Raw genomic sequence first — 57,671 nt, 5'->3', positions numbered from 1 at the left:
TGTTTTTCGTCCTCAAGGTCGGATTCATCCGTTAAATGGTGTAATTGACCGAGCGCTGGATATATTTGTGGGCATGGGTTATACGGTAGCTGCGGGTCCGGAGATGGAAAGCGATTATTATAATTTTGAAGCCCTAAATACTCCCCCAGATCATCCAGCCCGCGATATGCAGGATACTTTTTATCTTCCTGATGGAAATATGTTACGGACTCATACTTCCTCGGTGCAAATTCGCTTCATGGAAGAAAGTGAACCACCGATTCGGATTGTTGCACCGGGACGAGTTTATCGAAGAGATAATGTAGACGCAACTCACGCGGCTGTTTTTCATCAAATTGAACTTTTAGCAGTTGACGAAGGTTTAACTTTTACCGACCTTAAAGGTACTGTTAAGGAGTTTTTAGAAGCGATGTTCGGTGAGGTAGAAGATATTCGCTTCCGTGCTAGTTACTTCCCATTCACCGAACCTTCAGCAGAAGTTGATTTACGCTGGAACGGACGCTGGTTAGAAGTAATGGGTTGCGGAATGGTAGACCCCAATGTGTTGAAAGCTGTAGGTTATGACCCAGAAGTATACACCGGATTCGCCGCTGGTTTTGGTGTGGAGCGTTTTGCAATGGTACTACATCAACTCGATGATATTCGCCGCGTTTATACTAGCGATTTGCGGTTTTTACGGCAATTTTAAATTGGTAATTGGTAATTGGTAATTGGTAATTGGTAATTGGTAATTGGTAATTGGTAATTGGTAATTGGTAATTGGTAATTGGGAATTGGTAATTGGTAATTGGTAATTGGTAATTGGGGAGGTAGGAAGAAAATTAAATTCACGTTATTGTCGGCAGGGAGCGAGACGCTCCCACTACATTTCTCACTCTTACCCATTACTCATTACCCATCCCCCATTACCAATTACCCATTCCCTATTTTTTACAATTATCACAATGTCCGCAACGTAGATTTTCTGCTTCTTTCTCAAATCCAAAAGCGGTTAATAAAAATTGCCAACGACATTTTTTTGTGGTTAGATACTGCTGTATTTGATTGCCTGCTTGTAATTGCTGATGTTTTTCAGTTTTTGAGTTGTTTTTAATAATATAGTGAAATGGGTCAGTCCAGTTTAATTGACCCATGCTATGGAGTAAGGAAAGCGCGATCGCAGCATCGGGAAATTTTCGCACTACTGCATCCACTTCTCCAATCGGTGGTAATTTTTTAATTAATTGTTTGGCTGTAAGCCTTTGTTCACGCAGCTTGTCTTCAAAAAATCTCTGTCTTTGCTTGTCTTCTGGATTCAAGAATCCGGTAGGTTCGCTAATTAATGTTAGCGCTTCTGCTGGTTTTCCATCTCTTCCAGCACGCCCAATTTCCTGTACGTATTCCGATAGTAATAATGGAGCCTGAAAGTGAATCACCCATCGAACATCGGGTTTATTAATTCCCATACCGAAAGCTGAGGTACAAACTACAAACGGAATTTTTCCACTCAACCACTTAGCTTCAACTTCTCGTCTTTCTTCTGCACCCAATCCAGCATGATAACTAGTAGTGCTATAACCAAGTTGTGTCAACCATTGGGCTAAATCTTCGCTATCTCGTCGTGTGCGAACGTAAACTAATCCAGTTGTTTGTTGATTTTTTTGAATAAATTTTAATAATTGTTGCGTTCTTCCTTGGGGAGTCCAAATAATCCGGACGTTTGGGTTAAGATTATCTCTATAAGGATTCAACCTAAATACAGTAGGTTGGTGTAACTGCAAAGTTTCTGAAATTACAGTTTGGGCTAAAGGGTCAGCGGTGGCGGTAAAAGCGGCTAGCGCTATTTTTGTTCCTCTTCTTTTTGACTTGAGTAGCGCTGGTCTTACTGCCCCTAATCTTCGATAAGCTGGTCTAAAGGTATCGCCCCACTGTACTAAACAATGGGCTTCATCTAATATTAAGCCGTTAATTTCAAGTTCTGGGTGAGATAATTTTTCCCAAACCGGGGGACTGAGTAATGTTTCTGGAGACAGGTAAAGCAATCTCAGTTGTTGTCTTTCTAAAGCTTGTAGAGTTTGACGACGTTGGGAAGGAGATAATTGACTGTGTAATAGTGCTGCGGAAAGTTTGCGTTCTTTCAATTCTTGTACTTGGTTTTCCATCAGTGCTACTAAGGGAGAAACCACCAAAGTTAAACCTGTTTGCAACAATGCGGGAAGCTGGAAGCAAATTGATTTACCTCCGCCTGTGGGCATGATAATTATAGTATCTTTTTTTGCGAGTAGACTTTGGACAATCTCGCCTTGGGGTGGACGGAAATCTTCATAACCCCAAATTTGTTGGAATGTAGCGCGAACCTGCTGCCAAGAAGGGATTTGGGGTTGATTCATAATAAGTAGATAGATACACCCTTTTCCTTGCACACTTTTTATGCCGAGTTTTGAATATAACTTTTATTATGAACATGGCGCTTCAGTATTTTTACTATGATATATTGAAGTTTTTGTCGGATGAAGAGTGGTTTAATGGTTGTAGAAATAGTTTTTTAAAAATATTAGCAAATTATAATAAATATAGTTTTTTAAACGCAAAGGTACGCGAAGGCTAGCGCAAAGTGACGCTGAGAAGGAAGGGAGTAAATATATATGTTTGGTATTGCCGAAAACAAGTATGTTAGCGGAGCGTGACCGCAAGGTCATATCAAATTTTATCGATAACCTAAACTTGTGTAGAGACGTTACACTGTAACGTCTCAAAATCTAAATTCATACCCGGATTCTGCAATGCCGATATTTTTTATTTAAAAATTTGATTGAATATAATAGAGGAAATAAAAGAGTAAATAATCATAAAAGTTTAACAAGTAAGCGAAATGACAAATGAAGAACTTCAACAGCTAGTTGAGAGTAATGCTAGAACTGCTCAAGCTATGTTAGATGCAATGACTGAAGCTAGATTTGAGCGTCAAGAATTGCGCTCCGGTATGGTACAGCTTCAAAGTGCAGTAGAACGGTTAGCAAATATACAAGAAGGTGTCACTAACTTATTAGTTTCTTTAGATAATCACCGTCCTACTATTCTGAGAAAACTGAATACGATAGAGAATAAGCTTGATAGGTTACTAGAGCAAGAGCAAGAATAAAGTGTATACTTAGTTTCTTTAAACTTAATCTAGTTATGATAGGCTTTTCGGATGAATATTAAATTACACTATAAAGCCCAGAGTTATAACTCTAGGCTAATAGTGAAAATCTGTTAAATTTTGTTAGGATATCAAGTTTTTTATTATTAGTTGGTTCTTTCGATATATCGAGAGTGTACCCATTCGTTTCCGTTGGAAATTCTATACCAACCGTTGTTACTTTCAGCGAAGATGAAAATTCCTTCTCCAGAAGATAATCTCCGTTTAACGCTGTAACCAGTACCAGGCCCGGAACGTACATTCAGAAAATTACTAACTCTCACAATTGCTTTGGTACCTGCTGGAGAGGAGTCTATGGAACCACCTGTACCAGCTAATCCCATTGCTCTGAGGGTTTGAGATCCAACTACACCGTCTGCTCTTAAACCGCGAGCGCGTTGAAAATTCATTACAGCTCTTTGTGTAATTGAACCGTAGTATCCCGTAGAGTTGACGCTGCTGGACATGAAACCTTGTGATTTAAGGGTATTTTGGATAATTCTGACGTTGTAACCAGTGGAACCTCTTTTCATTACAAGTGCTTGAGCAGAACTTGCTACACCTACAATCGAGCAAACTATAGCAGCAGACAAAATCCAGCGAGAAGATTTCAAAGCAAAACGATTCATTATTCAAGTCTCCCTTCTAAAAACAATTTCATAAAAGCTGTATTACTCAATCAATTAAGACTTGGGTAACAGCGCTATATTCAATTAATAATCGACAAAAGATACAATCGACTTCAGTGTTGATACGGCTTATATAATCTCGTAATAACTGCCTAGAATACACCTTAGATACAAGCCTAATTTATATAATAGTAACTATTATTGCGTATTTTATCTCAGTAAGCAGAATTTAAACGCATTCTGAGGTTAGATTCTTATAAACAAATACACTGATAAATTATGTAATTCTCCCTGTGACGATTAGTGTATTAATATCATGTGCGGATGATTAGTTGTTATTCCCTATTCCCTTTATAGTATTTAACCGGACATGATATAAAGGATTAATCTGAAACGAGATATTTATTATGGAGCAAAACGAGCAAGGAAAACGTCAAAGTGCTGCAAAAGAGTTCCAAGAAACTTTAGAGCATTTGCAACATTTGTTAGAAGAAAATCAAACAGAAGAACAGATTGCACCGGAATTAGCAGTCGATCCCATTCTTGAAGAACAAACTGTTGAGGATTCACCAATATTTGATTTAGCTGATTGGGAAGATGCGGTAGCTGATATTGAACAATATTTTCAAAGTAAAGATAAAGATAAATAAACTTGAATTCAAAATGTATAATTTTTTTGACGCTGTGCTTCGTATAAAATTAAGGCGGCTGTAATCGCTACATTTAAGGATTCTACCCCTGGTTGAAGCGGAATTTTCACGTTTAAATCTGCCATTTCTGCTAACTCAGTCGATAGCCCAGCACCTTCATTACCCAATAAAATTAAACTTGGTTTTTGCCAATCTACCTGCCAATAAGTTAAATTTGCAGTTGGTAAAGTTGCAATTACTTGTATACCAGCGAGTTTAGCTGTGATTACTGTTGCGCTCAAATCCTCAGTTACCTGCATCGGCAATCGAAACCATTGTCCAGCGCTAGCACGCAATACCTTGGGATTATCTAAATCTACACTATTCTGACTTAACCACAAACCCGATGCTCCAGCAGCAGCAGCGGTACGAATGATAGTTCCTAGATTACCGGGATCTTGTACAGCTTCCAGCGCTATTTGCAAGCCGCTAAAGGGTATTTCCCTAATCTGATATCCCCGTTTGGCTGTTGCTACCACACCATCCGGTTGTACGGTGGTAGCTAATGTTTTGATTACATCCTCGCTAACAACAACAGCGCGATCGCACTTGTCCACAATTTGCTGCCAAAGTTGTTCATGGGTTGCTTGCCACTGCAAAGTGCAGCAGACAATATCCAAGGGATAATCAAGGGTGCAAGCTTCTTGCAATAAATGCGTCCCTTCTAACAAAAATAACTGCTGCTTATGCCTTTCTTTGGTAGAGTGGAGCTTGCGAATTTGTTTTACCAGAGGATTTTGTAAACTACTCAGCACATTCAATTTTGGATTTTAGATTTTAGATTTTAGATTATAAATATTTTCCCCTGCTCCCTACTCCCTTTTCCCTGCTCCCTACTCCCTTTTCCCTCTTGCCTTATTTTCCCCTGCTCCCTCTTCCCTCTTGCCTGCTCCCTACTCCCTTTTCCCTCTTGCCTTTCTAAAATGCGGAACCCGGGACTTGAACCCGGAAGCCTTGTGAGGCACTAGAACCTGAATCTAGCGCGTCTACCAATTCCGCCAGTCCCGCAAAGAAAGTTGACAGTTTTTCATTTTTACTTAATTATTTAGTTTTGTCAAGTTAATAATTCTGGGAAGAAAATATTGGGAAAAAGAAAATAGCTCGATTGCTCTGGAGATAACCGCATCGTCGGTAGTCCCCGATTCCTGAGTATATGTATCACCGATATGTAGACAAATGGAATCTTTACTGTAGAATCAAAACCAACTTGCTTTCTTTATAAAATTCATTAACTTCTTCTGTATGGAGGATAGGATTATTAATACTTCTAACGGTTTCCCAAAGACAAATTCATCTCCTTTAGCAGACTCCTCAGTCTTGAAAGTGTTGGGTGGACGGAATTTAGAAGGTCATGTAACGATTAGCGGAGCTAAAAATTCTGCTTTAGTGCTGATGGCTGGGGCTTTGCTATGTTCGGGAGATTGTCGCATCCGTAACGTTCCTTTATTAGCAGACGTATCGCGGATGGGTGAAGTTTTGTCGGCTTTGGGTATGCGTCTGCAACGTCATGGCAATATTATAGACATAAACGCCAGTGAAATTACTACCTCCAAAGCTCCTTACGAGTTAGTTACTCAGTTGAGAGCAAGTTTCTTTGCGATCGGTCCGCTTTTAGCAAGGTTGGGAGAAGCGCAAATGCCTTTACCCGGCGGTTGTGCTATTGGAGCAAGACCTGTAGACCTTCACGTCCGGGGTTTGCAAGCAATGGGAGCCGAAGTTCAAATCGAACATGGTATTTGTAATGCTCGCGTTAGCGATGGCAGTCGCAGACTTAAAGGTGCCAAAATTTACTTAGACCTTCCCAGCGTTGGAGCGACCGAAACATTAATGATGGCTGCGACTTTAGCAGACGGTGAAACGATTATTGAAAACGCCGCACGAGAACCAGAAGTGGAGGATTTGGCAAACTTTTGTATCTCGATGGGTGCCAAAATTGAAGGAGCCGGAACCAGTAAAATTGTGATTCAAGGGGTTACTCAATTACATTCTACCGATTACAACGTAATTCCCGACCGTATCGAAGCTGGTACATTTTTAATTGCAGCAGCAATCACTCGTTCGGAATTAATTTTATCACCTGTAATGCCAGAGCATTTAATGCCGATAATTGCCAAATTGCAGGAAATTGGAGTACCTATAATTGAAGAAGCACGAGATTGTTTACGTATTAAACCGGCGGAAATTTTAAAGGCAACAGACATTGATACTATGCCTCATCCAGGTTTTCCCACGGATATGCAAGCGCAGTTTATGTCCTTGCTAGCCATTGCCAACGGCGATAGTATCATTAATGAAACCGTATTTGAAAACCGTTTGCGTCATGCTTCCGAATTAAATCGCTTGGGAGCAGATATTCGTGTCAAAGGTAATTCTGCCTTTGTGAGAGGAGTATCGGAACTGTCTGGCGCACCTGTGGAAGGTACTGACTTACGAGCCGCTGCTGCTATGGTGGTAGCTGGTTTGGCCGCAAGCGGTGAAACTACAATTAAGGGATTGAATTACCTTGACCGTGGTTACGATAGACTCGATTTAAAATTGCAGAAAATAGGCGCAAAAATCGAGCGTATAGAAAAGGTTGAAGCAGATGTAGAAAATTCCATTCAAGATACTAATGGAGCTGCTTCTATTTCTGGATAATTGCTTGTTCATCGGGATGAAGCAATTGTAGGTTGGGTTGAACGGAGTGAAACCCAACATCCGCGTTGGGCTGCGCTTCGCTTAGCCCAACCTACGAAGAGGTTTCTTAACCCTGGTTAGTTACTCAATCTTGTAATTGGGATAACTAGTAACGAACAAGTAGGGACGGTGGCTCGTCTACCTTACTAGTCGTTATACTATTTGTCAGGGACTTGTTGTATGACTAGCCCCAAAACATAGTTTCGTTTTAGTAGAGCTTGCAACTTCCCATGTCCTCATTCGCAAAATCCCAATTAATCGGTCTGAAAGCAGACTATTTTCGTCATCCTCTGGATAAAGAAGCTACCGAAGCGCTTAAGCAGATTCCTGGTATTGATATGATGGTACGGAATTTTTTAGGTCCGGTGGCAGAACAAGTTTTTTATGTAGAAAATATTGCTTCTAGCGTTTTGGTCAGTGATAAACAACTACCCGATCTACACAAACTTTTGTTAGAAGCCTGTAAAATACTTGATATTGAACCTCCCCAACTCTACATTAAGCAACATCCGGCTCCCAATGCTTATACTTTTGCGATGCGCGGTAAGCAACCTTTTGTGGTGCTGCACACTTCCTTAATTGATATGCTCACACCCCAAGAAACTCAAGCAGTAATTGCTCATGAGTTAGGACATCTTAAGTGTGACCATAGTGTTTATCTCACACCAGTCAATATATTGATTTTGGCTGCAACAACCGTACCTACCGTTGGTGCAGTTTTGGCACAAGCCATTCAAGCCCAACTTTTGGAATGGGTTCGTTGTGCAGAATTTACTTGCGATCGCGCTGCATTGTTAGCAACTCAAGATCCCAAAGTCGTCATGTCGGTGTTGATGAAATTAGCCGGTGGTTCTCCCACCATTGCACCACAACTCAATCTTGATGCTTTTATCGAGCAAGCCCGCGCTTACGACGATATCAGTAAGAACGAACTCGGAGAAATGGTCAAAGTTGCCAGAACCGCACAACTCACCCATCCCGTACCAGTACTGCGTGCTAGAGAAATTGATCGGTGGGCAAGCAGTAAAGATTATGAAAAGTTGTTGCATTCAGCAAAAATAGGGTATAATGATGAAGTTGCACCCAAGGGCTGGTGGCGAAATTGGTAGACGCAGCAGACTCAAAATCTGCCACCGAAAGGTGTGAGAGTTCGAGTCTCTCCCGGCCCATTGCAATTATTTGATAGTTTAAAATAGAGCATTATATTGTAGTTAAAGCTTTTCTAGTATCAATAGAAAAGCTTTTTTGGTATTTGAGTGTATTAAGGTTAATTCATACAGCATATTTCATCTTTATGAGGCAGATTCGGACGGGCAGGGATACCCATCCCACAACAGCCTGTATCTTGCGCCAAAATTAATGTGGCGGAGTACTAACCATAAGCTTTATATTCAAATCGGATTGCGATGCCGAAGGGCAAGGCTAAGCCGCACAGTAAGGTGAACGCCTATGGCAGTTTGCTCGACTGCATTTGATTATTTTAAAAGTTATACATTGATTTCCGGAAAATATTCAAGAGACGATGTATTCATCTTAGTACTACCTTTGTGGTTTATTACTAGGAGTGAGAATGGGAAATTTTGAATGTTTATTCTATTTATACTTAAAATAATCTGAGTACTGACATTTAAACCAATAATTTATTCGGTTAACAACAATACTAAATGAATTGGTAATTTTTAGATTATCTTTTTGATCTGTCTGAGGATTTTTAGTCTGATTATCATAGTCAAAGTCCATAATATATATTAAAGATATAATCATAAACCGGGAGCATTATTAAGCAGTAATAATACGTAGGATTAATGACAATTTTTTACTACTAAAATTTCTAATTATGGTTATTGCTAAAATTTTGTAAATTATCACCAAAATAGGTATTAAATAAAATTTTTTTGTCATTTCAAATTTATATAATGATTTAAAATTGTTAAATCATTAGTAAATCTAATCAGAAGAATTAGCTGAGATTAATATCTTTAAGTTATGTTATAATTTAGAAAATAAACACAAAAATTTAGTATAGATAGAGCAAAAAAAAGGAAATTAAATCATGCGACTCAAAAGATGGGAGTCTCCCCGCAAACAAGGGAGAAATGATAAGGGTAAAGGTGGTGCTGCGAGAAAGCGACAACTCAAAAAACAGCAGCAAATGCTACGAAAAAGGCTAAAAGAAAAGAGTAAAGAAGAGAATAAACAAGAGAATACCAAGAATAATAGACAGGGGGAAGAAAAATCAATCTTCCCCCATTTTTTTGCAGATTTTTATGCGATTAACAATAAATAGGATAGGTCTGATACAAGTATTTAAAAACTAAGTAGTTTAGTTACTTGAGCAATATATTTTCATAAATACTTAAAATATTTGTAATATTTTTTATCAGTATTTATTTTACAAGTAATAATCTTCTTTTACAGGCTTTTCTCGATTTATCATGGTTTTTATGAAATTTTTGACTAGTATTTATAAGTAGAATTTGTAGTAATTGTAATGCTACTATAAACTTAACTTCTGATTTTTGTAAAGTTAATATAAAGTTTACTCAAAACAACTGAAAGTGCTGTTTTTTACTAGTAAACTAATATACTGTAAGGTAAGATAATTAAGTAACTACCAGGGAAGCTAAAATTAACGCTAAAAGCCACTGCATCCACCTGTGTCAAGTAACGACCATTCCCTGAGTTTTAAGCAAGTAAAAAAAGGCTAAAACAAAACTTTTTATAGAGCGGTGGTTTGGTCGAATACTCTTAGCTATTAAAGTTGTTACACAAGGAGTGACCTATGGTGAAGGCATCTGTTCTGCCGACTCGGGAAGTGCTAGATTTTCCGATTACTGCTTTGCGTTTAGATGAGCAAATAAAAACTATTCTTGAGTGGGCAAGTGAACGTGAAAGTAAGACAGTGTGTGTAGCTAATGTACATATGCTGATGGAAGCTCACTGGAACCCGGAGTTTGCCAGAGTATTAAAAGATGCTGATATGGTAACTCCGGATGGGATGCCTTTAGTTTGGATGATGAAAAAGTTAGGAGCGACTTATCAAGATAGAGTTGCAGGGTTGGATATTTTAGCTTCTATATGCAAATCAGCACCAAAACAGAATATTAGTGTCTATTTTGTAGGTTCTCAATCGCAAATTCTTTCCGGAATGAGAAGCAAGTTAGAGAAAGAATATCCTGACTTAAAAATTGCCGAAATGGAACCGCTACCATTTCGTCCGCTTACAGAAACTGAAGACGAAGCTTTGATTAAAAAGATTAATGAGAGTGGTGCCGGGATAGTGTTTGTATCTTTAGGCTGTCCAAAACAGGAAAAGTGGATGACTGAACATAAAGATAAAATTCAAGCAGTGATGATTGGTTTGGGTGGAGCATTTCCAGTTTATGCAGGGCTTCATAAAAGGGCTCCTCGTATAATCAGAGAGTCTGGATTTGAATGGTTGTATAGATGGGTGCAAGAACCTCGTCGTCTTGGAAGTAGATATACAAAGACAATTCCACCATTTATGTGGTTGGCAATGAAGCAGTTAATCAGTAGTAATTATTCAGTTTCTAATTCTGCTAGTGACTTGGATTAAGGGATGCTTAATTGTATTGTCAAGTACTTGTTTATTGAAGCTTAATTAAGTTGAATAGCAAAGGAACTTGGCAATTTCATTTATGGTTTAGTTATGTTTAGTTTTTATTGATTGGTTATCGGATGTTTCATTTTTCTGGTAGATTTGTTGATTAAATAAATCTAAGTAAATATCCGGATAGTTAATATTTGAATAGAAAGTAATTTTAACTATTTGAAATAATTAGTTGTGAAAGAGAAAAAGAGTATTCTAAATCTATAAGTAAATTTTTGATAGTTTTGGTGCGGCCTTTATCTTATGACTTATATTTATGAAAAATGTCTCATCTAAGGTAAATAACGAACAGTATTTCAGCACCGACCATCTTAAAGCAGACCTGAAAGGTCGTTCTGTTCGCGGTGGTGCAGTTACAATGGCTGCTCAGATAACTAAATTCGTATTACAGATGGGTTCCACCGTTGTCTTAGCACGCTTGCTCGTACCAGAAGATTACGGTTTAATAGGCATGGTTACTGTTGTGATTGGATTTGCTGAACTGTTTAAAGACTTAGGTCTCTCAACAGCAACAATCCAAAAAGCTGAAATTAATCATAAGCAAGTTAGCACCTTATTTTGGATTAACTTTGCAATCAGTTGTGTTACTGGGTTGGTAGTTGCAGGATTAGCACCTGTTATCGCATGGTTTTATAAAGAGCCACGCTTAACTTGGATTACTCTTGCTTTAGCAAGTAGCTTTATTTTGGGTGGTTTAACTGTCCAGCACCAAGCCCTACTAAAAAGGCAGATGAGCTTTACTAGCCTTGCGAAGATTGAGATTACTTCAATGTTGGCTGGGGTAGTGACTGCGATGATATCTGCCTGGTATGGTTTAGGTTACTGGGCATTAGTATTCATGCAGATAGCAACTGCGATTGCCAATGCAATCGGAGTTTGGGTTGCTTGTAGTTGGAGACCTGGAGTACCACTAAGACGTTCTGGCATTCGTTCAATGTTAGCTTTCGGTGGAAACATGACTGGTTTTAACATTGTTAATTACTTCTCTCGAAACTTAGACAATATACTAATTGGTCAGTACTGGGGTCCGCAGCAGTTGGGTCTTTACGCTCAGGCTTACAAATTACTACTGCTACCAATTAATCAAATTAATGCTCCGATTTCAACTGTTGCTCTTCCAGCACTAAGTAGTTTACAGTCGGAACCTGAAAAATACCGTAGGTATTACTATAAAGCAATTTTATTAATTACCACTATTGGCATGCCAATTGTTGCGTTTATGTTTGCTTCTGCCGATAAAGTAATACTTTTAACTTTAGGAAAGCAATGGTTAGAAGCAGTTCCAATCTTTCGGTCTTTGATGCCAGCTGCTTTTATTGGTACGTTTAATGTTGCTGATGGATGGGTCTATCAGTCTCTGGGTCGAACAGACCGTCAGTTCCTATGGGGAATAGTTTCATCCATAATAAATGTAATTGTTTTTATAATTAGTATCCGTTGGGGTGCTATTGGTGTGGCGAGAGGCTATAGCTTATATCTAATTCTTCAATTTTTACCTAGATTTTTTTACTGCTACAGAGGAACACAACTACGGAATATTGATTTGATAAGCACTTTATTGAGACCAGTATTGGCTTCCTTAGGTGCGGCAGCAGTAATAATTATTATAACCAATCAGCTAATATCAATTAACACAAATTTAATAATTGGCTTGTTTATAGATTGGCTATTATATTGTTTGGCTTACTTCGGAATATGGATTGTTCTCCCTAATGGCAAAACAACCTTATTAGAAATGTTTCAATTTACCAAAGTTTTTAAAAGAAAGACGAGAGAAAATTAATTATTATTTACCAGTAAAGTTATCATGAAAATTGCCTTCTTTATCAGTAAATTTCCTAGTTTATCTGAAACCTTTATCTTAAATCAGATAACAGGTCTCATTGATCGAGGACATGAGGTTGATATTTACGCTGAACGACCAACTGATACTTCAAAAATGCACCCAGAAGTGACAATGTATCATCTTCTTGACCGCACTTACTACATTGAAAGACCTGAAAATCGTTTCTGGCGAATCTTAACTATATTCATATTCCTATTCACAAAGTTTATTACAAATCCTATAATTTTGTTGAAATCACTAAATTTTTTGAAATATGGGAGTGTAGCTTCTAACTTAACTTTGTTCTATGCAGCTGGTTATTTATTAGGCAAGGAACGAAAATACGACATCATTCATTGTCATTTTGGACCAAATGGATTAAAAGCTGCTTTTTTACGAGATATTGGTGTTATTCAAGGTAAGTTAAGTACTACATTTCATGGTTACGATATAACAATTTTTCTGAAAAAGTATGGAGACAAAGCATACGATTTTCTATTTCAATTTGATGATATTTTCTTGCCAATTAGCGAACGTTGGAAACGTCGATTAATTGAAATTGGTTGTAATTGTGAAATAATTGTACATCATATGGGAATTGACTGCAAAAAATTTACCTTTGCTTTACGGAAACCGAAGGCTAATGGTCGAGTGGAAATAGTAACAATTGCCAGATTGGTTGAAAAAAAAGGCATAGAATATGGAATTCGTGCAGTTGCCAAATTAGTAAAAGATAAACCGCATCTTAAGTACAGTATTATAGGTGACGGCCCACTCAGAGAACAGTTACAGAAATTGATTGAAGAATTCGGTATTAATGAAAATGTTAGACTGCTTGGCTGGAAACAGCAGGAAGAAATAATAGAAATTCTGACTAATGCAGATATTTTCATGGCTCCTAGTATTACTACCCCAGATGGCGATCAAGAAGGTATTCCGGTTGTGTTAATGGAAACAATGGCTATGGGCTTGCCAGTTGTCAGCACTCAGCATAGTGGAATTCCTGAATTAGTCAAAGATGGTGTTTCTGGTTTTTTAGTTCCTGAGAGAGATGTAGATGCTTTAGCTCAAAAGTTGAGTTATTTGATTGAACATCCAGAACTATGGACTGAAATCGGTAAATTAGGTCACGCATTTGTAGAAGAATATTACAACATTAATAAATTAAATGACCAATTAGTTAAAATTTATCAGAACCTACTTCATCCAGATACCGACAGCAAAACTGCTTTGACAGCATTGGTTAAAACCTGTTAGTGCAAACAAACATAACTTAGGAAACAAACAATAATGTCTGCTAATTTTGTCTCTGTAATCATACCAGTCTACAATGATTCCGAACGCCTTAAGCTTTGCTTACAAGCTTTAGAAAATCAGACTTACTCAAAAGACTTGTATGAAGTAATTGTCGTTGATAATGCTTCTACCGAAGATATCAAAAGTGTAGTCAATCAGTTCAGTCAAGCAAAGTATACTTATGAAAACAAACCTGGTTCCTATGTCGCACGTAATAAAGGAATTACGATTTCAAAAGGAGATATTATTGCTTTTACTGATGCAGACTGTATTCCGTCTTTGGATTGGATAGAAAAAGGTACAACCAAATTATTAAAAACATCAAATTGTGGACTAGTAGGAGGAAAAATAGAAGTAATATTTAAAAATCAAACTCAGCCTACTATCATAGAATTATACGATAGTATTACAGCTTTTCCACAACAATATTTTATTGAAAAAGACAAATTCGGCGCGACAGCAAATGTATTTACCTTTAAAAGTGTTATTGATTCTATTGGTGGTTTCAACAATGGGCTTAAGTCAAATGGAGATAGGGAGTGGGGTAATAGAGTTTCATTTCAGTACAAGTTAATTTATGCAGAAGACACATGTGTATGTCATCCTGCAAGATATACTTATACTCAAATGCAAAAAAAATATGCACGTTTAGTTGGCGGTCAGTATGATTTACAAAAAAAACAAAATATATATTCTTTTTCCTTATTTGCCAAATATTTGATTTGGGATTTTATGGATTCTATAGAACAGAGTTTACGAGCATTATTTGGTAAAAATATTTTTAAATCATCAGAATTACGAGCTACTGATACTTTGCAGAAGATAGAATTAACTAAGTTAATTTTATTTATTAGATATGTAATGATCACTGAAAGAATACGACTACATTTCGGAGGCGAATCTGATAGAGGTTAAATACAAAGTACTTGTTGTTGTACTAAAAGCCCTTAATAGATGATTTGTTCGAGATATAAATTATGGTGTATCCAAAACTATTTATTAAAAATAAGTAAGGCTATTAAGTATGAAGCATAAACTTTTATGTAGTATTATTATCAATAATTATAATTACGAACGCTTTTTACCAGAAGCAATTGACAGTGCTATAAATCAAACTTACCCTCACACTGAAGTTATAGTTGTTGATGACTGTTCCACCGACAATTCCCGCGATGTTATTGCCTCTTATGGGGATAAGATCATTCCTATTTACCATCAAGAAAATGGTAAACAAGCCGCAGCTTTTAACAGCGGATTTGCGATTAGTAAAGGTGACATAATCATCTTTTTAGATGCTGATGACTATCTTTATTCAAATGCAGTAGAACGTGTTGTTTCAGTTTGGAAACCAAATCTTGCTAAGGTACATTACCGTTTGGCAGTAGTAGATAGCAATAGGCAATCTTTAGGATTTTCTTATCCCCAGGGTGGGAAAAAATTATCCTGCGGTGAAGTCTGGAAAATTACACTTGAATATAGTCGTTATGTTGGTGTAGCTACTAGCGGTAATGCTATTAACCGCAAAGCGCTATCCGAAGTTTTTCCCGTTCCTGACGAGTACAAATTGACTGCTGACGATTATCTTTCAATGCTGATTCCTTTTTATGGAGAAGTTGTAGCAATTGAAGAACCGTTAGCAGCTTATCGGATTCATACGAGTAATCAATGGGCTTTAGCTACGTTAACTGGGGAGCGTTTTCACAGATTTGTGCGGCACGATGTGCAAAATTACGAACTTTTAACGCGAAAGGCAAATGAATTCGGCTATGAACTACCAAATGATTTGGAACAGCGTTCTATAGGACGTTTGTGGTCGCGGATGTCTTCTTTGCGTTTAGATCCTCAAAATCACCCCATTCCTTCAGATAAAGCTCTCTCCTTAATTTACATGGGTATCCGTTCGCTGTGGAAATATTCCGACCACAACTTGCTCAAAAAAATAATTTTCAGTCTGTGGTTTATATGGGTGGGGTTGTTACCTTTACCACTTGCAAAAATGGGAATTACTTGGTTATTTGTTCCGCATCAGCGTCCCAAATTAATCAACTTTACGAAAAAGTGTAACACAAAGTTACCAAAACAGGAGTTGGCATGACTAATCCGTTACGTATACTTTTTGTCAGTCACGCTTATGTGGTCGGAGTTAATCAAGGCAAGCTTGATGCGATCGCAAAAACTGGTCAAGCTGAAGTTGGTTTATTAGCTCCGAGCAACTGGAAAGCACTAGAGTGGAATCGCGAACTTCCATTAGAGACACCTTACGATAATATTAAATACTATAGCGCTCCCGTATCGTATCCTGGGAAAGGGGGCGCTTATATGTTTGCACCTGGAAAAATCCAAGAGGTAATCAAAGATTTTCAGCCAGATGTACTACACGTAGAATTAGAAGTTTTTTCGCTATGTGCGCTTGAGTTTGCAATTTGCAGTCGGTTAACTGGTAAACCTTTAGTTCTGTTTGGTTGGGAAAACCAGGAACGTCGTTTACCTTTACCACGTCACTGGGTTCGCAAGTACGTTTTAGATACGGCAAAGTTGATTGTTGCTGGTAATCAAGACGGTGCGAATTTGTTACCTGGGTGGGGTTATACCGGAACAATAGAAGTTATGCCTCAGTTGGGAGTAGATACCCAGTTGTTTAGTGCTGATTTGCGATCGCAACAGCAGGAAGGCGATGAATTAAAAATCGGCTTCTTGGGAAGATTGGCACATCAAAAGGGTATCGACCTAATATTTGCTGCTGCACGTCAATTACAAGAACAGGGTTTAAAGTTCCGGATTATACTTTGCGGTTCTGGTAATGATGAAGAAGCTTTGAGAAAAGAAGCGGAAAAACAACAAATTGCCCAACTTGTAACTTGGCAAGGTGCAGTTCCTCACAGTAAAGCCGCTGAAGAAATTAGTAAATTTGATGTGTTAGTTTTACCATCACGAACTACTCCAACTTGGAAAGAGCAATTTGGTCATGTATTGATTGAAGCAATGGCAATGGGTGTTCCTGTTATTGGATCGAGTTCTGGTGAAATTCCCAACGTAATTGGACGACCTGACTTAGTATTTACCGAAGAGAATGCTGGGGAACTAGCGGATATTTTAGCAAAAATGATTTGCGAACCAGAATGGCGCAAAGAAGCTGGACGCTATGGGATGGAAAGAGTTTATCAGTATTACACCCATGAAAAGATTGCCGAACGATTAATTAAATTGTGGCAAAAGTTACTTGAACCACAAGGTGGGATTTATACAATAGGAGAGGAAAAGCTTAGATAGATTAGTGCTTTTTAAATAAACCAGATGATATTTTATTTCAAGGATTAGAGATTAGTAATGCGTGTAGCAATTGTACGAATGATGCCTGAATTTAGCATGGATGTTTATACTAATGGCATCATTTCAGGACTTCGATCGGTACGCCCAAACTGGGAGATAGTGGATCTAAAACCACAACCAATTGATAGAAAAAGTAGTTCTTTATCTCTGAGAATTAAAAAATACTACGAACGTTTTTGGCGTTTTCCGCAACAAGTAGCGCAGCAAACAGCCGATATTTTTCATATTATAGATCCCAGCGAAGCACATATTACTTATTGGTTAAAGAATCAAAATAAAAATGTTATCGTCACTTGCCACGACCTGATTAATTTTTACTACAAGGATAATCTAAAAAATTCGGTAGAATTACCTTTTATCAGCCGTGCTATGTGGTTGTATGCTATCAAAGGGATGAAAAAAGCTGATAGCGTTATTGCTGTTTCTTCTATGACAGCTAAAGACACTACCAAAATATTAGATATTCAACCAGAATATATTTCTGTAATTCCTAATGCTGTTGATAATATTTTTCAAATATTCCCGAACGAAAAAATTGAATCTTTCCGAAATAAACAAGGTATTTCTTCAGAAACTTTATGTCTATTAAATGTAGGTTCCAATCATCCCCGAAAAAATATTACTAACATTTTGAAAGCAATAAATATTCTCAAGGAAAATAAATTATCTTTTCATTTTTGGAAAGTAGGTACAGATTTTACAGAGGAACAAAAAGTTTATATTCAGGCTCAAGGATTAGAAAGTTATATCAGTTATTTAGGCAAGCCAGATAAAGAAGGTTTGCGAGAAATTTATAATGCTGCCGATATATTGGTAGCGCCTTCTTTACATGAAGGATTTGGGATTACACTTTTAGAAGCAATGGCTTGCGGTATTCCAGTTATCAGTTCAAAGGTATCAGCAATGCCAGAAGTGGTAGGAGATGCGGGAATTTTGGTTGAACCCACGGACACTCAAGCAATAGCAGATGCAGTATTTCATCTTTACAATAATCCAGATTACTATCAGGAATTAGTCAAAAAAGGATTAGTAAGAGCCAAATGGTTTACTTGGGAAGAAACAGCAGAAAAAATAGCTCAAATTTATGAAAAATTAATATTCAACAAACAATTAACAGTAAATAATTCATGAAAATTAGCCGCAACAAGATAGTAGTATAAAAATTTACTTTATTAAGAGGTGCTATTGATATGAAAATTTTGATATCTGCCTACTCATGCGAACCAGGTAAGGGTTCCGAGCGGGGTGTGGGTTGGAATGTTGCTCGCGAGGTTGCCAATCATCATGAAGTCTGGGTTTTAACTCGCTTTGAAGAAAGTGGAGAAGTGATTGAAGCTGAATTAGCGCAAAATCCAGTACCTAATATGCACTTTGTATATTTTAATATACCTGTATTAAGTGACCTCTGGCGTTGGGGGTCGAGCGGTGCAATGCAAATCCATTATTATCTGTGGCAGATTCAAGCATACTTTGTTGCCCGTCGTCTACACCGGGAAATTGGCTTTGATGCTATGCATCATGTGACATTTGTGAAATATTCAAATCCTAGCTTTTTGTCGCTCCTAGATGTTCCGTTTGTTTGGGGACCTGTTGGTGGAGGGGAAACAGCACCCAAAGCTTTTTGGAAAGATTTTAGTTTACGTGCCAAAGCTTATGAAATTGCAAGGAACTTAACTCGCTCTTTAGGGGAACTTGATCCATTCGTACACCTGACTGCAAAAAAAAGTGCTGTCGTTAGTGCCACTACCGAGGATACAGCTAAACGAATTTACAAAATGGGAGTGAATGATGTGCAAATTATGCCTGCAATCGGACTAACGCACGCGGAAATAGCTCATCTTGGTAAATACGAAATGCCTGATCCTTCACCACTTAGATTTATTAGTATCGGCAGATTACTGCACTGGAAAGGCTTTCATCTAGGGATCAAAGCTTTTGCTTTGGCAAACTTACCGAGTGCCGAATACTGGATTTTAGGAAGTGGTCCGGAACGCGATCGTTTGCAAATGCTGGCTCAAGAATTAGGAATTGCTCAACAAGTAAAATTCTGGGGTGAGCTACCTCGTGATGAGACTTTAGCAAAGTTAGGGAAATGCCACGTACTGGTTCATCCGAGCTTACACGATTCTGGTGGATTGGTATGTATGGAAGCAATGGCAGCAGGTCGTCCGGTGATTTGTTTAGATTTGGGAGGACCTGCTTTACTATTAACTGAAGAAAGTGGTTTTAAGGTACGTGCAATTAATCCAGAACAAGCAGTTAATGACTTATCTCAGGCAATGGTGACTTTTGCTAATAATTCAGAATTACGACTGCGGATGGGGAAAGCCGGACAAAAGTTAACCAGAGAAGCTTTTACTTGGGAATATAGAGGTGAACGTTTGGCTCTCGTTTATAAAGATATTGCCATTCGCAAAGAGAAAAACATAGTAAATGTCTTGAAATAATAATTGCTTTTGTAAATTCTAATTTTATAGCTCATAAGCTCTTATGCATATTCTAATTGCTGCTTTACACAGACCGACCAAACCTACCGGAGTTTGTAGACACGCGGTCAATCTTGCACAATGTCTTGCAGATAACGCTCAAGTTGATAAAATAACTTTGGTAATAGGAACATGGCAAAAAGATTATTTTAAAACATCTTTTAATATCGCTTCAAAAAAAATTGAATTAGTTACCATCGATATCAAAAATAGCTCAATCTCTCGAAATGTTTGGTATATAACTGGACTACCAAAGCTTGCCAAACAACTCAAATCAAATATTGTTCATCTTTCTTTTCCTTTACCATTCATTCGCCCACTTTTTCCTTGTCCAGTTGTCGCTACAATTCATGACTTATATCCTTATGAATTTCCCCAAAACTTTGGTTATCCAAATGTTTTGTTTAATCAATTATTTTTGCAGCAATGTATTCAAAATAGTGATGGACTTTCCTGCGTTTCTCAAGAAACATTAAAATCTCTAAAAAAATATTTTTCTTATGTTGATCGGCGGAAAAAAACCAGTGTAGTTTATAACTATGTAGACTTTAGCAAACTAGAAGCTAAAGTTCCTCAAGATATAAATACTAATCTTGATTCTTCTTTCTTACTTGCTGTAGCTCAACATCGTAAAAATAAAAATCTAGATATTTTAATCCAAGCTTATTCTCTCTTGTTAAAAAATAATCAACTCAAAAATTCAACCAAACTGATTTTAGTTGGTAGTTCTGGACTTGAAACGGAAAACCTTGGTAATTTAATCCGCACACTTTCTTTAGAAGAACAGATACAGATGCTGTCATCAATAGATGACGAAGAACTCTGCTGGCTGTATGATAACTGTGAGCTTTTGGTAGTTCCTTCTTCCACTGAAGGCTTTTGTTTACCACTGGCTGAAGCACTTTATCTAGGTTGTAAAGTGGTATGTTCTGATATTCCTATATTTAGAGAAATTGGTAATTTTAACTGTACTTATTTTGATTTACAAGGTAACTCTATAGAAAATTTGGCACAAGCTATTAATGATTGCCTAACTCATAATTGTCCTCCTAATTTTGAGAATATTTGTGTGGATGTTCGTTTTTCAAAAGAAAAAGTAGCACATCAATATCTCAAATTATATTCTGTGTTATAAGTGGAAAAATCAGTAAAAAAAAGAATACTATAATATTTTACTTTTTTTACAAAAAGATAAATAATTGCTTAATTGTCAAAATGACTTTGGTCGCAAGAATATGTACTCAATATCTTCCGGAAAGCGACAGATACTTAAAGACAGAAAAACACTACATCTGACAACTGTAACATTAATATTAATTACATTTGTCACTACTTTTTTTCCTAGAATAATTGCAGCCGCTGGTGCCCCTTCAGCTATCAATTTTTTACATTTTTTGATAGCTCCATTTGCTCTTTTTGTTGCGATACGCAAGACACGCACTAAGGATAGAACACAAATTGCAATTTCATGGGAATTAATTACTGCCTGTGTGCTTCTGCTTGGAGTTATGGTAGCCAGTGCATTCTTAAATAAGGCTGGTGAGATTAATATATTTTTGAATTACATGATACTTGTCGAACCTTTCCTAGTATTATTAACAATAATTTGTATACCTCTATCGAAAGAAAATTATCAAAAAATCAGGGCTTGGCTACTAGTTTCTTGCGTAATTAATTTATTTACTGCTTTTATTCAAAAACCTTTAATAGATACTGGCATGATTCCTCGATTACCCTACACTCCTGAAGATGCAGTTCAAGGTGTTTTTTATTTATCAGGTGCAGGTAATTATGTATCTTGTTCTATTTCATTAGCCGTTGCTTTATACTATTTTTTCAATGCGAAAACAGCTCCTATATGGCAGCGAATATTTTGGATATTAGCGGCGTTTTATCAAGTGCTGATTTCTGACTCAAAGCAAATTCTTCTGACTTTTTTTGTAGCCTGGTTACTTTTATTGTTCACTAAATTTAATAATTTGAGCAAGACGCTTACATACGCCATCAGCTTTATTCTCGTTTTGGTGGTGTTTATTTGGGCGGTACAAAACTTAGATTTACCAGGTTTAGATGCTATTAAATACTGGGCGGGAAGAACTCATCTTTATGGCCCTAATGGTCAGGCTGTTAATAGTAAATTGGCAGGAATTCGCATTGTTATCTCCCATTTCCAGTCTCCTTTAAACTGGTTTTTAGGTATTGGACCAGGACATACTATTGGACGATTAGGGGGATGGGTAATGCGAGATTATCAAAGTATGCTGGTTGCTTTAGGAGCTACAATTCATCCAGCCAGCATCGAAACTTGGAATGCACTCCAAAATGATTGGCTTGTTCAGGAATCTTCTTTGTTTATTCCCATGTTTAGCTGGGCTGGTATTTGGGGAGATTTAGGATTTTTAGGTTTGGGAGTTTATTTATATCTTAGTTATATCGTATGGACTCGTATTGCTAAGGATGACTTTTCTCGATTTAATCTGATGACGCTGTTTGTCTATGGCTGGATTATCACCCAAATGGAAGAACCGGCTCAAACGATGGTGATAGCTATTATGATTGGTCTGCAATGGCACGAGCGGCGAATTGCTAAACATGAGCGTTTGCTTAGTATGCAATCAGCTTTAGACGTAGATAACTAGTTTAAATAACAACAAATATAACAAGCACATTTTATTCATTACTTTTAGCATTTTACACACATTATTTCTCTATAATTATTAATCGAGAGTACGCTCACTGAGCAATTAATTGTATACGATTATTTATATTGAAAATTTATCAGGACTTATATCCTTTACGCTTACATCGGAATGATAAAAAGTATGTGCAAAAAAACTCTGCGTTCCTCTGCGCTTAACTCCGCGTCACTTTGCGTTAAAAATATATAATTCCGATACAAACGGATTTGATATTACGCATTCGTAACGAGAAACGCACTTCGGTGATAAAACACACCTTGGGAGATGCTGCGCTAATGCTTCGCTCGCAATGACGTAAACACTTAGTCTGTGCCTAAGTCCTATTCATCTTTAAACTACTACCCCTCACCCAACTCCTTTTTCCCCTTTACCAACCAGTAAAGAAAAGATTGAATATACAAAATCTTATGGTTTAAACGTTCTCTGACCTGAATATGATAAAACGTTCTTCCCATAAATTTATCGGAAGTTCTAACTTCAGCAAAAAGCTGTTGATATACTTGAGGAACAATACCTTTTATGATAGGCTCAACCTTCTTCATTTGCTGCCAAATTTCTGGTGGTAAGTCAACTCCAAATAATTCATGAGACATGAATAGTCCCAAGAATAGCATTCGTTGACAACCCCAAAGATTAGCCTTTTGGACTACTTTTTCCCAATTTATATCTGGGTTTTTATGAATCAGTGTTGCAATGTCGCACAGCCATGATAGTCTTTCCCACATATGTCTGGAACCATGCACGCAAAGGATTGGTAGCCAACATTCTAAAGGTAGATTATTTATAGTTGTACCAGCAAGAGAAAAAGGTTCTAAATCTTCCCACAAATCTTTCGCAGCGATAGGAGTAATATACTTCGGTGCAATTCGCCAGTGAATTTCTAAAAAGACGTTTTTATCGTTATGAATAAAATCATAAGTATGTTCGGTTTTAGAGTTTAGATATTTCACTAACTCCGCGTCAGTCATTTCTATTTTGGGTAGATATCCTTGAGCTATCAGTAATTCTCTGACTGCAAAAATATCTTTTTCTTGCACGATAATATCTAAATCCCCGAAGCGTCGTAAGGCTACATTTTTGTAAATTAAACTAGCTAAAATTGGACCTTTATAAGGTAGAGCTACGATATTTTTTTCTTTTAATAACTTGAGAAGATTAACTAATTCTCCTGTTAAAAATAAGTTACGTTGGGCAACATATTGAAAATTTCTGCGCCATTGATTTAGAACTGATTCTGGTAGAGCTTGTGGACAAATATTATTGAGACGAGAATACACTAGGGATAACACCCCATGTCTATCTGCTGTTTGGGTTAAATATTGCCAATCTATATTTTGTTTAATTAAAGTTTTGATGCGTTCTGTTATGGCATTATTGATATCGGGGTTGAGGCAAGATAGAAGTAATTCTATTTCAGGACAAGTATTGATTAATTGGTTTTTGGTATCGAGTTTAGATAAAGTTTTCATAAGTGTAATAATTGGTTTTAATAATTTTTACTATTTTATTTAGAATTTAATTTTATTAATTTAAAATGGCGACTAGAAGTCGCAGCTACACAGGCAAAACCCGCCTACGCGGGTTATTTGATATAGTCCACGCAGGTGGACTTTGTTTGTGTAGTAGTGGTAATAAAGCGCCAATTTATTTAGAAATTTCTCACTTAAACTATAGTTGCAGCTAAATCAGACGCAACATGTTCCTCAACTAATTTAACTAACTCCGGCAACAATGACAGGTTGCGAGGTCGTACCAGACGATGAATAGTACACTCTTTAGCTAAAGCCGCACATTGTAAAAAGTGAGAGGCACCACCATTATGATACAACGTTGTAGGACGAGAGTGGCGTATTAGTTCGATGACTGCTTCTTGTGGTTTGAGCGGGGTAATGCTAAATTCTTCACCAAAAGCAAGGGTATAGATACGTCTAATTGGTAATGGTGTTCGATTAAAGCCTTGCTTTAAACGGTAGCCGCGCTTTTCTTCTAAACCTAAAAAATGCAGCGAATCAAAATCATAACCTAAAGAGGTACAAAGTTCTGAACCTAACTTGATTTGCGGAAAGGCAGGATATACAGTATTAGGTTTTTTAGTTGTATTGACTGCTGCTACATCGTCGGCAATAATTGAATATCCATGAGCATTAAGAGCAGCTATTGTGGAAGATTTACCTGCACCAGATGCACCTAAGAAAATTGCACAATTACCTTCTATCTCAACTGCACTTCCATGTAAAACTAACAAGCCCCTTTGATAGAGCAGGATTGCCATAACCGTTCCTACAAGGTAAAGGCGAATGATTTCTTCAGAAGCATCTGGTTGAGGAATGATAACAATTTTATTCCCATCTTCAACGAAGATGAGACCCATACCTTGTACAAAAACTGTTGCCGTTTTAAGGGTTATATTTAGATAGCCGTATTGATTAAGAATCTCTGAAGCCAGATAATTATCAAGGGAAATGCCGTGTTTTACACATACGGTAACATCGCTTGCAACTGCATCTAGCTCTGCACAAACAAATTCTGGTATACAGATTTCGGAGTGTATGGTTAAACCATAAGCATAGTAAATATTTTTACTTTGCATATCGATTATCTTATTGGTTGGATAATTTTTCTAGAGAATGGGGAGTTTAAGTCAAAAGACTAACTCCCCGTGGAATTAATAGCAAGTTACTATTAAGTAATTGAAATAGTATTTAGATTTTTATTACTCGTAAAGAAGAGAAAATCATAGAAAGCCTAAGTTAGTATTTTTATGATTTCCTCGATTTAAACGTTTAAAAAACTAAAACTAATTCAATTTCAACTACGAAACAGGAACTAATGTAATACCAGTAAATTGGTCACCAATGCTGATCACACCTGTATTATTGTTAGGCCCATCGATGTCTAATGCGGTTCCATCGTCAGAACCTGCAAATTTTACCTGTGTTAGCTCTTCTACAGAACCAAAGGTAGTTAACTGGGGTACATTCCAATTCTTAGCCATGATTGATTGTCCTCTAAGTAAATTGACAAAATGAAGTAGTTGCACTTTGAAATAAGTGCTTAAATATAAATTCAGATAACTGAACAAAAGACGCACTTTTAAATAGTGCTTAATATAAGTTCAAACAATATAAATTCAAATAATTTGTGCAAAACATAGAAGCTTTGGAGTTGTGTAGAACCCAAAAGTTCCAATTAACTCTTAATTTAACTAAGAAAATTAAGTATTGAGATTTGCTTGATTCAACCACTGAGATAGCGTTACCGCACAGAATACAGCAATGGCATCTACCTTTATTTGTGTCTGTAAAGGATGAGCCGCGTAACGATGATAAGCTGTGTGAAGTGCTGATAAATTCACGTACTTATTTAATTGATTGGCTTCTTCAAATACCCTTTCTATAGTTTTTTGCTCATACTTTAATAATTTGTCTTGAAAATTGAAGCTTAGTCTTCCTTTGCCGGTGCGCGAATGCACTTGTGGAGGTAGAATATCTCTCATTGCTTGACGTAAAATTATTCGCGTCCAACCTTGGCGAAATTTTTGGGATGAAGGTAGAGCTACGCAAAATTCAATCAGTCGTTTATCATAAAATGGATAACGAGCTTCTAGGCAATGAGAAGCAGTAACTTTATCAGCCAATTCCTGAACATATTGATGAATACCAGCATTCAACCCTGAAGAATGTATCTGTCTAGCACTAAAATTTAGAAATGGAACTTCCTTTGTTAAGGATTGGATGTTTTGTGCTAATCCGATTCGTTGAGAAAACGTATCATTAATGATTTGATTAAATGTAAAAGTAGATTTCGGATTTTGTTGTAATATTTGCCAAAGGCGTAACGCAGGTTCTTGGATAGGGGTTTGAAAACCATATTTCCATAGAAGTTGCTGCTGAGATATTCCAGACAACTCAGAAGCCGCTTTCATCTCATTACGTAAAGTTCTCCATTTACCTCCATAGATCAGTTCTGTCAGACGCGCCCATCCATGAGAAATCGTACTGTCCCCATCTATTCCATCCAAAAATACACGAACACCGTTTGATTGTGCAGATTCGTAAAGTGCTAAATGAATATACAAATTTGGAGAATAAACTGGCTCATCATCTTGCCAAAGCGGTTTTACCAGAGGATTAAGATAGTCTGCATGGATATTATGAAACTCAAAGCCTCCTAGAGATTGTACGGCATTGATAAAATAACGTTCGTCAATCCATTGCAGCGCATCAGGAGGTAAATTAGGGAAAATTGCTGAAAAAGTATGCAGCGGTTTTCTTCCCGATTCAGCTAACAGCATACGTGCCGTACAGGTAATGGAAGAGGAATCAAGTCCACCACTCAAAGTAGACCCTACAGGAAAAGCGCTACGTAGACGACAACGTACTGCTTCGGTAAAGATTTCGCGAAAAGCTTCAACATACTCCCGATGGGAATTAAGCTTAATCTCGCGCTTCGGGTCTAACTTCCAGTAACATTTAACCTCTAACCTTCTTGAGTTTACGGTTAATGAATGGGCTGCCGCTAACCGAAGTATATCTTTGTAGAAGGTATTTACCCTGTCTTCAAAAAATAGTGTCAGGTGATGAGCAACTTTGAGTTCATTCAATTGGCGCGGTACTTCTGGCAAACAAAACAGTGCTTTTATTTCAGAAGCAAGCACTAAAAATTTATCTGATTGATAGTAGTATAGAGGCTTCACACCCATATGGTCTCTAGCGCAAAATAATACCTGTTTACGCTCATCCCAAATCGCAAATGCAAAATCACCTAGTAAATGCTGGGGACAATCTTCGCCCCATTTCTCGTAAGCTGCCAATATCAGCTCGCTATCTGCAATCTTATCAGCAGGACGATTATTTATCTGTAAAGCAGCTATCAATTCCTCACGATTATCTATGCGAGCATCTGCTGTAATTACTAAATCACCCCTTTGATTAATCAAAGGCAGCTTCTCAAACAGAGACTCAGGAGTAGTCCACAACATCCGGTGTCCCAAACCGACGCATCCATCAACCCAGATATCTGCACCATCTGGTCCGCGATGCGCCAATATATCAACCATTTTTGTTAAGTTTTCGCGGTCTAAAGGACGACCGTCAAGGTAATAAATACCTACGATGCCGCTCATAATTTAATTCCTTCGAGGGATGGTAGTTGAATGTAGCGTGGTAGATCCGGTAGATAACCGATGACAACATATCCCTGATATTTAATCCAAGCGTGGGCTTCTAATTCTCCTGAGTGTCCTTTCGCAACACCTATGCACAATTCGGGAGAAAAACTACTATGATTCATCAAAATTTGTGTAGTTAAAGCCCTTGCCAAACATTTTGCTCCACCTGGCATATAGCGGGTTGTAACATTCACAGCCCAAATAATTTTACCCAGAGTGGCATTAGGGAGTGGCAATTTTTTCGTGTTCAGTTTATTTACTATTTTTAATAAAATGCGAAACTCTAGTAACCACAACCCTAACCTAATTACTCCTAGTAACAAAAATGTCACAAATAGAAAGTAAAAATCAACCTTTCTCAGATTCCAAAACTTACGCAGCAGTTTCATTTATTACTTTAATCAACCCTGCGGCTTTTAAATTATTCAGCAGTGAGAAAAGGTCATTTGTGCAAGCTTCTGCTTCAACTTCGTATTCTTCCAAAAGTACCTGTTTGACTTCTTTTACGGTTTTGGGTTGTTCGAGCAAATTCCAAATTCGCGCACCCACTTCATTCAAACCGTGGTAAATTCCGCTCTTCATATTCAAAATAACTGCCTCACCGCCAAGATCCGAAGAGATTTGGTCTTCAGCTACTACTACTAATGATGATTCTACGATTTCGTGTTGGTCGGGTTGTGGATAACTCATTTTCTTTCACTGAAAAAAGCTAATTGGTTACTGCTGTTTGCTCTGCTGTATTAAATATAATCCCTAGTATAGTGACATTACGATGTTTTATTTTACACTTCATATATTCTTTAAAATTACGTTGTCGCGTCTTTATAAAATCATTTTCATCAGCGAGGGTTCGGCTAGCCAATAGCGGGCGGGACGTTTGCGTTATGTCCTATCATACTACGAAGACCGCGCACGCTACGTGTTCACCCGGAGGGTGAGGTTAACGCACTCCCTTAACCCATCAGAATTAATGCAATCGACTACTATTAGTCCGCCACATTAATTTTGAGGAGTTAAAATACCTCTTCGTAGGTTGGGTTAAGCGTTGGCGAAGCCTGTCCGACAGGACATAGCGCAACCCAACGCGGGTGCCGAGGCTCCACTACGTTTTGCTTCGCAACGCTTGCGCGAACAGCCCAACCTACAATATTACATTGATTACCCCTCATAACTTATGTGGTGGACCACTATTAGTCCTTTTTATTAGTTTTGATTGGTTTTGTTTGTCTACTGACGTAATGTAGAGACGTTATATATAACGTCTCTACAAGATTTCTGGTAAAATCCGACTACTAGTAAGGTTATATTAATTAAGCCATCATAACTAATGACATGGACTACTATTACTCTGCCACATTAATTTTGAGGGGTGGATATTTAATCCGCCAGGGACTGTAAGTCCCTGTCTAATAGCGAAAGTCCTATAAATAGGACTGAAGTAATACTCCTCAAAATTAATGTGGTGGGTAGTATTGATCCACCACATTAATTTTAATGGGTACTTGAACGAAATTTTATGATTGATTTTTTTAGTCCTATTCATAGGACTTGTGCTATTAGACCGGGAATTTGATTCCCGGTTCGGTTTGCGAGAAAACCCATCAAAATTAATGTGGTGAAGCACTATTGGTCTATGTCATTAATTTTGGGGGGTAATAAATTCGTAATTCGTAGTGCGGTCTTGGAAGCGTGTCCGCCAGGACATACCGGAAAGCTCGCTATTGGCTAGCGAGCAAGATGACAATCCTCAGAAGTCGGGTTTTTAGCAATTTTTGTGAGTTTGTTAGAGATATTGCTCAAAAAAACCCGACTTGTTACATATACTGACTTGCTTGAATTTCAAATAAATGAGCATAAGTACCCTTTAATTCCATCAGTTCGTTGTGGGTACCACTTTCGACGATTGTTCCATTATCCATTACGTATATTCGGTCAGCCATTTTCACGGTAGATAAACGATGACTGATCAAAATCGCGGACTGATTTTTAATTAATTGACGAAACTTTTCAAATACCTCATACTCGGCTTTGGGGTCCATTGCGCTAGTGGGTTCATCCAACACAATTAGTTGAGAGTTTCGCAAAAATGCCCGCGCTAAAGCAACTTTCTGCCACTGACCGATACTAAGTTCTTCGCCTTTGTCAAATAATTTACCCAAAATAGTATCGTAGCCTTTGGGTAATTTCGTGATTACATCATCCGCACCAGAACGACGAGCCGCTTCAATGATGCTGTCGCTGTGCGGTGGTAAGTCAATGTTTCCTAACCAAATATTTTCTTGGGCAGTAAAATGATATTTCGCATAGTCTTGAAAAATCACGCTGATTTGACGGCGTAATTCTTCTGTTTTAAATTGACTTAGATCGATACCATCAATGGTAATTCTGCCTGATGTGGGGTCGTACAGTCTGCATAAAAGTTTAATTAAAGTCGTTTTACCAGAACCATTTTCCCCGACTAAGGCTACTACTTCTCCTGGTTTAATTGTCAGATTAATATTTCTCAGCGCTTTACGGGTAGTTGTAGAATATTGAAAACCCACATTTTCAAACTCAATCCCAGTTTTCATCGGATGAGGAATCGGTTTGGGGTTTGGTGGGTCAATTAACTTGGGTTTAATGTCGAGGAATTCGTAGAGATTTGCTAGAAACAAGTTATCTTCATAAAGTGCAGATAAGCTGTTCAATAAACCCTTAATATTACCCTGTCCCCGTTGTAAGGCTTGATAGTACAGAACTAAATCCCCCAAACGCAGCACACCATTAATAGTTTGGTAGATGATATAGGAATAGATTATAAATATGAGAATACCGGCGATCGCCTCTACAGTAAAGTTAGCTAAAGAGCGTCCGGTTAATATAGATAGACTTTCTTTATATATCTGTCGGCGGATGCGAAGATAGGACTGACTAAAGTAACTACCCAAGTTGAATAGACGAATTTCTTTAGCAAATTGGTCTACCGTCAGCATATAGCCGATGTATCCTGCTTGACGCTCCATTGGTGTAACTTTTCGCTGCCAGCGATACAAAATCCGAGAATATTTCACCCGTACTAACATCGCTGGAAGGGAAACAATAAACAGAACACCCGGTATTCCCCAGTGCAGCGACAGTAACAAAGTAATCATCCCAATCAAAGAAATCGCATTTTGTCCAGCATCTGCCAAACGATTGAGGATTTGGGGAGGTCGGTAAGGTGCTTCTTGTTGCGCTCTTTGCAATACATCGTAGTATACGGGATTTTCGTAGTACTCTAAATCGGCTGCAATTGATTTGGCTTGGATTATTCCCTGCATATAATCGGTTACTCGTTGGGAATGAGCGCTAGTAACTAATTGGGCGAGGGAGTTAGCCAGGTTAGTTAATAAAGTGACTGCTGCTGCTAAGACAACAAAAAATATCACATTATTAAAAGCTGCGGCTTTATCGGCAGTGGTGAGGCTGGCAGCGACTGTATCTATAATTAATTTGGCGAGATAAATTGAGATTACTGGCAGTACACCTTGAATCACAAGGATGATTACGCGGGCGATTGTCCAACGAGGGCTACTTTGCCATACTAATCGCAAAGCAGGCAATAGACGCTGCGTACTTTGTAATTTTTCTTTGATTTTTTTGCCTACTTGCATAATTTATATAGTTTTTATTAATACAGAAATATCATCAATCATCACAAGTCGGGTTTTGAGCAAAATCTATGTGTTACAGATATTTTATGGATAACCGAAACCTCTGTAGAGACGTTACACTGTAACGTCTCCAAATCTAAATTCATACTCAGATTTTGCAACACCGGAATATGACATGACTTACGCAAAACCGAATGAGAGTAGGGGTAATTCATGAATTACCCCTAGGCAAAAATAACTGTTTGGGCCACATATTGCGTAAGTCCTATATGAATGTTGAAATCAGTTATTTATTACAAGTACCTAAATTAGCTTATTATTAGCAGTTTTTTAAGTATAGGATATTACACGATTATTTTTAGCAACATCATCTTCTATCAGTTTTACTAAATCGGGAAGTGCTGTTAAGCCTTTGTATCTTTTCAAACGATAAACGGGTACTTTTTTCAGGAGTTGCGTACATTGATGCAAATGAGCGCTGACGAATTCTGGAGTAGTCAATAGATTCGTAACACGGGAATGACGAACTAATTCCACAAGTGCATTTTGACAAGAAAGCGGTTCCACTTGATGATAAGGGGCTGCAATTTTTTCTAATGCGTATATTCGTTTAATAGGTAAAGGCTTTTGCACGAATCTTTCCGCAAGAGTGTTATGACGTTTGAGTAAATCTGAGTTAATTACGGCTAACTGATCAAAATCGTATCCCAAACTAGCGGCTGCATCGGGTAATAATTTAACACAGGGGTAAGCAGGAAAAGTAATCGGATGTGTTTCACTTTGTTCGTTTACTTGAATTGCCATTACATCGTCGGTAAGCAAAGGATATCCTTGGTTGTAAAAAGCATTAGCCAGAGTTGACTTACCCCATCCGGAATGACCGATAAATGCAACAGCCTCCCCATCAATCGCAACACAACTAGCATGGATAGTCAGCAGTCCTCTTTGCCGCAGTAGTACACTGAATATTGGACCGAGAATCCCAGGACGAATGATATCTTGTGCTATTCCTGGGGTAGGTTCGATGACAATTTTGCGCCCAAATTCTACCAAAAATCTGCAAAACTGTGATTTATTAATTTCCAAATGCCCAACAAAACGATTACCACCATCAGCATTTTCAATCTCTGCATGATTGATTTCACGCTGTTCTAAGATTACTTCTGGTAGTTTTTCGGTTCGATTTGATTCACAATCAAAAGTTATTAGTTCGGGAAATAAAATTTCAGAGTGAATACGAAGATTATAGGCAAAGTAGGTGAACATAATAAATCGTTAAATTACATTTTCCTTAATAAGTCAAAAGTGAGTAAGTCAGTCGGTAGCAATAAATCTAACTATCTAACAAAATATAAATTGGCTTTAAAGCTTTACCATAATTACAAAACAAATTTCAACGCCGATTTGGCTGTGATTTTTTATACAAAAATAATATTTTTGTGTGTCAATTAGGATGTTAAAATTAGGCGTTGCTTCCTCCGGGTATGAATTTAGATTTTGAGAGGTTACACTGTAATATCTCTACACAGGTTTCGGTTATCTATCAAATTTGATCCATACTTATGAAGCAGCAACGCCTGAAATTAACTCCCACAAAAGACTTCATGCCGCAGCGACAGGTGTTTAATCACACCAATACGTTAATTAATTGATGCTATATTGAGGACAGATTAGAACTTGTTGGGGTAATAAGCTCAGTTGTCAGAGGTAAGTTTTTGGTGTACATTCGAGTTGCAGTCGAATAAACAACGGCTTACTCTGACTTAATCGAGCAAATTGGTAGGAATTCATCGATATTGTTTTGTTGAGTTTCAAAGTCTTTGATCAAACTTAATTGACTCAGACTTTGAACTCTCAACGGCAGATGCGGGTATTTAATGTCTGACTGTTACAATCAAATTAGATTAGAACTTGTTCGGTAATAACTTCAGTTGTTAGAGGTAGATTTTGATGTACATTCGAGTTGCAGTCGAAATACATCGATTAACCAAAACTTCTTCAGAATTACTTAACAGTCATTATTTACCACAATTGATTAAATCTCCAGAAGTACAAGCGTCCAATGAACCTGTAAGGTTGCCAATTATTGAACCGTCTTCTCCAAAAACAGTATCAACGGGTGAACCCTTGACACTAGCTTGTGTAATCGAGTTAACGGTACCGTGATTGGTTAGTTTTGGTGCTTCGTAGGACTTTTTCATTGGTTTAATTCCTTTGAGTGTTTTGTTTTGTGTTCCTGGGTAGCTACCCACAAGTGGATAATTCTACCCATTTTTAATAATGGTACGTATAAGAAATAGAGCAAATATAAGAAATAAAAATAATGTAATGACAGTTATTACTGCTTGAGTTCAGAGTGATGCAACCACAGAGCAAACATGGCTACTTGCCAAGGTGATACACCTGTTGAACTTGGAGGATATTCCATTTGGCTCGTAGAAAGTAATTGTTCGTAGGAATTAGATAATACTTTTGTATTTACATAACCCTCGATGCTCTTCTGATGATTCTGTATGACTTGCTCCAAAAGGTGTTTATCGTGATTGAGCAGTCCATATCGAAAACAAGGAGACATATTAGCTTTGGTGCGACGGTTTCGGACTTGTTCAGGTAAAATATTTTTCATCGCACGACGCATTATTAATCTAGACCATCCTTTGTTGAGCTTTTGTTCCGCAGGTAAAGACAAACAAAATTCAATCAATCTTTTATCCATAAACGGATGACGGGCTTCTTGGGAAAAAGCTGCCGCGTAAATATCTAATGTCTCTAATCCTTGGGTTAATATACCTGAAGTAATATTGCGCCAGTGTTTTTCTCTTTCTGTAAATGGTTGAGTGGAACGATTACCTTCTAAAGCTTGAATACGCTTTTTTAAATTAATCCGACGAACAAAATCACGGTTAATGATAGATTTGTCAGTACTTTGGTTATTTCCGCGTAATAAGCGAACCAGCGATTTCACAGATTCAGGTAATAAGGGTTTAAATCCACCATCTAAGAAAAGTCTTTTGGGTGAAATATCAAAATGCTGAGAAATCTGATTGATTTCTTTAACAAAGGTGATCCATTTGCCAGTTCGTGCTAATTCTTCCAAGTATGGAAAGCCATAACAGCGAAGAGTTTTGAGTGGTGAAACACCTACAAGTTTGTGCAAATCTTTGGCTTCTTGAGCAAAGGTTGACCACTGTTGTTTCCTGATTAATTCAATCAGATAACCTTCACCGTGAGACAGAGTATTATCACCATCAAAGCCATCTAATATAATTCTGACTTCGTTGTTCGCAACAGCCTTGTTTAATCCCCAAATCAGGAAATGAGTAGGAGCAGAAACGACTTGCTCGTGATATTTAAAAATTCGCTCTAAGTCTGATAGAGGTCCGAGTTGATCGCCGTGGACGTAGTGAGGAATCATTTCCCCTTGAGCAAGTACAGCTTCAATAAAAGGACGTTCATCACACTGAGCAACTCTATCAAATATATTCGAGAAAGTATGTAAAGTGTGATTCTCTTCCTGCAAAATTTTGCTTGCCATGCAGGTGACAGCAGAAGAATCTAGTCCACCACTTAGATGAGAACCGATGGGAAAAGCGCTACGCAATCGACATCGTACTGCTTCAGCAAAGATTTCCTGCAATGCCTGGGCATAATCTTCATCAGATTTTAAACACAATTCGCGCTCTGGGTCAAGAGACCAATAAGAATAAATTTGCAATCCTTTCTCATTCAAAGTTAAACTGCAAGCAGGTGGCAGACGCAAAATATCTTGATAGAAGGTATGGACTTTATCTTGAAAATTTGATTCGAGATAGTCCCCGACCTTAATTTCATTGAGTCTTTGCGGCACATCTGGCAAACACAATAAAGCTTTGATCTCACTACCAAAAGCAAATATCTTACCAGGTTGATAGTAATAGTAAAAAGGCTTTACCCCCATATGGTCACGAGCGCAAAATAATCTCTGCTTTCGCTGATCCCAAATTGCAAAGACAAAATCACCTAGCAAATGTTCCGGACATTCTCCACACCATTTCTCATAAGCAGCCAGTATCAACTCACTATCGGTAATTTGCTCGGAGGAACTGTTATTTAACTCTAATGCAGCAATCAACTCTTCACGATTATCTATGCGGCAATCACAAGTGATAACCATATCGTGAGTATGATTGACTAAAGGTAGTTTTTCTATGATTGATTCGGGAGTAGTCCATAACATCCGGTGTCCCAAACCTACAGAACCATCTACCCAAATATCTGCACCATCAGGTCCCCGATGAACCAATGTATCAACCATTCGCTCTAAATTTTGTTGTTCCACCGGACGAGCGTCCAGATAGTAAAGACCCATGATACCGCTCATAATCTGATTCCTTTGAGAGATGCTAAGGAAATAAATCTTTAAAGGTTTGTAAAATAACTAATTACAAGCCTTTTGTAGTATTCAATCCAAATTGACTAAGTAAGTTTCGTAATATCTGTGATTTAGCAAAGACAAGCACAACGGCTGTTTAACACCTGAGTAGTTAAGAGATAATGTGAAATACGAATTGGTTTCACTGCTTCACCACCAAGGTCGGAAGAAATTTGATTTTTTTTTACAGATACTAGTATTCCACCACATAAGTTATGAGGGGTTTGTTCGTCTACCGACGTGCTGTAGAGACGTTATACATAACGTCTCTAGACAATTTTGAGAAAAAATAACCATTCAAAATTAATGGGACAAAGCACTAGTAGTCTTTTTCATTAATTTTGATAGGCTATTATCGAGACCCGACCGGGAATCAAATTCCCGGTCTGATAGCATAAGTCCTATAAATAGGACTAAAAAATCAATCAGAAAATTTAGACCAAGTACCCCTCAGAATAAATGCTTTGGCTAGTACTCCATTTCATTAATTATGATGGGTTAAATATTTGTAGTGCGTTGGCGTAGCCTGCCCCGGAAGGGCATACTTCTAGCTCGCACTACGAATTACGAATTACCCACCAAATTTCTAGTATTGATTTTTCCGAAATAGTAGTATCTCCTGTTGAAGATATCATTGTAAGAACTTTCCTTTCTAATCATCTATTGTTAATTTTATGCCTCCAGCATAAGTGATTACACTGGGAAAAACAAGTATCTTAAAAAACAGTTAATGTTTTTATAAATTATGACATTTTTGATAAATTAGTAACTATTATTGAAGGCTGGCAATTATCATTTAGTTGTTTAACTGTAGGAATGGCCGCAATTGTCTGGTGGATACGGGTGCTGCGTGGCGCTACAAGTCTTATAGAACCGTTCAAATTTTTCTCAACTACGCACCCACCCGTTGCAAGAAAATGTGCCGGTTGCGTAAGTCCTAAATTAATAACTGCTAGCTAATGTAATAAGTAAAATTACTTTGAGTAACGCATTTGGCCTCATTTCTTTGCCCTCAGATTGCGATCGCGAGTCGTGTAGCGGTAGATGTTTACTTTGAGCAGCCCTGTATAGCTAAATTGATAACTAAATCTCATATTAGAAGATATACGTAAGTATTATGAACTAAGTTGAAATAATTTATCAAATTTACACATATGTGAAGCTAGTGTAAATTAAAACTGTTGGGTTGCATTGAAGAGCGGTCTACTTGTAGTGTCAGAATTAGAAAGTAGTTTCAGTCGTATTGTGTCAGTTAACTTGGTACTCGATCGCATTAGTTTTGGGGGGGGTGAACATGAGCGCTTTTTGTCACCAGGAGCCAGACCCGGACACTACCAATCAATTATCCATTAGAATTAATGGGACAAAGCACTAGTATACAAATACTCTTTGTATTATTCGATTGATTTAAATATAGAATAGAATCAATCAATCAATCAATCATCTCTGACTTTTTTAAGTAAACCCATCCACATATCCGACGGGTTTGCATAATAATCAATTTGCTCTACTTGATATCGACAAGATGCGGAATCGATTTGTAAAATGATATAATCGCCACATTTGACATCTTTACTTTGTGCTGTCATATAAGCTTTCATTGGGTCTTCTGCAATCTCAAACACGTAGTCACTTCCACGGACGCATTCAGTGAAATCATGGATTTTGTTTTTTTGCTGCCGTAATTTTTTGAAAATTAAATCCGTTAAAGACAAAAAAAATACGCTGGGGTTGATGCCTGACTTACTAGAAGACATAAAATAATTAAAACCACTAATTGGCAGTCTCTTAAAGAAACTATGTTTGTAGATTTCTTTTAACCTGGAAATAGGTAAAAGCAATCCCAATATAATAGCAAGATTAATTAGTCTTCAAGAAATAAAGTTCGCGATAGCAACGAGCTTGCACTACGCGATACCATTTTTCTGTTACCCATAACAAAACCGGATTACTATGGTTTTTTGGAGAAATTCAAGACCGAAACTACTTGACACTACCCGAACCTATTGTTATACTCACTAGAGTAAAGCTAATGGGGCGTCGCCAAGCGGTAAGGCAGCGGGTTTTGGTCTCGCCATTCCTAGGTTCGAATCCTAGCGCCCCAGTTTATTAAGTTTAAAACTATATATTTTGTGAATCCTACCCTTTATCAGAATATAAAGGTATTTGTTTGTTAATTTTTATAGATGCTGCAAGCCGTTGTTAATATCTAAATTAGGATTTAGGCAAATAAACCCGGTTTCTACGGAAAATCTGGGTTTTTACAATCAGATATCGACGAAGTAACCGGGTTTCTGGCTTCACACGTAAGTCCTGTTAATATATCTAGATATTGGATATAAACTTATGTAACAAGATTAACCTTAGCTTTAAGTAAACTATATTTTCTACATATATTCTTTAAACAATCTTTGTAATATATGTAAATCATCATGTGTAAAATAAAAGATTTGGAGGAATAATAAATACCAATTATTAAGGCGATCGCGCTGGCATTTACATATTATAGGAAGCATTCGTCAATTACTCAGTTCTCAGTTCAATAACCAAATAATTGAAACATCTACGGGGGAAGGATTGGAGTTAAAGTTATTTACTTGACAAATTGAGCTGTTGTGATGAAAAAAGCAAGTAAATTTATTGACCCCAGATTTTGTCCGGAAAAATTTCTGTGATATGAGTAATAATACATTGAGGTAAATTTCGGTAAAATTGCTGTATTTATCAGGAATAAAGGGTCTGATGTTCGGAATTTACGGAAATAAATTTATCCTAACGTAGTGAAAACTAAATCTGAAAATTTTCAAAAACTAATCAAAATTTAATTATAATTTATTATAGATGTAAATGAATCAACAAACATAAACTACGTAATGTTACTGTATAGACAGTGCATCGCGAGCAGTTGGCTGACATCTTCAATACTTCAAGCAGGGTAGTGTATCTGTTAGATAGGTTTTTAACAACCTTTGAGGAAAGCTTGGAGATAGTCTGGAGTGTAAATTTTGTTCACTTAAGAAAGAAGTTGGTGCATCGGTATTGTAAAGCCCAAAGGGAAAACCAAACTAAATAGTGCCTTTCAGGAATGAAAGCGAAAAATTACGTAAGTAATACAAGCAATTAAAATTTACTATGACTATGCTGAAGTCAGAAAAAAATCCTTACCTCTTTTCTCAAGCAGGTACCCCTTTAAATAATGATGTTGAAGAAGGTGGATTGAATTTAGGACAAGTCGGAGCAGCTTTACGACGTAGAGCATTATTAATTGTTGGTGTCACGGGAGTAGTAACAACTGCTGCGGTATTGAAAGCAGAGTCAGAACCTCCGATATATCAAGGTCAATTTGATATTTTAACTCAACCAGTGACCGGAGAAGGTAAAGCGATCGCCAACATTCCTCAAACTTTGGGTTCTAGAGATGCGATCGCACCTCCGGAGACAGAAAAAGATGTAGCGACAACCATTCAAGTTTTAAGAAGTCCGTTAATATTAAATCCAGTTGTAGAAAAACTTCAGACGAAATATCCAAATCTGGAATACGAATCATTTGTTAAAGGTTTGGTTATTGGCTCGAAACAAAAAGATATTTTAACGGTAGGATATGTAGCCGGAGATCAGCAGCTTGTTAGCGATGTCTTAAAGGAAATTGCTGATGCTTATCTAAACTATAGCTTGAAGGAACGTCAGCAAGATATCGATCAGGCTATTAATTTTGTTCAGGGACGAATCACCAGCGGTGGGTTAAGACAGCGAGTTGAAGAGTTACAAAATAAACTCCGAACCCTTAGAAGTGTAAATAATTTAATTGAACCCGCACAACAATCTCAACAAGTATCCTCTCAAATTGCCAGTTTTACCCAACAGCAATTAGAAAACCGGGTACAATACGAGCAAATGCTAGCTCAATATCAAGAGTTACAAAAGGAGTTGGCGCAACAGCCAGGAGAGCGGGTAGGGAATTCCATACTCAGCGAAAACCCTCGTTATCAGAAAATTCTCGACGAAATTCAGAAAATTCAGATTGAGACTCAAAGCCAGTCTGCTGTATTTACAGATAATAATCCGACGATACAGGCTTTACAGCAAAAGACAACTAACTTGATTCCCATGCTGAATGCAGAGGAACAGAGAGTCCAAAACGAATTTCAAAATCGCATCCAAACATTACAAGCTCGCGATTTATCTTTATCTGATAAAATAAATCAACTGAATGCAGAGTTGAGAAATTTGGCAACAGTCACCCGCGATTACGAAAATATCCAGCGGGAATTACAGATTGCTACAGAAGGATTAAACCAGTTTTTAAGCAAGCAGCAAGCTTTGGAAATTGAAAAGTCTCAGAAACAGCAGCCTTGGAGATTATTAGATCCTCAACTGACTAAAGTTGAACAACCCGAAGCTATTTCCCAGAGTGCTATAAGAAACTTAGGTTTGGGTGGAGCTTTGGGTTTGCTTTTGGGTGTTGGTGCTGCTTTGGTTATAGACAAGTTGAGCAATGTTTACTATACTTCTAAAGATTTGAAAGAAACTACCAGATTACCGTTATTAGGAGTAGTTCCTTTCAGTAAAGAACTTGCTGCTAGTGCCAAGCAAGATGCACAACTTGGTCGGGTTCATCAAGCAACTCGTGCGGCATTTTTTGAAGTTTTTCGTTCTCTCTACACCAATATTCTGCTTTTGGGTTCGGATACACCGATTCGTTCACTTGTGGTTAGTTCGGCGACACCGGAAGACGGTAAAACTACGGTGGCTATTCAGTTGGCTTTAGCAGCAGCAGCAATGGGACAACGGGTATTATTAGTAGATGCAAATCTTCGCTGTCCGACTATACATCAGCGGGTGGGATTAATGAATATTCAAGGGTTAACCGATGTTATTTCCTCTGAACTGGAATGGAGCAATATCATAGAGCGATCGCCACTTGAAGATAATTTGTATGTGATGGCAGCAGGTCCCATCCCACCGGATTCTACCAGATTACTCGCTTCTGTAAAAATGCAGGATTTGATGAACGAGTTGCATAATAGTTTCGACTTAGTGATTTACGATACTACGCCCATAGTTGGTTTTGCTGATGCTAATTTGTTAGCTGCTAATACTAATGGTGTGATGTTAGTAGCTGGATTGGGTAAATTGAAGCGTACCGCATTCGCTCAAGCCTTAGAAGAAATTCAAGTATCTGGTACTGCGATTTTAGGGTTGGTAGCGAATAAGTCTAAGGAATCAACAGCGATTTCTCAAAGCAATTATCAACAATATTACAAGATGAGTGTCGGAAGAGTAGGGGAAGATGATTTAGTTGAGTCTAAAAATTCCTCTTCAATAAGTAAAATTAAATTACATTAAAAATTCTAGAGACGTAGCAGTGCTACGTCTGTTATCGATCAAGTTATACCAAGCTAATTATCTGGAGATTTCAAAGCTTGATCTAGTACCTGACGAGCTTCTTCTGCTTTTTCTCGAGCTTCTTTATAGCGTAGATTAGCTTGAGCAAAATTTTTCAGAGATTTAAAACCTTCTTTGAGGTGAGAAATTTCTTCCTCACTGACGGATTGATCTGAAAACAAGATATCAACTAATTTACGAACTTCCAAAGCTTCGCTACGTGTTTCTTGAACTTTCAACTTCAGAGTTGCGAGATTACTCAGAAGTTGAACTGCTTCTATAATTGTATCTTCTCCGCTAGCAGTATCCATTGATGCTTCTTTTACTTCAATTAATTGCTGAGGACCAAATCCTTCTTCGAGTTGGGTGGGTAAATCACCAGCTTCCATAATTTCCATCAGCTTATCCATTGCTTTTTCACGAGCTTTGTTGGAATCTTTGCCAGGAACTGTTAGGATGATTTCTGGACTTTGAACAATAGTATAACGAACCATATTTAGGCAGAAGTATTGCCGATAAATCAAACCAAGTTATTAATTTTAACTTAAAATGTGTCTAGATTATCATTTATTGTTTTTTTCATTAAATAAAAAATGCCAAAAATCGGGTATTGTTTTCGTATTTACTAAAAAATGTAAATAAATATAATTTATCTCAAATTTGTTAGCATCGGAATTATATGTTTGAACGCAGAGAGGCGCAAAGGTTCACGCAGAGGGACACAAAGTTTTTTGAAATTGGGTGTACGGCTGAGAAAATTAGGAATGGATAGTAAAGTGAGTAACTTGTCAATGGTTTAGAAAATAAATATCACGGATTATTTTTTTTTGCTAAGTCTATAATCAGATTAAGCCATTGTTCGAGATTATCATTGACAAACATATTTTCTGATAATTCGACTCCTTCAGCACCGATATTAGTAGAAATCACCGGCAATCCTGCTGCCAGCATTTCTAAGGTTTTAAGTTTGATGCCCGCACCTTGAAGTAAGGGTACAATTCCGATTTGTGCTTTTTCAAAATAGGGAGTAGGGTCTTCTACAAATCCGGTTACTATTATTATATTATTATTATTATTATTATTAATATTATTTTGCAGGTTGATAATTTTTCCAGAAGGATTGGAACCGACAACATACAGTTTGTATTCTGAGTCGATTTTGAGCAGTTTAATAAAGCATTTTTGCGTAAAATGGATTACTGCTTGTTCATTTTCAGGTCGATTCATTGCAGCCCAAAATAACAAGCTTTTTTTCTCAATTTTATCAGGATTACGTTTAATTTTAGAGATAAAAGAACTAAGTTGAGGAGGTTTAATGATAATTTTATTTTCTGGAATACTAAATAAAGAAGTGAGAATATCGCGGTCTTTTTTGGATAAAACCCATAATTGATTTACATTAGAATAAAGCTTTTTTTCAAATTTGAATAATCTGGCTACTTCGACACCTAAAATAAAATTAGTTTCGGACTTTCTTAAAAAAGATTGAGTGACAATATCGTGTATATTGATTACCGTTCGAGTATAATTAGAGTTAATCAGTGGTTTAATCAAATCAAGATAAACCGCAGCGTGAGAATATTCAAAATGAATTGAATCATAAGTGTTTTTTTCTAGTAACTCTTGAATTTTATCAGCTACATTTGTTTGATAACGAGTAGAAAATTTAAACGGAATAGATAAATTAGTTAAACAGCTAATAATTTTATCCGATTTTGTCAGGGGATAGAGAAAAAGGTGATTTCTGTATTTATCTAATAAATCTGTAGCAGCCTTAATTTCAGCTTTATTTGCGATAACAACAACATCAACATCAACACTTGTATTATTATGATAACGATATTCCTCTAAATGATTTAAAGCTATCTTTTGTCCAGCTTGAGGATATAAATTAGTAGGAGCATGGGCAGAAATAAATAATATTTTAGACATTTAAGAAATTTTAATAACTGTCAACTGTCATTGGTAATGGGTAATTGGTAATGGGTAATGGGTAATGGGTAATTGTCCACTGTCAACTGTCCAAAGATTACCATTTACCATATTCAGATACAGATGTTTTTGTAAATTGTTTAGTAAATTGTTGAATAAAATATTTTAATTTACGTGCTGTAGGTGGTTTAAAAATGTATCTCGCTGGCAATGCAAATATTTCGTTGATAATCCATAAGATATAAGCTTTTATGCGTTGTTGTTGAGAAACTTCTGGAAAATTATCAGATGCTTTATTACTGATTTTCCAACATTCTTTGATTAATTTGGCTCTATCCCACGGTAAAGGTGATGAACTCATTCCATTCAGGGAGTAAGCTGCTAAGGGAGTTTCGATAAAATTAAATTTATATCTGTTAATAAATAAACGCAAAATCATATCGTAATCGGCTGCAATTTTGTATTGTAAGTCATATAATCCAGTTGCGATGTAAGCCGATTTTTTAATAAAGCAAGATGGATGATTTAAAGTAAAGCGAATCGATAATTTATTTAAGGTACCAGGAATAAAAGTAGCAATATATTCACTCTGGTAATAATTCTTGATGGGTGAATATAATATCTCGATATCTGGATGTTGCTCAAATTGTTGTTCTACTGTTTTGATAGCATTTTCAAGGTACCAATCATCCGAATTTATAATACCGATAATTTCTCCTGTCGCGAGTTTAATTCCTTTATTCATGGCATCGTAAGCACCCAAATCTGGTTCTGATACAAATATATTTATATTCTCAGCATATTTGTTGATGATTTCGCAAGTTTTATCAGTAGAGCCTCCATCAATTACAATATATTCAACGATGGATATTCTTTGTTGATTAATCACGCTAATAATTGTTTTTTCAATAGTTTTTTCGGAATTAAAACTTGGTGTTATTATCGATATTTTTGGCTGCATTTTTTGTTTGGTTTCCTGTTATGAATACTCCGGATGATTACTCCTGTTTTCGTTAAAAGATGACTGAAAAAAAAACCGCAGAGACAAGACAGTGCGTTGCGGGGGTTCCCCCCGTTGTAGCAACTGTCGTGCAAATAACGCAAAGGAAAGAGATAAAGAGAAATTGACTTTATTATCTTCAACTGACTTTATTATCTTCAACTGACATTGCTAAAATACTGACAAAAAGTAGGGGAGCAAGCCCTTGAAGTCCGCTATGTAAGAATAAACAGAAAAATAAATAGGGAAAAATAAATTTATAATTATTAGGAGTATAATATCCACAAACGACTTTTAAAAATGCACAAAAGTAAAGAAATCCCAAGGGGATACCGATATAGGCAATTACCTCTAAAAATGAATTATGAATTAAAGAACCAACCCTTTTGAATGCTTCATTATATCCATCTGCATAACCTTTTAAAGCAAGAGTTAAATCGTTTTGATAAGATGTTACTAAAAATCTGTTAGCTTCAAATCTGGCTAAATTAGATGTATCATTAAAAGAAAATAAACGGCTTGCACTTGTATCGTATGTATATCCTATTTGTACGAAGTTTAAAAAGTACTCTCCAATTAAATATCCTACCAAATTTGAAAAAATAAAGAATACAGTAAAGTTGATTTTTTTGGCGATTTTAAGAAATTGATGTTCCCATACAATTATTATCAAATAAATTAGTAAACTCAGAAAATAATTTCTGCTCAAAAACAATACGGTAGAGATTAAGGATAAAATAATTCCTGGTTTAAATTTAGCTTTCCAACAAACGAAAAAAAACAACAGCATAAATAAACCGGATACGTTCGGGTCTCCATTACTTAATGATATTCTAGAACTACCATCAAACTCTACTCTTCTAAAAAATATCATTTGGTAGATTAGAGCAACAGTTGTTAACCAACATAATCCAATTAAATAGTTTCTTTTAATGCGTATTTGGGGACAACCGCTAAAACCAATCAGCATTAAACAAATTGGTAAACTATATCGAAATAAATGATATGTGGAAAAGTTAATAAAGGTAATAATTAAAATTGAGCATACAAGTATAATATCTGTAATTAGTATTTGAGTTTTATTAAACAAAAGTTGCACTATTAGAATCATTGCCAGTAAAGGCAAAAATATTCTAGCGTGAGGAAGTTCTACATTATAAGGTAAAAGATATAAAATTAATATATTGTAAAAAATCAGCGCATAATAAAAGTAGTTTGTTTCTGATTTTTGCATATTTACTTTCATATTCACGGATATATAGGGAATGGGTAATTGGTAATGGGTAATGGGTAATAGGGAATAGGGAAGAAATAATCTTATTAAATTATTCTCAACTTTTTTGGGATAAATTTAGGATAGAAGGAAATAAATAAATAAATAAATAAATATATTTTAAGTATGAACTACTTCATCAAAAAGCTGAGAGTAACGTCGTGCTTGTAATTCAATTTTGAATTCTTTTTCTACTTTTTCACGAGCGCGATCGCGAATTTTTTCTGTGGTATTATTTGATAATATCCAAGCAATACCTTGAGCTAAACTCTCAACATCTTTATCTTGAGCTAAATAACCGTTAGCTTGATGCTCAATCATATCTGACATTCCTCCAATATTAAACGCAACACATGGAGTACCACAAGCTAAAGCTTCCATTACGGTATTCGGTAAATTATCTTGAATTGAAGCCGCAACAAATACGTCTGCTGCGGCATAAACTAAGGCTAAAGATATATCATCATGAAGATTCCCCATATAATGACAGTTAAAATCACCGTTCTTTTTTTCGTCAGGTTGTAAGGAACCGAAAAAAACTAATTCTATCTGATTTGTGTAACCAGAAGAGCTTAAATTTTGTAACGCTTTCTCAAGTAAATGGATTCCTTTTCTGTAACTATTTGTAGCAGCACCCGATAAAATTAATTGTTTATCCAAGGGAAGATTCAACCATTTTCTCGCTAATTTTTTGTCAATTGGTTTATATTTTTGGATATCAATACCGTTGGGAATTACTTTTATAGGATAATTTTTTAATAGATAGCTCCTCCGTGCAACTTTAGCTAACCAATGACTGGGAGTAACGATTGTTAAATCAAGATTTTGCCATGATGCAGCTTTACGTTTCCATACCCAACGAGATAAATCTTGTTCTTTGTTAGAGTGAAGTTGAACACAGGCACCGCAAGATTTTGTATAGCGATCGCAATCTAAACTATATTGACAACCTCCGGTAAATGCCCACATATCATGTAAAGTCCAAATTAATGGTTGTTTAAATTTGGCAATACTTTCAATTTTAAGATAACCACAAGTCCAATGGATATTAATTACGTCTGGAGACAGATGTTTAATTTTAGAATCAATGAAATCTGGAAACCATTGCGTCGAAAAAGTTCCGTAATCGTGTTTTGGATAAAATTTTAATGGTAAATTATCTAAAGTGGGTCGCATTTGATTAAGCCACTTTTCTAATTTATTTGCAGATCCAATCACGGTATTATCACTACTCATTTTATATTGAACCAACATTTGAGACCTAATATTTATATCCTTTAGTCCATTATGCAACCGAAATGCTGCACGAGCTGCTCCACCACTAATATCAAAAGTACTCAGGATTAAAGGATTCATTATCAGTTATCAGTTATCAGTTATCAGTCAAGCTCTAAGCTATATTAATAAATATCAGCAATTATCTATCTAAAATTCTCCTCATCTTCCTTGTACCCTATTTCTTACTCTCTTTTTTAAAGTTTTTTAGAACAAAAAGCATAACTGTCAAATATTCCATAACGTTTATCTACATAATTAGAAAAATCAACTGTGGTTTGAAAACCCATTTTTTCTAAAAGTTCAAAAATATCAATTCCAAATGTTCTGTATGCTAAAATTTTACCGCGAATTTTGTCACCGTGATACTCTGGGGGTAATAGATGAATATCTTCATTTCCTGAAGTGTCAACTCTAACTAAAGTCGGTTTATCGAAAAAGCAGGGAACTGTAAAAATATGATATCCACCTTTTTTTAAAACACGATATACCTCTTGAAACGCTTTTTTATAATTTCTGATATGTTCAAATACATCTTCTGTAATTACTATATCGAAATTTTCATCAGCGAAAGTTAAATTTTCTATATCTTGACAAAAAACTTTTTCTTGAATTTCTTTACCTGGTTGAACATCTGGTATATAACTAGAACAGCAATAGGATTTTAAATTATGCAATTTTTTATAAAAAGCATCATTCACATCAGCGTTATAAATCCTTAAATTATTTAACTGCTGATTTGATGAAACCTCAGCTAAACTAGATATTTTTGGATTAATTTTGTCAATTAATAATTTAGCAACGTGTCTTTTTCGAGATGAACTTTTACAAACAGGACAGTACATATTATTCCGCACTGTATTAACATCAATACAAATGAAAATAGTAGAGCTACCACAAATATTGCATTTCCCCAGTTGATGATATCCTAAGTTTTTAACTGCAAGTGCTGCTGCTTTACTTACTTTCATGATTCACCTTGATAACTGTTAACTGTTCACTGTTAACTGTTCACTGATTTCCATGCTCCTATAATACCCGGAACAACATTAAGATTAAGATAATCCTGTTGTGATGAACTGATTTTTATGACTTCGGTTAAACTCCAAGGAAATCTACCGATAAGGCTCATATCACCTTGAAGAACATTGAATAACTGCGGTAATTTACTTACAATATCCAAATTAATTTTTCTCAAGTTAGCACCGAATTTATAAATACAAAATAATTTACCCTGTTTACCCACACACCACTGTTTTTGCAATATCGGTTCCTTAAAATAAACACGGGTTAATATGGCGATCGCCATCAAAATAGGCATAAATATAATTAGTAATATCAAGGCTCCTAAAAAATCACCGCATCGCTTTATCAACCGATTCAGATGATTAAACTTGTGATTATGATTAAAATGTTGATCTAATTTTTCTTGCTGAGATAAACGCAAAAATACTGTTTTTCCACATCTTCTGCATTGATTAGCCCACATTTTAATTTGCTCTAATTCAATCTGCGAATCTATTTCTACTATTGTCGCTGGAGAAAATTGCAACCAGTCTGCTAAAAATGTTTCGCTTCTATTAGAAAGCAAATGCATCTGTGAAGGTTTACAAGTTCGTTTAACTATAAGTTTTTCATTTTTCAGCTTGATTTTATAACCAAAGTTATAGTTACAATCATTAGCCTCGTTATCATTCCAAACATTAGCAGAAGTTTCTAAATTAGGATATGATACTAAATTTACTGATGTTGACCTTTGCTTCTGAATCATCGCTAAGAATCAGTAACCATTGTTAATAAATCATTGGATAATAGGTAAAATTAAATCTGTGACGCGAGTGTTAAATTATCTGTTATTTGGAAATTTTTTGAGATTTTATTTTAATATCCTCGACAGCATCTAATTTTTCAAAAACACATTGTAGTGGATACTGAATAGTTGTTTTCTATACAGAGGGGTGTGCGAGCCGCACTACAAATTCAAATCCAGTTTCCACAATTGTTTTTTAAGTTTTATATCCTTTTTTTATCACTATTTTCCAAGTCACGAACCACTGTTGCGATATTCAACAGCAATCAGAATTATTCGACACTTTTCAGTATTTATGACTACTATTTTATTTTAACTTCATAAAAACTTAAACCAATCATAAGTTTATTTACTTAATTAAGTCAACTCGCGAACAGTGAAATTTTGATCATCTTTACAAAAATTTTAATCTTTTTTTTGGTAGACAATGTTAAAATTAGAGGATTTTACTTAGGGTAATAAGTAATATAAAAGACATTCTGCTGAAAATATGGTTGCAGTAAAATATTTTGATGTTAATTGAGCAACTTTAACAAATACAGGCTTTGTAGGTGATTAATTTCGATAAATTGCCGAGTTGAATCAAATCATCTATTTCTGCTTGATTAGCTTTGAAAGACAAGTATTAAGCTTAAAATGCTGATATTAATCGCTGCTTACTAACAGTAATAAAAGTGAAGGTATAAATTTTGATTTTTTAGGATTTGGTCGTTAATTTTTGATTATTTAAGAAAAATTCATCTAAAAATAACGTTGTCAATTGCTATCACCTAGTGCAAGCTCGTTGCTATCGCGATATCTGGCAATAGCATCTTATATATATTGAATGTATCGAATATTGTCTGTGGACAAAAAAAGAACTAGCACAACGTCAAGATTTACATGAGTAATGCATAGCTGATTATATTGTTATTTCCATTGTAATCACAATTATTGGAACAGCTTGCGTGGAGAATCTACAACTTTTGGGGGATGCTAGATATACACAACTTGCATTGTAATTTAATACTAAACTGTTTTACTTCGTAAAAAGACAAAAGCTGAAAAATACGCAAAATAGGTTAGAATTTTGACTCAAGCTGTAATTGAGGATTAAATAATTGTACATAGGAGTGATCAAATTGATCTAGTCAAAAAAAGTAAAAATTACTGAATAGGTTGTAACTAGCTGCATCGTCTGGATGCAGATGCAGGTGTGTTTACCATGACAACAAAAAGTGATATAGCTTTTGTAATTGTTTCTTATAATTCCGCCGATACTTTAAGGGGTGCGATTGAATCTTGTATACAAGCGGTCGAGGAAATTTACCCAGAAAGAGGTACAGTTATCGTGTATGATAATGCCTCGAAAGATAAATGTCCGCAAATCCTGGATGATTTTACCCGACGATATCCAGAAATATTTGTGGGAAAAAAAGGAGAGCGAAACTTAGGTTTTGGTGCTGCAAATAATAGAGCTGTCGCTGCTTTACCAAGTAAGGTTTATGTTTTAGTTAATCCTGATGTAACATTCAAACCCAAAATAATTACTCAATTAAAAGCAACTTTAAATTCCGCTCTCGATATTGCAATTGTTTGTCCTAAGTTACTTTATCTTGACAAATCGGTTCAACCTTCAATTAGGAGATTTCCGACATTTAATTTTTTGTTATTAAAGTATTTATTAGGCGAAAAAATCCAAAATTTACTATATCCCTTTGATTATTATTATGCCTGTATGCCTCCTCCCAAAAAAACTGTAGAAATTAATTGGGCTATTGGGGCTTTCATGATGGTATCAGGCAAATATGTAGAACGATATGGGTTGTTTGATGAACGCTTTTTCTTGTATTTTGAAGATGTAAGTTTGTGTGTAGATGCTTGGCAAAATGGGTACAGAGTTTTATTTCAACCTTCTGTATCTGCACTGCATTTATATCAACGTTCTAGTACCCGTTCTAAGTTCAATTACCTGACTTTAATACATATGATTTCTGCTTTGAAATTTTTTGCTAAATATAGACGTTATCAAAAATATTGGCAGTTGATTGCTTTAATTTTGGAATTGAATTTAAAAATCCAAAATATTTGGCGTTTTGTGATTTTATCCAGAATAAAGAGATTACAACAACCGTAAAATAAACACTCTAAAGCAGGGAATAGGGAGTAGGAAACAGTGATAAAAAGTAATATTAATCAGGATTCTAAACTTTTTAGCAATATATCATTTATCATACTAGTGTTTAACCAAGTGAATTATCAGGGGTACTTGACCAACTATCATTTGATATCATGTCCGGATGATTCGTTATTATTCCCTGTTGACTGTTAACAGTTCCCTACTCCCTTCTTCCTACTCCCTTCTTCCTATTTAATATATCTATGTACGTGAAGCTGCCTTTTTTTATTAAAAAAATTCTTAAAACTAACATTTTATGGCAAGAAAATCATTTGATTGTCAAAGCATTTAAGCCATTTTATCGTACAGCGATTATAGCCGTATTTTTGACAATCTTAGCTGCGGTTTTAGAAGCAATGGGTATTGGTTTGATAGCATCTTTATTACAAGGATTAACTAATCCCGAACGCTCTCCATTACAAACTGGTATTGAATGGTTTGATGTTGGTATTTTAGGAACTCAAGCTGTTGCTCAAGAACGTATTTGGCGGATATCTGGTTTAATATTATTTACTGTTTGGCTAAGAGCCGTTTTTAGCTATTTAGGACGTTATTGCGCTAAATTATGCGAAATTGGATTAGTAGATACTCTCCGCAAACGAATATTTGAGCAATTTGAAAGCTTTAGTCTTTCCTACTATATTCAAAAACGTTCCGGAGAATTAATAAATACTTTTTCTGCTGAAGTTAGTCATCTGAGTTTTGCTTTTAACGAACTGATTAATTTTGTCACCAAAAGCTGCATTATCATCGCTTACACTTGTGTCATGTTCGTGATTTCTTGGCAATTAACTTTAGTTACAGTATTTCTTTTTAGTTTACTCGCAGTAGCAGCATCAAATTGGATTCGTAGAGTGCGTCAAGCAAGTTTTGCAATGACATCTGCTGGGGGAGAATTAGCAGCAAAAACCACAGAATTTGTCAGCGGTATTCGTACTGTACAAGCATTTTGGACTCAAGAATTTGAACGCAAACGTTTTGATCGAGTAGCGAAAAATTTTGCCAATGCTTGGTTAAAGGCTAGTACTATTAGCGGACTTTTACAACCGTTAATTGAAGCGGTAGCTACGACAATTTTGGTGACAATGATTTTGGTAGCGGTTTCAACTTTGATATCAAATGGAAGTCTTAATGTAGTCTCTCTGCTGGCTTTTTTGTTTGCTTTATTCCGCTTGCTACCAATTATTGCTCATATGAATAGTTCTTGGGGTTTAATTGCGATGCATTCTGGAGCTTTAAGGTCTGTTGAAGAACTTTTAAGAACTGATAATAAAGCTTATTTAATCGATGGTCATCATCATTTTCCCGGTTTAAACCAAGCCATAGAAATAGTTAACCTTAATTTTGCTTACAGTGATCAAAAATTAGTACTCCACAATATTAATTTAACCATCCAACGCGGTCAGATGGTAGCCTTAGTTGGTGCTAGTGGTTCTGGTAAAACAACTTTAGCTGATTTATTGGTACGTTTTTACGACCCTACTTCCGGTAAAATATTAATCGATGGAGTTGACTTACGCCAATACAGTCTTGGTTCCCTACGTCGTAATATGGCATTAGTCAGTCAGGATACCTTTATATTTAACACCTCAGTGCGAGAAAATATCGCTTATGGGTTAGAGAATATTGACGATGAAACGATTATAGAAGCAGCCAGAGGTGCCAATGCCTATGAATTTATTTTAGAATTACCCCAAGGATTCGATACCAAACTTGGCGATCGCGGTTTACGATTATCTGGAGGACAAAGACAGAGAATTGCCATCGCACGAGCATTATTACGCAATCCACAGATTTTAATTTTAGATGAAGCAACTAGCGCTCTCGACTCGGTGAGCGAACGTTTAGTACAGCAGTCCTTAGAAAAATTAGCTCAAGGAAGAACTGCGATCGCGATTGCTCATCGACTTTCTACTATTTATAAAGCCGATAAAGTTATCGTACTCGAATCCGGACGCATTGTCGAACAAGGAACTTATCAAGAATTATTAAACCTCAAAGGTAAACTTTGGAAATATCATCAAACACAGAATCAGTTATCAGTTAACAGTTAACAGTTATCAGTTACCAATTACCCATTACCAATTACCAATTAAAAATGAAAGTCGCAATTTGGGGTTCTTACAATTATGGTAATTATGGTGACGATATTATGGCAATTCAATTTGCTAAATATCTCAAAAGTTTAGATGTTAAACCTGTAGTTTATCGCTTGGATAAAAATTTAGCACAACGCTATCAACTTCAAACCACCGATTCATTAGATGAACTTCTTAATGATGCCAAATTTTGCATTATAGGTGGAGGAGGATTTCTTGTAGAAAACTTTTCCGCACCCTTTGAAACAGATTTTCGTCGCTTATACCAAGTTAGCATCGAGAAAAATTGTCCCGTATATCCAATTTCCATCGGTGGAGAAGGATTCGGAGCAAATGCAACGCTTTCATATTGGAGACGAGAATTTTTTCAAGGTGATATGCACCAATCCTGTACTGTCAGATTAGAATCAGATCAAGCTCTCATTAATCAGTTTGGCAAACAAGTTTTTTATTATCCTGATGTACTACTTTTAGTCTCAGATTTTTGGCAAATTCCCGCTCAAAATAAGCAAGGTAATCGAATCAACGTAGGGATAAATATTCCGAAAACTTTACAGTGTCAATGGCTAACCTTTCAACTTAAACTTATCGCATCTATCAGAAGAGATATTGTTTTCCATTTTATCAAAACTTATTTACCATCATCGCCAATAAATAGCGAGTTAGTACCCAAACAACAATCGAATAATATCAGATATCATATGTATACAGACCCCCAGTCAACCCTGGAATTTCTTGCTTCCCTTGATTTAGTTGTCTCCTACAAACTGCATCTCGGATTAACTGCACTTGCATTAGGAACACCCTTTTACAGTTTAGGTGGTTCTGGTAAAGCAAAAGCCTTTCTCAACAGCATTGGAGCCGATTTCGCAGCTTGGTCTCCCGCCGATAAACGATTTAAAATTGCGGCATTTTTGTCCAATCCCCAAAATATTCTTCAAGCGAAAAATAAATTTAATTTTACTATAATAGATAAACTAAGAAAAAATAGTCGGGGACACTTAGATTTTTTAAGCGAACTTGTAAAAAATGTTAGTTCTTCTTTTAGTTAATTTAATAGATTCAAGATGCAAATTATTGACTTATAGAGTGTGTTTGAGCAATATAAAATTATTTAATTTAATTTCATTTAATTTAAATTAATTAAATTGTATTTAGATAAAAGTCAAAGGAAACATTGAATACACGAATTGAATTTTCAATTAATTTTCAATTAATTATAAATTAATTTTAAATACTTAGTCGCAAGTAATTAGTTTCAGATTTATCGAGGTAATCATGAGTTGTAAACATTTACAGATGATAAAATACTGTTTTTAACAGCTTTTTAACAAATTATTGAACTGTATAAAAAAGTCAGTTTTTGGCATAAATTAACATAAATTAGTGTTTCGATTTGAGAGGTTTATTGTGGTGGTTGACACTGGTCTCGACAACGGTCAAATGGTAATTGACAGACCACAAGAAGCTGTTAGTATTAGACAGCTATCTATCATATTGTATCGCCGACGCTGGCTAATTTTAGGTGTCGCAGGTATGGTAATTTCCGTTGCTACTTTGATATCCGTAGTAGTAAAACCAACACGTGAAAGCTCAATGCAAATATTAGTTAGTTCTAATATTTATCAAGGGGTAAACAATCCCCATAATCAAAATAGTTTAAACAATGATTTTACTGATTCTAATATTAAAGTTGTAGATTATACGGCTCAATTACAATTAATGCGGAGCAAAAAATTAATTGAAAGAGCGGTGAAATTGTTACGTCCGACATATCCAAATATTACAGTAGAAGATATTAAAGGTCAAAAAGGTCAAAAAGGACCTTTAACAGTGACTCAGATACAAGCAGGAACAGGAGTTAATAAAGTTCCCTCAGAAGTATTTGAAGTATCTTTTAAAGATAAAAACCCAGTTAAAGCCCAGAAAGTACTCGAAGCATTGCAAATAGTTTATCAAGACTTTAATCGAGAACAACAACAAGAACGTTTATCTAAAGGATTAGCTTTCGTCAACGAAAGACTTCCTAAAATAAAACAACAAGTTATTGAATCGGAAACAAACTTAGAAAACTTTCGCCAGAAATACAACATACTTGACCCCCAAATACAAAGTACAATTCTTTTAGAATCTCTGGCTGGAATCAAAAAAGACCTTGATACTACCACAGCCCAGTTGCAAGATGTTGAAGCTCGTTATCGTAATTTAGAGGAAAAACTAGCCGCTTCTCCCCAAAATGCTTTAATATCTTCTCGTCTGAGCCAGTCAACTCGTTATCAATCCCTCTTAGATGAGATTCAAAAGACTGAACTAGCTTTAGCAGAGGAAAGACAAAGGTTTACTGATAATTCTCCCACCGTACAAAAACTTTTAGAACAGCGTCAGAGTCAAATGGCTTTGTTAAGACAAGAAACCGAACGGAGTTTGGGAGATAAAGCAAACCTCACTAACAATACAGCACAACCACTGTTGACAAAAGGACAACTTGCAGGAGTCGATTTAAAGTTAGTCGAAGATTTAGTCAGATTGCAAACAGAAGCTTTAGGTTTGCGAGCAAATCAACAAAGTTTGATGCAGTCGGAAAGTCAGATACGTTTAGAATTAAATAGATATCCCAATTTAATTGCAGAATATAGCCGTTTATTACCGGAAGTAGAAACCAACCGTAAAACCCTCGAAGAACTGATGAACGCACGTCAATCTTTAGCCCTGAAAATTGCTCAAGGTGGATTTGATTGGCAAATACTCGAACAGCCAGAATTAGGAATTAAAACTGGTCGTTCCAGAATGTTAATTTTATTTACAGGTGCAGTAATCGGTCCCATTTTAGGCATTGCCCTAGCTTTAATTTTAGAACTATTGAGCGACACTATTTACAGTCCCCAAGAATTGACCAGGTTTACCAACCTACGTTTACTTGGTAAAATCCCCAAACTCTTGCCACCTCGGGAAACCAAAAAACTTTTTGGTTTACCAATTGGAAAATTGCGATCGCAACACTCGCTGCAAAAACAAAAGTTATACCCTTCATTTTCAGAAGCCATAGCCTATTTACCTTCCCACGAAACCTTAGATATGGCTTACCAAAATATTCAAATATTAAAATATCCGCTCCACTGTCAATCATTAATGATTACTTCAGCAAAAAGCGGTGAAGGGAAATCAATCTCAACCTTGGGATTAGCAGTCAGTGCTGCGAGAATGCATCAACGAGTTTTAGTAATTGATGCCAACCTGCGAAATCCCAGCCTACACACGATGATGGAACTTTCCAACGATTGGGGACTTTCCTTATTATTATTAGAAGAGACAAACACTCCCATATCAGATTACGTCCAACCCGTTCATCCTGCAATCGATGTTTTAACCGCCGGACCAATCCCAGATGATACAGTAAAATTACTTAGCTCCAGGCGTATGAAAGAACTTTTAGATATATTTACCCAAAATTACGATTTAGTATTAATAGATGCTTCTTCAATATTAGAGACCGTAGATGCAAGGATATTAGCGTCCCTATGCAACGGCATCATCATGGTAGCACGCATGGGTAAAATCAAGCAAAGTGAACTAATTCAAGCTACACAAATTCTTCACAACTTAAATTTAGTCGGAATTATCGCCAATGTTGCCACCAAATCTCCAAAATTATATGTGTAAAAAGTCAAAGGTTAATGGCAAGAGGCAACTGTCCACTGTCCACTGTCAACTGTCAACTATTATATAATTATTGCTAGCTTGATAAACCGAATTTTCGGGGAAACTACCGCTCTCCTGTCCGTCAAACAGATATAAATCCTAGAAAACTCAGAAGATTATTATAAATAGCATGAAATTCCGATTAATCTATTCTTCAATATTATCCCAGATGAAAGTACGCCATTGGTGGCTCGGAGTACTGTTGTGGATGATTTTGATTATCCCAGCACAAGCATCGGTAATTATGCGTGTAGCAATTGAGCGTGATGTAGACAAAGTTAAAGTTGGTAGTTCCACCGCTGCAATTGTCAAAGATGGTAGCGGACGTTCTTTAGGGAAATTACCAGGAAGAGAAGCTTACTACGCTCAACCAGTTCCCGGTGGAGTCGCTTTAGACAAATGGACATCAGCTTTGTTTTGGATTGAACCCGAAGGAAAAGGATTTGTTTATATTGGCGATCGCTGGTATCGTGGTAGAACTTTAGTTATTCCCACACAAAAAGGATTAACCGCAGTCAACTGGGTTGATTTAGAAGAATATCTTTACAGCGTTTTAGGTGGAGAAATGGATGCTCGATGGCATCCCGAAGCTTTAAAAGCTCAAGCCATAGCTGCTCGTAGTTACGCTCTTTACAGACGAGAGAGAGAGCAAACAAATCCTCTTTTTGATGTCGGAAGAACTCCCGATAAATGGCAAATTTATAAAGGTGTAATTGCAGAAGATCCCAAAATTTACGCCGCAGTAGACGCAACAGCAGGACAAGTATTAACTCATAATAATCAAATTATTGAATCAGTATTTCATGCTTGTTCTGGAGGACATACCGAAAACGTTGAAGATGTCTGGGGAAGCAGTTTACCTTATTTGCGTGCAGTTCCCGACTTCGACTTGAATACAACCAGTACAAGTAATAGATGTAAATGGCAACAAAGTTTCTCATCTACAGAAATTAGTCAAAAATTTCCTGAAATCGGCTCGGTTCAAGAAATTAAACCTGTAGAACTATCACCTTTTAACAGCGTTAAAAAATTGCAGATTATTGGTGAAAAAGGTATTAAAGAGCTAAAAGGAGAACAAGTTCGTACCACACTTAAGCTCAATAGTACCCGCTTCACCGTCAACAAACAACAAGATGGTACTTTTGTATTAAATGGACTTGGTTGGGGACATGGTTTAGGAATGAGTCAATACGGTGCTAGTTATTTAGCCAATCAAGGCTACAACCATTTACAAATTTTGAATCATTACTACAAAAATGTAGCATTAGCACCGATTGAAGTTAAATAGGTTAAAGGTTAAAGGTGAGGAGTTAGGAGTTAGGAGTTAGGAGTTAGGGGTTAGGAGTTAGGAGTTAGGAGTTAGTAGTTAAAAATCCATCTCCCCATCTCCCCATCCCCCCATCTCC

Annotated in this window: 44 protein-coding genes and 3 tRNA genes (1 of these 47 running past the window's edge); 24 read left to right on the top strand and 23 right to left on the bottom strand. The window is 36.4% G+C overall.

What is annotated here, in order from left to right; all coding sequences use genetic code 11:
- Nucleotides 1–688 carry the 3' portion of a phenylalanine--tRNA ligase subunit alpha gene (gene pheS / locus IQ247_RS10695; RefSeq protein WP_193919721.1) on the top strand. Its footprint begins 308 nt before the window's first position, so only the last 688 of its 996 coding nucleotides appear in the window; its start codon lies off the left edge, out of view; the stop codon is at nt 686–688.
- On the opposite strand, the gene IQ247_RS10690 is transcribed toward pheS, so the two are convergent.
- Nucleotides 685–885, bottom strand: a complete 201-nt coding sequence (locus IQ247_RS10690) for a hypothetical protein (protein ID WP_193919719.1) — start codon at nt 883–885, stop codon at nt 685–687. The two genes, pheS and IQ247_RS10690, sit on opposite strands and share 4 nt — an antisense overlap.
- 38 nt (nt 886–923) lie before the next feature.
- Nucleotides 924–2,369, bottom strand: coding sequence for a RecQ family ATP-dependent DNA helicase (locus IQ247_RS10685; RefSeq protein WP_193919717.1), 1,446 nt, complete (start codon nt 2,367–2,369; stop codon nt 924–926).
- Nucleotides 2,370–2,851: 482 nt separating this feature from the next.
- On the opposite strand from IQ247_RS10685, the gene IQ247_RS10680 reads away from it, so the two are divergent.
- Complete coding sequence (locus tag IQ247_RS10680; protein WP_193919715.1) at nt 2,852–3,121, top strand: hypothetical protein; 270 nt, start codon at nt 2,852–2,854, stop codon at nt 3,119–3,121.
- Nucleotides 3,122–3,267: 146 nt separating this feature from the next.
- On the opposite strand, the gene IQ247_RS10675 is transcribed toward IQ247_RS10680, so the two are convergent.
- Complete coding sequence (locus IQ247_RS10675; protein ID WP_193919713.1) at nt 3,268–3,789, bottom strand: peptidoglycan-binding protein; 522 nt, start codon at nt 3,787–3,789, stop codon at nt 3,268–3,270.
- Between the two features lie 407 nt (nt 3,790–4,196).
- Between IQ247_RS10675 and IQ247_RS10670 the strand changes: the two genes are divergently transcribed.
- The gene (locus IQ247_RS10670; RefSeq protein ID WP_193919703.1) at nt 4,197–4,439 is read left to right on the top strand and encodes a hypothetical protein; all 243 of its coding nucleotides are present in this window, start codon (nt 4,197–4,199) and stop codon (nt 4,437–4,439) included.
- Nucleotides 4,440–4,447: 8 nt separating this feature from the next.
- Here IQ247_RS10670 and IQ247_RS10665 read toward each other — a convergent pair whose 3' ends face one another.
- On the bottom strand, nt 4,448–5,233 hold the full coding sequence (locus IQ247_RS10665) for a TrmH family RNA methyltransferase (RefSeq protein WP_193919701.1): 786 nt from the start codon (nt 5,231–5,233) through the stop codon (nt 4,448–4,450).
- 169 nt (nt 5,234–5,402) lie between these two features.
- A tRNA-Leu gene (locus tag IQ247_RS10660) sits at nt 5,403–5,486 on the bottom strand.
- Nucleotides 5,487–5,720: 234 nt separating this feature from the next.
- Here IQ247_RS10660 and murA point away from each other — a divergent pair.
- From murA to IQ247_RS10590, 14 genes are all read left to right on the top strand, one after another.
- On the top strand, nt 5,721–7,115 hold the full coding sequence (murA, locus tag IQ247_RS10655; RefSeq protein WP_193919699.1) for a UDP-N-acetylglucosamine 1-carboxyvinyltransferase: 1,395 nt from the start codon (nt 5,721–5,723) through the stop codon (nt 7,113–7,115).
- A 269-nt stretch (nt 7,116–7,384) separates the two neighbouring features.
- On the top strand, nt 7,385–8,263 hold the full coding sequence (locus IQ247_RS10650) for a M48 family metallopeptidase (RefSeq protein ID WP_193919697.1): 879 nt from the start codon (nt 7,385–7,387) through the stop codon (nt 8,261–8,263).
- Nucleotides 8,242–8,323: transfer RNA gene (locus tag IQ247_RS10645), tRNA-Leu, on the top strand. Before IQ247_RS10650 ends, IQ247_RS10645 begins: the two co-directional genes overlap by 22 nt.
- A gap of 884 nt (nt 8,324–9,207) precedes the next feature.
- A complete protein-coding gene (locus IQ247_RS10640; RefSeq protein WP_193919695.1) occupies nt 9,208–9,441 on the top strand; it encodes a hypothetical protein in 234 nt (77 codons plus the stop codon).
- A gap of 495 nt (nt 9,442–9,936) precedes the next feature.
- Nucleotides 9,937–10,731 (top strand): WecB/TagA/CpsF family glycosyltransferase, encoded by a 795-nt coding sequence (locus IQ247_RS10635; protein ID WP_193919693.1) that lies wholly within the window; start codon nt 9,937–9,939, stop codon nt 10,729–10,731.
- Between the two features lie 310 nt (nt 10,732–11,041).
- Entirely contained in the window at nt 11,042–12,568 is a 1,527-nt protein-coding gene (locus IQ247_RS10630) for a lipopolysaccharide biosynthesis protein (protein ID WP_193919691.1), read from the top strand.
- 24 nt (nt 12,569–12,592) lie between these two features.
- Entirely contained in the window at nt 12,593–13,867 is a 1,275-nt protein-coding gene (locus IQ247_RS10625) for a glycosyltransferase (protein WP_193919689.1), read from the top strand.
- Nucleotides 13,868–13,900: 33 nt separating this feature from the next.
- Nucleotides 13,901–14,821 carry a glycosyltransferase family 2 protein gene (locus IQ247_RS10620; protein ID WP_193919687.1) on the top strand — a complete coding sequence of 307 codons (921 nt, stop codon included), beginning with the start codon at nt 13,901–13,903 and terminating at the stop codon, nt 14,819–14,821.
- Nucleotides 14,822–14,930: 109 nt separating this feature from the next.
- Nucleotides 14,931–16,001 carry a glycosyltransferase gene (locus IQ247_RS10615; protein ID WP_193919685.1) on the top strand — a complete coding sequence of 357 codons (1,071 nt, stop codon included), beginning with the start codon at nt 14,931–14,933 and terminating at the stop codon, nt 15,999–16,001.
- Entirely contained in the window at nt 15,998–17,176 is a 1,179-nt protein-coding gene (locus tag IQ247_RS10610) for a glycosyltransferase (protein ID WP_193919683.1), read from the top strand. Before IQ247_RS10615 ends, IQ247_RS10610 begins: the two co-directional genes overlap by 4 nt.
- 57 nt (nt 17,177–17,233) lie before the next feature.
- The gene (locus IQ247_RS10605) at nt 17,234–18,367 is read left to right on the top strand and encodes a glycosyltransferase family 4 protein (RefSeq protein ID WP_193919681.1); all 1,134 of its coding nucleotides are present in this window, start codon (nt 17,234–17,236) and stop codon (nt 18,365–18,367) included.
- A 59-nt stretch (nt 18,368–18,426) separates the two neighbouring features.
- Complete coding sequence (locus IQ247_RS10600) at nt 18,427–19,683, top strand: glycosyltransferase family 4 protein (RefSeq protein ID WP_193919679.1); 1,257 nt, start codon at nt 18,427–18,429, stop codon at nt 19,681–19,683.
- Nucleotides 19,684–19,726: 43 nt separating this feature from the next.
- The gene (locus tag IQ247_RS10595) at nt 19,727–20,857 is read left to right on the top strand and encodes a glycosyltransferase family 4 protein (RefSeq protein ID WP_193919677.1); all 1,131 of its coding nucleotides are present in this window, start codon (nt 19,727–19,729) and stop codon (nt 20,855–20,857) included.
- 100 nt (nt 20,858–20,957) lie between these two features.
- The gene (locus IQ247_RS10590) at nt 20,958–22,361 is read left to right on the top strand and encodes a hypothetical protein (RefSeq protein WP_228059638.1); all 1,404 of its coding nucleotides are present in this window, start codon (nt 20,958–20,960) and stop codon (nt 22,359–22,361) included.
- A 398-nt stretch (nt 22,362–22,759) separates the two neighbouring features.
- On the opposite strand, the gene IQ247_RS10585 is transcribed toward IQ247_RS10590, so the two are convergent.
- From IQ247_RS10585 to IQ247_RS10535, 11 genes are all read right to left on the bottom strand, one after another.
- Nucleotides 22,760–23,890 (bottom strand): nucleotidyltransferase domain-containing protein, encoded by a 1,131-nt coding sequence (locus IQ247_RS10585; RefSeq protein ID WP_193919675.1) that lies wholly within the window; start codon nt 23,888–23,890, stop codon nt 22,760–22,762.
- A gap of 194 nt (nt 23,891–24,084) precedes the next feature.
- Entirely contained in the window at nt 24,085–25,011 is a 927-nt protein-coding gene (locus IQ247_RS10580) for a phosphoenolpyruvate carboxykinase (ATP) (RefSeq protein ID WP_193919673.1), read from the bottom strand.
- Nucleotides 25,012–25,233: 222 nt separating this feature from the next.
- Nucleotides 25,234–25,416 carry a hypothetical protein gene (locus IQ247_RS10575; protein ID WP_193919671.1) on the bottom strand — a complete coding sequence of 61 codons (183 nt, stop codon included), beginning with the start codon at nt 25,414–25,416 and terminating at the stop codon, nt 25,234–25,236.
- Between the two features lie 219 nt (nt 25,417–25,635).
- Nucleotides 25,636–27,546: a lasso peptide isopeptide bond-forming cyclase gene (locus tag IQ247_RS10570; protein WP_193919669.1), complete on the bottom strand. Its 1,911-nt coding sequence runs from the start codon at nt 27,544–27,546 to the stop codon at nt 25,636–25,638.
- A complete protein-coding gene (locus IQ247_RS10565) occupies nt 27,543–27,980 on the bottom strand; it encodes a lasso peptide biosynthesis B2 protein (RefSeq protein ID WP_193919667.1) in 438 nt (145 codons plus the stop codon). The genes IQ247_RS10570 and IQ247_RS10565 overlap by 4 nt, the downstream gene beginning before the upstream one ends.
- The gene (locus IQ247_RS10560; protein ID WP_193919665.1) at nt 27,964–28,281 is read right to left on the bottom strand and encodes a lasso peptide biosynthesis PqqD family chaperone; all 318 of its coding nucleotides are present in this window, start codon (nt 28,279–28,281) and stop codon (nt 27,964–27,966) included. The genes IQ247_RS10565 and IQ247_RS10560 overlap by 17 nt, the downstream gene beginning before the upstream one ends.
- A 1,124-nt stretch (nt 28,282–29,405) precedes the next feature.
- On the bottom strand, nt 29,406–31,223 hold the full coding sequence (locus tag IQ247_RS10555) for an ABC transporter ATP-binding protein (RefSeq protein ID WP_193919663.1): 1,818 nt from the start codon (nt 31,221–31,223) through the stop codon (nt 29,406–29,408).
- A gap of 330 nt (nt 31,224–31,553) precedes the next feature.
- A complete protein-coding gene (locus IQ247_RS10550) occupies nt 31,554–32,489 on the bottom strand; it encodes a phosphoenolpyruvate carboxykinase (ATP) (protein WP_193919661.1) in 936 nt (311 codons plus the stop codon).
- A gap of 752 nt (nt 32,490–33,241) precedes the next feature.
- A complete protein-coding gene (locus IQ247_RS10545) occupies nt 33,242–33,424 on the bottom strand; it encodes a lasso peptide (RefSeq protein ID WP_193919659.1) in 183 nt (60 codons plus the stop codon).
- A 137-nt stretch (nt 33,425–33,561) separates the two neighbouring features.
- Complete coding sequence (locus IQ247_RS10540) at nt 33,562–35,583, bottom strand: lasso peptide isopeptide bond-forming cyclase (RefSeq protein WP_193919657.1); 2,022 nt, start codon at nt 35,581–35,583, stop codon at nt 33,562–33,564.
- 1,487 nt (nt 35,584–37,070) lie between these two features.
- Complete coding sequence (locus IQ247_RS10535; protein WP_193919655.1) at nt 37,071–37,391, bottom strand: hypothetical protein; 321 nt, start codon at nt 37,389–37,391, stop codon at nt 37,071–37,073.
- Nucleotides 37,392–37,667: 276 nt separating this feature from the next.
- On the opposite strand from IQ247_RS10535, the gene IQ247_RS10530 reads away from it, so the two are divergent.
- Both IQ247_RS10530 and IQ247_RS10525 read left to right on the top strand, forming a co-directional pair.
- Nucleotides 37,668–37,739, top strand: a tRNA-Gln gene (locus IQ247_RS10530).
- Between the two features lie 1,033 nt (nt 37,740–38,772).
- Nucleotides 38,773–40,980, top strand: a complete 2,208-nt coding sequence (locus tag IQ247_RS10525; RefSeq protein ID WP_193919653.1) for a GumC family protein — start codon at nt 38,773–38,775, stop codon at nt 40,978–40,980.
- A gap of 53 nt (nt 40,981–41,033) precedes the next feature.
- Here IQ247_RS10525 and IQ247_RS10520 read toward each other — a convergent pair whose 3' ends face one another.
- From IQ247_RS10520 to hepC, 7 genes are all read right to left on the bottom strand, one after another.
- Nucleotides 41,034–41,513: a hypothetical protein gene (locus IQ247_RS10520; RefSeq protein ID WP_193919651.1), complete on the bottom strand. Its 480-nt coding sequence runs from the start codon at nt 41,511–41,513 to the stop codon at nt 41,034–41,036.
- Nucleotides 41,514–41,829: 316 nt separating this feature from the next.
- Entirely contained in the window at nt 41,830–42,951 is a 1,122-nt protein-coding gene (locus IQ247_RS10515; RefSeq protein ID WP_193919650.1) for a glycosyltransferase, read from the bottom strand.
- A 97-nt stretch (nt 42,952–43,048) separates the two neighbouring features.
- Complete coding sequence (locus tag IQ247_RS10510; protein ID WP_193919649.1) at nt 43,049–43,912, bottom strand: glycosyltransferase family 2 protein; 864 nt, start codon at nt 43,910–43,912, stop codon at nt 43,049–43,051.
- A gap of 178 nt (nt 43,913–44,090) precedes the next feature.
- Nucleotides 44,091–45,185 (bottom strand): hypothetical protein, encoded by a 1,095-nt coding sequence (locus IQ247_RS10505; RefSeq protein WP_193919648.1) that lies wholly within the window; start codon nt 45,183–45,185, stop codon nt 44,091–44,093.
- Between the two features lie 159 nt (nt 45,186–45,344).
- Entirely contained in the window at nt 45,345–46,580 is a 1,236-nt protein-coding gene (locus IQ247_RS10500) for a glycosyltransferase family 4 protein (protein WP_193919647.1), read from the bottom strand.
- Between the two features lie 116 nt (nt 46,581–46,696).
- Complete coding sequence (locus tag IQ247_RS10495) at nt 46,697–47,470, bottom strand: class I SAM-dependent methyltransferase (protein WP_193919646.1); 774 nt, start codon at nt 47,468–47,470, stop codon at nt 46,697–46,699.
- 32 nt (nt 47,471–47,502) lie between these two features.
- A complete protein-coding gene (gene hepC / locus IQ247_RS10490) occupies nt 47,503–48,270 on the bottom strand; it encodes a heterocyst development glycosyltransferase HepC (RefSeq protein ID WP_193919645.1) in 768 nt (255 codons plus the stop codon).
- A 1,243-nt stretch (nt 48,271–49,513) separates the two neighbouring features.
- Here hepC and IQ247_RS10485 point away from each other — a divergent pair.
- From IQ247_RS10485 to IQ247_RS10465, 5 genes are all read left to right on the top strand, one after another.
- Nucleotides 49,514–50,425, top strand: coding sequence for a glycosyltransferase (locus tag IQ247_RS10485; RefSeq protein ID WP_193919644.1), 912 nt, complete (start codon nt 49,514–49,516; stop codon nt 50,423–50,425).
- A 245-nt stretch (nt 50,426–50,670) separates the two neighbouring features.
- The gene (gene hepA / locus IQ247_RS10480; protein WP_193919642.1) at nt 50,671–52,521 is read left to right on the top strand and encodes a heterocyst formation ABC transporter subunit HepA; all 1,851 of its coding nucleotides are present in this window, start codon (nt 50,671–50,673) and stop codon (nt 52,519–52,521) included.
- A 44-nt stretch (nt 52,522–52,565) separates the two neighbouring features.
- Nucleotides 52,566–53,618 carry a polysaccharide pyruvyl transferase family protein gene (locus IQ247_RS10475; protein ID WP_193919640.1) on the top strand — a complete coding sequence of 351 codons (1,053 nt, stop codon included), beginning with the start codon at nt 52,566–52,568 and terminating at the stop codon, nt 53,616–53,618.
- A 361-nt stretch (nt 53,619–53,979) separates the two neighbouring features.
- Complete coding sequence (locus tag IQ247_RS10470; RefSeq protein WP_322745484.1) at nt 53,980–56,226, top strand: GumC family protein; 2,247 nt, start codon at nt 53,980–53,982, stop codon at nt 56,224–56,226.
- 169 nt (nt 56,227–56,395) lie between these two features.
- Nucleotides 56,396–57,553: a SpoIID/LytB domain-containing protein gene (locus tag IQ247_RS10465; protein ID WP_193919638.1), complete on the top strand. Its 1,158-nt coding sequence runs from the start codon at nt 56,396–56,398 to the stop codon at nt 57,551–57,553.
- The last annotated feature ends 118 nt before the right edge of the window (nt 57,554–57,671 follow it).

Origin of the sequence: Plectonema cf. radiosum LEGE 06105 (genome assembly GCF_015207665.1) — a bacterium.
Lineage (GTDB): Bacteria > Cyanobacteriota > Cyanobacteriia > Cyanobacteriales > Nostocaceae > Rivularia > Rivularia radiosa_A.
The sequence above is the reverse complement of the archived record's forward strand: the minus strand, read 5'-3'. Positions and strand labels throughout refer to the sequence as shown.

Coding starts and splice junctions, on each gene's coding strand:
- IQ247_RS10635 (WP_193919693.1), top strand. CDS start 9,937: ATGGTGAAGGCATCTGTTCTGCCGACTCGGGAAGTGCTAGATTTTCCG.
- IQ247_RS10600 (WP_193919679.1), top strand. CDS start 18,427: ATGAAAATTTTGATATCTGCCTACTCATGCGAACCAGGTAAGGGTTCC.
- IQ247_RS10615 (WP_193919685.1), top strand. CDS start 14,931: ATGAAGCATAAACTTTTATGTAGTATTATTATCAATAATTATAATTAC.
- IQ247_RS10485 (WP_193919644.1), top strand. CDS start 49,514: ATGACAACAAAAAGTGATATAGCTTTTGTAATTGTTTCTTATAATTCC.
- IQ247_RS10550 (WP_193919661.1), bottom strand. CDS start 32,489: ATGTTCACCTACTTTGCCTATAATCTTCGTATTCACTCTGAAATTTTA.
- IQ247_RS10555 (WP_193919663.1), bottom strand. CDS start 31,223: ATGCAAGTAGGCAAAAAAATCAAAGAAAAATTACAAAGTACGCAGCGT.
- IQ247_RS10520 (WP_193919651.1), bottom strand. CDS start 41,513: ATGGTTCGTTATACTATTGTTCAAAGTCCAGAAATCATCCTAACAGTT.
- IQ247_RS10650 (WP_193919697.1), top strand. CDS start 7,385: ATGTCCTCATTCGCAAAATCCCAATTAATCGGTCTGAAAGCAGACTAT.
- IQ247_RS10690 (WP_193919719.1), bottom strand. CDS start 885: ATGGGTAAGAGTGAGAAATGTAGTGGGAGCGTCTCGCTCCCTGCCGAC.
- IQ247_RS10505 (WP_193919648.1), bottom strand. CDS start 45,185: ATGCAAAAATCAGAAACAAACTACTTTTATTATGCGCTGATTTTTTAC.
- IQ247_RS10495 (WP_193919646.1), bottom strand. CDS start 47,470: ATGAAAGTAAGTAAAGCAGCAGCACTTGCAGTTAAAAACTTAGGATAT.
- IQ247_RS10525 (WP_193919653.1), top strand. CDS start 38,773: ATGCTGAAGTCAGAAAAAAATCCTTACCTCTTTTCTCAAGCAGGTACC.
- IQ247_RS10630 (WP_193919691.1), top strand. CDS start 11,042: ATGAAAAATGTCTCATCTAAGGTAAATAACGAACAGTATTTCAGCACC.
- IQ247_RS10640 (WP_193919695.1), top strand. CDS start 9,208: ATGCGACTCAAAAGATGGGAGTCTCCCCGCAAACAAGGGAGAAATGAT.
- IQ247_RS10685 (WP_193919717.1), bottom strand. CDS start 2,369: ATGAATCAACCCCAAATCCCTTCTTGGCAGCAGGTTCGCGCTACATTC.
- IQ247_RS10625 (WP_193919689.1), top strand. CDS start 12,593: ATGAAAATTGCCTTCTTTATCAGTAAATTTCCTAGTTTATCTGAAACC.
- IQ247_RS10620 (WP_193919687.1), top strand. CDS start 13,901: ATGTCTGCTAATTTTGTCTCTGTAATCATACCAGTCTACAATGATTCC.
- IQ247_RS10535 (WP_193919655.1), bottom strand. CDS start 37,391: ATGTCTTCTAGTAAGTCAGGCATCAACCCCAGCGTATTTTTTTTGTCT.
- IQ247_RS10610 (WP_193919683.1), top strand. CDS start 15,998: ATGACTAATCCGTTACGTATACTTTTTGTCAGTCACGCTTATGTGGTC.
- IQ247_RS10540 (WP_193919657.1), bottom strand. CDS start 35,583: ATGAGCGGTATCATGGGTCTTTACTATCTGGACGCTCGTCCGGTGGAA.
- IQ247_RS10595 (WP_193919677.1), top strand. CDS start 19,727: ATGCATATTCTAATTGCTGCTTTACACAGACCGACCAAACCTACCGGA.
- IQ247_RS10590 (WP_228059638.1), top strand. CDS start 20,958: ATGTACTCAATATCTTCCGGAAAGCGACAGATACTTAAAGACAGAAAA.
- IQ247_RS10500 (WP_193919647.1), bottom strand. CDS start 46,580: ATGAATCCTTTAATCCTGAGTACTTTTGATATTAGTGGTGGAGCAGCT.
- hepA (WP_193919642.1), top strand. CDS start 50,671: ATGTACGTGAAGCTGCCTTTTTTTATTAAAAAAATTCTTAAAACTAAC.
- IQ247_RS10575 (WP_193919671.1), bottom strand. CDS start 25,416: ATGGCTAAGAATTGGAATGTACCCCAGTTAACTACCTTTGGTTCTGTA.
- IQ247_RS10585 (WP_193919675.1), bottom strand. CDS start 23,890: ATGAAAACTTTATCTAAACTCGATACCAAAAACCAATTAATCAATACT.
- murA (WP_193919699.1), top strand. CDS start 5,721: ATGGAGGATAGGATTATTAATACTTCTAACGGTTTCCCAAAGACAAAT.
- hepC (WP_193919645.1), bottom strand. CDS start 48,270: ATGATTCAGAAGCAAAGGTCAACATCAGTAAATTTAGTATCATATCCT.
- IQ247_RS10565 (WP_193919667.1), bottom strand. CDS start 27,980: ATGAAACTGCTGCGTAAGTTTTGGAATCTGAGAAAGGTTGATTTTTAC.
- IQ247_RS10515 (WP_193919650.1), bottom strand. CDS start 42,951: ATGTCTAAAATATTATTTATTTCTGCCCATGCTCCTACTAATTTATAT.
- IQ247_RS10560 (WP_193919665.1), bottom strand. CDS start 28,281: ATGAGTTATCCACAACCCGACCAACACGAAATCGTAGAATCATCATTA.
- IQ247_RS10580 (WP_193919673.1), bottom strand. CDS start 25,011: ATGCAAAGTAAAAATATTTACTATGCTTATGGTTTAACCATACACTCC.
- IQ247_RS10670 (WP_193919703.1), top strand. CDS start 4,197: ATGGAGCAAAACGAGCAAGGAAAACGTCAAAGTGCTGCAAAAGAGTTC.
- IQ247_RS10675 (WP_193919713.1), bottom strand. CDS start 3,789: ATGAATCGTTTTGCTTTGAAATCTTCTCGCTGGATTTTGTCTGCTGCT.
- IQ247_RS10680 (WP_193919715.1), top strand. CDS start 2,852: ATGACAAATGAAGAACTTCAACAGCTAGTTGAGAGTAATGCTAGAACT.
- IQ247_RS10605 (WP_193919681.1), top strand. CDS start 17,234: ATGCGTGTAGCAATTGTACGAATGATGCCTGAATTTAGCATGGATGTT.
- IQ247_RS10570 (WP_193919669.1), bottom strand. CDS start 27,546: ATGAGCGGCATCGTAGGTATTTATTACCTTGACGGTCGTCCTTTAGAC.
- IQ247_RS10510 (WP_193919649.1), bottom strand. CDS start 43,912: ATGCAGCCAAAAATATCGATAATAACACCAAGTTTTAATTCCGAAAAA.
- IQ247_RS10475 (WP_193919640.1), top strand. CDS start 52,566: ATGAAAGTCGCAATTTGGGGTTCTTACAATTATGGTAATTATGGTGAC.
- IQ247_RS10465 (WP_193919638.1), top strand. CDS start 56,396: ATGAAATTCCGATTAATCTATTCTTCAATATTATCCCAGATGAAAGTA.
- IQ247_RS10545 (WP_193919659.1), bottom strand. CDS start 33,424: ATGAAAAAGTCCTACGAAGCACCAAAACTAACCAATCACGGTACCGTT.